The organism is Haoranjiania flava (genome assembly GCF_025631005.1).
Taxonomy (GTDB): Bacteria; Bacteroidota; Bacteroidia; order Chitinophagales; family Chitinophagaceae; genus Haoranjiania; species Haoranjiania flava.
Window position 1 is genome coordinate 288,358 of the sequence record NZ_JAOTPL010000002.1, and the last position, 54,624, is coordinate 342,981.

42 protein-coding genes, 2 tRNA genes and 3 rRNA genes (1 of these 47 only partly in view) are annotated in these 54,624 nt (G+C 42.5%); 32 read left to right on the forward strand and 15 right to left on the reverse strand.

Annotation, left to right across the window (positions count from 1 at the left end):
• Positions 1 to 1,791 carry the final stretch of a translocation/assembly module TamB gene (locus tag OD355_RS02690; RefSeq protein ID WP_263036907.1) on the forward strand. The gene continues 2,928 nt to the left of window position 1, outside the view, so only the last 1,791 of its 4,719 coding nucleotides appear in the window; its start codon lies beyond the left edge, outside the window; it ends in the stop codon at positions 1,789 to 1,791.
• A gap of 312 nt (positions 1,792 to 2,103) precedes the next feature.
• Here the strand turns inward: OD355_RS02690 and tpiA are convergent, their stop codons facing one another.
• Positions 2,104 to 2,865, reverse strand: a complete 762-nt coding sequence (tpiA, locus tag OD355_RS02695) for a triose-phosphate isomerase (protein ID WP_263036908.1) — start codon at positions 2,863 to 2,865, stop codon at positions 2,104 to 2,106.
• A 171-nt stretch (positions 2,866 to 3,036) separates the two neighbouring features.
• Positions 3,037 to 4,230 carry a putative sugar nucleotidyl transferase gene (locus tag OD355_RS02700; protein ID WP_263036909.1) on the reverse strand — a complete coding sequence of 398 codons (1,194 nt, stop codon included), beginning with the start codon at positions 4,228 to 4,230 and terminating at the stop codon, positions 3,037 to 3,039.
• Between the two features lie 106 nt (positions 4,231 to 4,336).
• On the opposite strand from OD355_RS02700, the gene OD355_RS02705 reads away from it, so the two are divergent.
• Positions 4,337 to 5,512: a serine hydrolase domain-containing protein gene (locus tag OD355_RS02705; RefSeq protein ID WP_263036910.1), complete on the forward strand. Its 1,176-nt coding sequence runs from the start codon at positions 4,337 to 4,339 to the stop codon at positions 5,510 to 5,512.
• 197 nt (positions 5,513 to 5,709) lie between these two features.
• On the opposite strand, the gene OD355_RS02710 is transcribed toward OD355_RS02705, so the two are convergent.
• On the reverse strand, positions 5,710 to 6,804 hold the full coding sequence (locus OD355_RS02710; RefSeq protein WP_263036911.1) for an anhydro-N-acetylmuramic acid kinase: 1,095 nt from the start codon (positions 6,802 to 6,804) through the stop codon (positions 5,710 to 5,712).
• Between the two features lie 129 nt (positions 6,805 to 6,933).
• On the opposite strand from OD355_RS02710, the gene upp reads away from it, so the two are divergent.
• The 9 genes from upp to OD355_RS02755 all read left to right on the forward strand — a co-directional run bounded on the left by upp (position 6,934) and on the right by OD355_RS02755 (position 16,697).
• The gene (gene upp, locus OD355_RS02715) at positions 6,934 to 7,587 is read left to right on the forward strand and encodes a uracil phosphoribosyltransferase (RefSeq protein WP_263036912.1); all 654 of its coding nucleotides are present in this window, start codon (positions 6,934 to 6,936) and stop codon (positions 7,585 to 7,587) included.
• 62 nt (positions 7,588 to 7,649) lie between these two features.
• Positions 7,650 to 9,137, forward strand: coding sequence for a DUF4476 domain-containing protein (locus tag OD355_RS02720; RefSeq protein WP_263036913.1), 1,488 nt, complete (start codon positions 7,650 to 7,652; stop codon positions 9,135 to 9,137).
• 7 nt (positions 9,138 to 9,144) lie between these two features.
• The gene (truA, locus tag OD355_RS02725; RefSeq protein WP_263036914.1) at positions 9,145 to 9,915 is read left to right on the forward strand and encodes a tRNA pseudouridine(38-40) synthase TruA; all 771 of its coding nucleotides are present in this window, start codon (positions 9,145 to 9,147) and stop codon (positions 9,913 to 9,915) included.
• 869 nt (positions 9,916 to 10,784) lie between these two features.
• Positions 10,785 to 12,312: ribosomal RNA gene (locus OD355_RS02730) — 16S ribosomal RNA — on the forward strand.
• A 152-nt stretch (positions 12,313 to 12,464) separates the two neighbouring features.
• Positions 12,465 to 12,538 (forward strand) — tRNA-Ile (locus tag OD355_RS02735).
• A gap of 80 nt (positions 12,539 to 12,618) precedes the next feature.
• Positions 12,619 to 12,692: transfer RNA gene (locus OD355_RS02740), tRNA-Ala, on the forward strand.
• A 247-nt stretch (positions 12,693 to 12,939) separates the two neighbouring features.
• Positions 12,940 to 15,746 (forward strand): 23S ribosomal RNA (locus tag OD355_RS02745).
• A 91-nt stretch (positions 15,747 to 15,837) separates the two neighbouring features.
• Positions 15,838 to 15,951, forward strand: a 5S ribosomal RNA gene (rrf, locus tag OD355_RS02750).
• The 16S, 23S and 5S rRNA genes sit together here with 2 tRNA genes alongside, the layout of an rRNA operon.
• A gap of 593 nt (positions 15,952 to 16,544) precedes the next feature.
• Positions 16,545 to 16,697, forward strand: coding sequence for a hypothetical protein (locus OD355_RS02755; RefSeq protein WP_263036915.1), 153 nt, complete (start codon positions 16,545 to 16,547; stop codon positions 16,695 to 16,697).
• Positions 16,698 to 16,884: 187 nt separating this feature from the next.
• Here the strand turns inward: OD355_RS02755 and OD355_RS02760 are convergent, their stop codons facing one another.
• Both OD355_RS02760 and folP read right to left on the reverse strand, forming a co-directional pair.
• Positions 16,885 to 18,453: a SulP family inorganic anion transporter gene (locus OD355_RS02760; RefSeq protein ID WP_263036916.1), complete on the reverse strand. Its 1,569-nt coding sequence runs from the start codon at positions 18,451 to 18,453 to the stop codon at positions 16,885 to 16,887.
• Positions 18,454 to 18,507: 54 nt separating this feature from the next.
• Positions 18,508 to 19,341, reverse strand: a complete 834-nt coding sequence (gene folP, locus OD355_RS02765) for a dihydropteroate synthase (protein ID WP_263036917.1) — start codon at positions 19,339 to 19,341, stop codon at positions 18,508 to 18,510.
• Between the two features lie 38 nt (positions 19,342 to 19,379).
• On the opposite strand from folP, the gene OD355_RS02770 reads away from it, so the two are divergent.
• From OD355_RS02770 to OD355_RS02780, 3 genes are read left to right on the forward strand one after another with little or no spacing between them, the layout of a single operon-like run.
• Positions 19,380 to 19,925: a DUF1599 domain-containing protein gene (locus tag OD355_RS02770; RefSeq protein WP_263036918.1), complete on the forward strand. Its 546-nt coding sequence runs from the start codon at positions 19,380 to 19,382 to the stop codon at positions 19,923 to 19,925.
• Between the two features lie 26 nt (positions 19,926 to 19,951).
• Positions 19,952 to 21,058, forward strand: coding sequence for a BT_3928 family protein (locus tag OD355_RS02775; RefSeq protein ID WP_263036919.1), 1,107 nt, complete (start codon positions 19,952 to 19,954; stop codon positions 21,056 to 21,058).
• Positions 21,045 to 21,452: a thiol-disulfide oxidoreductase DCC family protein gene (locus tag OD355_RS02780; protein ID WP_263036920.1), complete on the forward strand. Its 408-nt coding sequence runs from the start codon at positions 21,045 to 21,047 to the stop codon at positions 21,450 to 21,452. Before OD355_RS02775 ends, OD355_RS02780 begins: the two co-directional genes overlap by 14 nt.
• Here OD355_RS02780 and OD355_RS02785 read toward each other — a convergent pair whose 3' ends face one another.
• The 4 genes from OD355_RS02785 to OD355_RS02800 form a co-directional block, all read right to left on the reverse strand.
• Complete coding sequence (locus OD355_RS02785; RefSeq protein WP_263036921.1) at positions 21,453 to 21,899, reverse strand: GNAT family N-acetyltransferase; 447 nt, start codon at positions 21,897 to 21,899, stop codon at positions 21,453 to 21,455.
• Positions 21,900 to 21,979: 80 nt separating this feature from the next.
• Complete coding sequence (gene ade / locus OD355_RS02790; RefSeq protein WP_263036922.1) at positions 21,980 to 23,617, reverse strand: adenine deaminase; 1,638 nt, start codon at positions 23,615 to 23,617, stop codon at positions 21,980 to 21,982.
• An 83-nt stretch (positions 23,618 to 23,700) separates the two neighbouring features.
• The gene (locus OD355_RS02795) at positions 23,701 to 23,910 is read right to left on the reverse strand and encodes a hypothetical protein (protein WP_263036923.1); all 210 of its coding nucleotides are present in this window, start codon (positions 23,908 to 23,910) and stop codon (positions 23,701 to 23,703) included.
• Entirely contained in the window at positions 23,903 to 25,417 is a 1,515-nt protein-coding gene (locus tag OD355_RS02800; RefSeq protein WP_263036924.1) for a GH3 auxin-responsive promoter family protein, read from the reverse strand. Before OD355_RS02800 ends, OD355_RS02795 begins: the two co-directional genes overlap by 8 nt.
• Before the next feature lie 257 nt (positions 25,418 to 25,674).
• Here OD355_RS02800 and OD355_RS02805 point away from each other — a divergent pair, with 257 nt between their 5' ends.
• The 5 genes from OD355_RS02805 to OD355_RS02825 all read left to right on the forward strand — a co-directional run bounded on the left by OD355_RS02805 (position 25,675) and on the right by OD355_RS02825 (position 30,890).
• Positions 25,675 to 26,058, forward strand: a complete 384-nt coding sequence (locus tag OD355_RS02805) for an START-like domain-containing protein (RefSeq protein WP_263036925.1) — start codon at positions 25,675 to 25,677, stop codon at positions 26,056 to 26,058.
• A gap of 126 nt (positions 26,059 to 26,184) precedes the next feature.
• The gene (locus OD355_RS02810) at positions 26,185 to 27,636 is read left to right on the forward strand and encodes an LptF/LptG family permease (RefSeq protein ID WP_263036926.1); all 1,452 of its coding nucleotides are present in this window, start codon (positions 26,185 to 26,187) and stop codon (positions 27,634 to 27,636) included.
• Between the two features lie 10 nt (positions 27,637 to 27,646).
• On the forward strand, positions 27,647 to 28,642 hold the full coding sequence (locus tag OD355_RS02815) for a cation diffusion facilitator family transporter (RefSeq protein WP_263036927.1): 996 nt from the start codon (positions 27,647 to 27,649) through the stop codon (positions 28,640 to 28,642).
• Positions 28,643 to 28,665: 23 nt separating this feature from the next.
• On the forward strand, positions 28,666 to 29,676 hold the full coding sequence (gene tsaD, locus OD355_RS02820) for a tRNA (adenosine(37)-N6)-threonylcarbamoyltransferase complex transferase subunit TsaD (RefSeq protein ID WP_263036928.1): 1,011 nt from the start codon (positions 28,666 to 28,668) through the stop codon (positions 29,674 to 29,676).
• A gap of 728 nt (positions 29,677 to 30,404) precedes the next feature.
• Positions 30,405 to 30,890, forward strand: coding sequence for a lipocalin family protein (locus tag OD355_RS02825; RefSeq protein WP_263036929.1), 486 nt, complete (start codon positions 30,405 to 30,407; stop codon positions 30,888 to 30,890).
• A gap of 68 nt (positions 30,891 to 30,958) precedes the next feature.
• On the opposite strand, the gene OD355_RS02830 is transcribed toward OD355_RS02825, so the two are convergent.
• From OD355_RS02830 to OD355_RS02840, 3 genes are all read right to left on the reverse strand, one after another.
• Positions 30,959 to 31,510, reverse strand: coding sequence for an OmpH family outer membrane protein (locus OD355_RS02830; RefSeq protein ID WP_263036930.1), 552 nt, complete (start codon positions 31,508 to 31,510; stop codon positions 30,959 to 30,961).
• Positions 31,511 to 31,827: 317 nt separating this feature from the next.
• Positions 31,828 to 34,638 carry a BamA/OMP85 family outer membrane protein gene (locus tag OD355_RS02835; protein ID WP_263036931.1) on the reverse strand — a complete coding sequence of 937 codons (2,811 nt, stop codon included), beginning with the start codon at positions 34,636 to 34,638 and terminating at the stop codon, positions 31,828 to 31,830.
• Positions 34,639 to 34,737: 99 nt separating this feature from the next.
• Positions 34,738 to 35,490, reverse strand: coding sequence for an isoprenyl transferase (locus OD355_RS02840; RefSeq protein WP_263036932.1), 753 nt, complete (start codon positions 35,488 to 35,490; stop codon positions 34,738 to 34,740).
• A gap of 480 nt (positions 35,491 to 35,970) precedes the next feature.
• Here OD355_RS02840 and OD355_RS02845 point away from each other — a divergent pair, with 480 nt between their 5' ends.
• Both OD355_RS02845 and OD355_RS02850 read left to right on the forward strand, forming a co-directional pair.
• Positions 35,971 to 36,981 (forward strand): hypothetical protein, encoded by a 1,011-nt coding sequence (locus tag OD355_RS02845; RefSeq protein ID WP_263036933.1) that lies wholly within the window; start codon positions 35,971 to 35,973, stop codon positions 36,979 to 36,981.
• Positions 36,959 to 39,682: an outer membrane beta-barrel family protein gene (locus tag OD355_RS02850; protein WP_263036934.1), complete on the forward strand. Its 2,724-nt coding sequence runs from the start codon at positions 36,959 to 36,961 to the stop codon at positions 39,680 to 39,682. Before OD355_RS02845 ends, OD355_RS02850 begins: the two co-directional genes overlap by 23 nt.
• A 5-nt stretch (positions 39,683 to 39,687) precedes the next feature.
• Here the strand turns inward: OD355_RS02850 and OD355_RS02855 are convergent, their stop codons facing one another.
• Positions 39,688 to 40,569 (reverse strand): NAD kinase, encoded by an 882-nt coding sequence (locus OD355_RS02855; RefSeq protein ID WP_263036935.1) that lies wholly within the window; start codon positions 40,567 to 40,569, stop codon positions 39,688 to 39,690.
• A 36-nt stretch (positions 40,570 to 40,605) separates the two neighbouring features.
• Positions 40,606 to 41,586, reverse strand: a complete 981-nt coding sequence (locus OD355_RS02860; protein ID WP_263036936.1) for a DUF3078 domain-containing protein — start codon at positions 41,584 to 41,586, stop codon at positions 40,606 to 40,608.
• Between the two features lie 134 nt (positions 41,587 to 41,720).
• On the opposite strand from OD355_RS02860, the gene miaB reads away from it, so the two are divergent.
• The 7 genes from miaB to mltG all read left to right on the forward strand — a co-directional run bounded on the left by miaB (position 41,721) and on the right by mltG (position 50,024).
• A complete protein-coding gene (gene miaB, locus OD355_RS02865) occupies positions 41,721 to 43,160 on the forward strand; it encodes a tRNA (N6-isopentenyl adenosine(37)-C2)-methylthiotransferase MiaB (RefSeq protein ID WP_263036937.1) in 1,440 nt (479 codons plus the stop codon).
• Positions 43,161 to 43,204: 44 nt separating this feature from the next.
• The gene (locus tag OD355_RS02870; RefSeq protein WP_263036938.1) at positions 43,205 to 44,458 is read left to right on the forward strand and encodes a sigma-54 interaction domain-containing protein; all 1,254 of its coding nucleotides are present in this window, start codon (positions 43,205 to 43,207) and stop codon (positions 44,456 to 44,458) included.
• Between the two features lie 14 nt (positions 44,459 to 44,472).
• Positions 44,473 to 44,982, forward strand: coding sequence for an LPS assembly lipoprotein LptE (lptE, locus tag OD355_RS02875; protein ID WP_263036939.1), 510 nt, complete (start codon positions 44,473 to 44,475; stop codon positions 44,980 to 44,982).
• 9 nt (positions 44,983 to 44,991) lie between these two features.
• The gene (locus tag OD355_RS02880) at positions 44,992 to 45,696 is read left to right on the forward strand and encodes a hypothetical protein (protein WP_263036940.1); all 705 of its coding nucleotides are present in this window, start codon (positions 44,992 to 44,994) and stop codon (positions 45,694 to 45,696) included.
• A 1-nt stretch (position 45,697) separates the two neighbouring features.
• The gene (secG, locus tag OD355_RS02885) at positions 45,698 to 46,087 is read left to right on the forward strand and encodes a preprotein translocase subunit SecG (RefSeq protein WP_263036941.1); all 390 of its coding nucleotides are present in this window, start codon (positions 45,698 to 45,700) and stop codon (positions 46,085 to 46,087) included.
• Between the two features lie 99 nt (positions 46,088 to 46,186).
• Positions 46,187 to 48,895 (forward strand): hypothetical protein, encoded by a 2,709-nt coding sequence (locus tag OD355_RS02890; protein WP_263036942.1) that lies wholly within the window; start codon positions 46,187 to 46,189, stop codon positions 48,893 to 48,895.
• 94 nt (positions 48,896 to 48,989) lie between these two features.
• Complete coding sequence (gene mltG, locus OD355_RS02895) at positions 48,990 to 50,024, forward strand: endolytic transglycosylase MltG (RefSeq protein WP_263036943.1); 1,035 nt, start codon at positions 48,990 to 48,992, stop codon at positions 50,022 to 50,024.
• Positions 50,025 to 50,062: 38 nt separating this feature from the next.
• On the opposite strand, the gene OD355_RS02900 is transcribed toward mltG, so the two are convergent.
• Positions 50,063 to 51,145 (reverse strand): mannose-1-phosphate guanylyltransferase, encoded by a 1,083-nt coding sequence (locus OD355_RS02900; protein ID WP_263036944.1) that lies wholly within the window; start codon positions 51,143 to 51,145, stop codon positions 50,063 to 50,065.
• A gap of 221 nt (positions 51,146 to 51,366) precedes the next feature.
• Between OD355_RS02900 and efp the strand changes: the two genes are divergently transcribed.
• From efp to OD355_RS02920, 4 genes are all read left to right on the forward strand, one after another.
• Complete coding sequence (gene efp / locus OD355_RS02905; RefSeq protein WP_263036945.1) at positions 51,367 to 51,936, forward strand: elongation factor P; 570 nt, start codon at positions 51,367 to 51,369, stop codon at positions 51,934 to 51,936.
• 105 nt (positions 51,937 to 52,041) lie between these two features.
• A complete protein-coding gene (gene accB, locus OD355_RS02910) occupies positions 52,042 to 52,533 on the forward strand; it encodes an acetyl-CoA carboxylase biotin carboxyl carrier protein (protein WP_263036946.1) in 492 nt (163 codons plus the stop codon).
• A 36-nt stretch (positions 52,534 to 52,569) separates the two neighbouring features.
• Positions 52,570 to 53,913: an acetyl-CoA carboxylase biotin carboxylase subunit gene (gene accC, locus OD355_RS02915; RefSeq protein ID WP_263036947.1), complete on the forward strand. Its 1,344-nt coding sequence runs from the start codon at positions 52,570 to 52,572 to the stop codon at positions 53,911 to 53,913.
• Positions 53,914 to 54,273: 360 nt separating this feature from the next.
• Complete coding sequence (locus OD355_RS02920; RefSeq protein WP_263036948.1) at positions 54,274 to 54,621, forward strand: GIY-YIG nuclease family protein; 348 nt, start codon at positions 54,274 to 54,276, stop codon at positions 54,619 to 54,621.
• Positions 54,622 to 54,624: the final 3 nt, after the last annotated feature.

A 54,624-nucleotide genomic window follows, 5' to 3' on the forward strand; every position in this document is an offset into this window, starting at 1 on the left:
TCCGATAATGAAACCTACGATGTAGACATACAGGGCAGGTACAGGCTCATGGATACAACCGGTATGCCATTGCTGGCCAATTTTATTTTTGACGGCACAAAAGCCACCATACTCAACAAATTTCTCGGTACCGTATTGTCAGATATTGAAGGCAATGCTTATGGCAATCTATCGGTGAATGGCACTTTCCAACGCCCTTACCTGATTGGTGATGTGTTGCTGAAGGATGCTGCTATGACGGTTAATTTTACAAAAGTCCGGTACCGTTCAGATTCTATAAATGTACGCATGACCGGTGAATACATCGACCTGGGTAATCTTCTCCTGAAAGATGAAAAAAACAATACCGGTATTTTCAGCGGCAGGATCTATCACAACCGGCTGCGCGATATGGATTTTGACCTGCATGCTGCTTCAGACAAAATGCTTGTGCTGAACACAAAGCCTGAAGACAACAGTTCTTTTTACGGGAGAGCAATAGGTAAGGTAAACTTTGATCTCACAGGCCCGCAGACCAATATGCGCATGAACATTACAGGCGAAGTGGCCGATTCTTCGCAGCTGTTTATCCCTACTGGCGACCGCAAAGAGGCAGCAAGCGCAGATTTCATGGCATTTAAGAAATATGGAAAAGAAGTAGAAACAAAAACTGCCGCCACTTCCAACTTATCTGTAAACATGGACCTTACGGTCAATAAGATGGCAGACATGCAGTTGATACTTGATCCTTTAACGGGCGATATAATCAAGGCGAAAGGAAACGGCAGGCTGCGCATTTCTATACCGGCAGAAGGTGACATTACCATGCGTGGCAGGTACAATATTGAATCTGGGAGGTATGATTTTAATTTCCAGTCGTTTGTGCCTAAACCATTTGAGTTTAAGGAAGGCACCAACAATTATATAGAATGGAACGGCGACATTACCAAAGCCAACCTGCATATAGATGCACAGTATACTGCACAAAACATTACCGTGCGCGACCTGCTGAGCAACAACGCCTCTGCTCAATTATTTTCCAACAGCAATGTGGGTTCTTACCGTGGTGATGTGTACGTGATAGTACAGTTGCGCGGCGACCTGGTGAAACCCGACATCAGCTTCCGCCTGGATTTCCCTACGGGGAGCGTTATCAAATCCGATCCTGATTTTGGCGCATTCCTCAACCGTTTGGCTACCGACGATAACGAAATGCTTAAGCAGGTAACTTATCTGATCGTGTTCAATACATTCGCGCCTTACGGCCAGGGGTCTAATGTAAATTTTGCATCTGCCGGTGTAAATACGATTTCGCAACTGATCACCTCCGAGCTTAATAAATCCTTATCAGATGCACTGTTCCGCATCACGGGCGACAGGAGCCTGCGGGTAGATATCAGTGGCTCTACCTATAGCAGCGCCAGTTTATTCGGCGACGTAAATGCCGGGAGGCTCGACAGGCAGATTATCAATGCAAGAGTGAGCAAGAGCATCCTCGACGGCCGTGTGATCGTAACTTTCGGTAACAATTTTGATTTTAATATTAACGCGGCATCAGCATTAGCCAACAACAATTTTCAATGGTTGCCCGATATCTCTGTACAGATTATCTTAAGTAAAGACGGCAGGCTGCGCATGCTGATCTTTAACAGAACAAGCCTCGGCCTTGCTGGTACGGCCGGAAATATAGGACGGCAAAACAGGCAGGGCATAAGCGTAAGCTATTCCAAAGATTTTGATAAATTGCTCTACCGCAGAAGGGCTAAAGACTCACTTAAGGCTGAAGACAGTTTAATGAGATTTAAACCGTAGGTCATATCGAATGACGTCCCCACCCGGAAATGCTGCAAGCTGAATTTAACTAAATATAAAAAAGCTGTTCCCCAATTTGGAAACAGCCTTTGTTGATGTGGGTACGCGCCTCGAGGCGCGTACCTTTCCATATTTTCTATAACATAAATTAACAAAACCTGGATTAGAATGTTGTGGTATTTAATAGTGAACGCGCCTCGAGGCGCGTTCCTACAATAACCTATTCCTACAATAACCTATTCCTACAATAACCTATTCCTACAATAACCTATTCCTACAATAACTTATTCCTGCAATAACTTATTCCTGCAACTATGCTAAAGCATTGATGATAGCTGCAAATTCTTCAGCATTTAAAGATGCTCCCCCAACCAGGCCACCGTCGATATCGGGCTGGGAGAATAATTCTTTGGCATTGTTTGCCTTTACACTGCCACCATATAAAATAGATACTGCATCTGCAGTAGCAGCATCGTATTTGTTAGCAATCAATTGGCGTATAAACTGCTGTATCTCTTGTGCCTGCTCACTTGTAGCTGTTTTGCCCGTGCCGATAGCCCAGATGGGTTCATAAGCTATCACAACTTTTTGAATGTCTGTAGAAGAAAGGTGAAAGAGGCTTTCTTCAATTTGTTTGGCCACGAATTGATTTTGCTTGTTCTGCTCTCTCACTTCCAGCGCTTCGCCGCAACAGAAGATAGGGGTGATATGGTTTTCAAGGCATATGTCAACTTTCTCTTTCAGGAATTCGTTGCTTTCATTAAAATAATCCCTTCTCTCGGAGTGTCCGATAATAGTATGTTCTATGCCCATTGATTGCAGCATTTCCACTGATATTTCGCCTGTGTAAGCTCCTGATTTTTTGGTATATATATTTTGAGCAGAAATAAAAACCTGGTTTTTGCCTTGTGTTTTTTCTTTGGCAAGATGCAGGTATGGTGCAGGCACGGCAATTACCACCTGCTGGTTTTCAGACAAACTATATTTTTTAGAAAAAAGATTATCCAAAAGCTCATTTGCCTGGGCATAAGTAAGATTCATTTTCCAGTTGGCTGCTGCAATTTTTTTACGCATAATTTCAATATTTTGATTTGATTAATAGGTTGCAAAGATAGTACGTAGTTGTGATCTTATGAAGTTGTGTAAACATGTTATTGCATAACTTCTAAATTATTATCACTTAAAGCTGCCCTAATCGGTAAGCGCTTGCGCTAATTTTGGGCAAAAATAATACTGCTAATATTGTTAATATTTTGGAATACTTTGTTTTTTAATAGATACCTCATTTTCCTTATACAGCCATTCCAGGATCTTGCGGTCTTTTTCCGAAAGTGCTTCATCCTTAAACTGCATCCAGTTGTAGATATGTTTTATAGCTTCTTCCACACGATAGCTGTTTGGTTCTGTACTGCCCCAGGAAAAATTTGGTACAATACCGGAAAAAGTTTTATGACTGTGCAGGCTGCAACACATGCCTATACTACTTCCTGAATTTATGGATGTGTTGATCGCGGTGCGCACATAATCTCCTGTGATGACACCGAACTTTAATCCGGCATTTATTGTAGAAGAATTTTTGTGATGCATAATTTTTACATCGCCCCCGGTGTTCTTAACATTGCTGCAGGACGTGCCGGCCCCAAAATTGCACCAGCTGCCGATCACAGCATCTCCCAGGTAGCCGTCATGCGCTTTATTGCTATAGTCATGCAAGATGATGTTTTTTATCTCACCGCCCACCGTACACTTTTTACCGATAGTAGTGGCGCCATAAATCTTAGTACCCATCTTTACCACTGAGCCTTCGCCCAGGAAGAGCGGGCCGCGGATAAGGCTTCCTTCCATGATAGTACAATCTTTTGAAATGTACACCGGCCCATCATTTGCGTTAATGATGCAGCCTTCCATAGTGCAGCCGTCTCCCATGTATATATTTTCCTGCTTGATTAACAGGTTGGTTGATGAAATGCCAGCACGGCTTTGGCTGTTTGCCAAAAGGCCTGTTTGCAATTCAAAAAATTTTTTATTCCATTGCACAAGTTCGAAGGGGTACTGCATAAGCTGCACATCAATCTTGGCCACGGTTTCGAACTTCTGCGGCAGTTGCGTTGCATTGGCGTAAAGTTCCCTGCTTTTAAATGCCACGGGTATATCGTTTACCACTAATGCTTCGTTGTAATCCAGTGCCAGTGCAGCTTTCAGAATATTTGTATCAGGGATAGCAGTTGCATTGATGTACATAAATTCATTATCATTTGCACATGCCTCATACTTTTCCTGCAGATAAGCTTGTGTAAGTATATAGATTTTCTCTTCGGCAAGGCGTTGCCACCATTGTTTCAGGGTAAACGAGCCGACGTATAGATCTGCAATTGCACGTGTATAAGTAAGCGGTAAAAAAAAATCTCTTTCCCTGGGATCAAATAACAGGATGCGCATAGATAGTAGCTTTGAGACAAAATTAACGAAATACTTACAAATGAAATTTATGCATCAATTTTTTAATAGGCCAATTCAAGTACATTTGTCCTTTTAATTGTTAAGCGTGAAGTATAAATTTTTAGTAGCAGGCGTTCTGTTTTTTGCTGTAGCTTTTGCCTGTAAAGATGGGAATCAAAGTAAACAAACAAAGCACAAAAAAAAATGGAGCATTGCCCAGCAGAATGATTCATTCCGGTTTGCACCGCTATCTGAATCTCAAAAAAATAGTTATACAAATGCCATACAATCCAAGTTTGATTCTCTTTTCCCGGGAGAAAGATTTAACGGGCAGATACTCATAGCCAAAAACGGGGTTATTCTTTTTGAAAAATACCAGGGTTACCACGACTTTAGAAGTAAAACACCTATAACACCGCACACACCTTTACACCTGGCTTCTATTTCCAAAACGTTTACCGGCGTGGCATTGCTGCGTTTGTTTGAGCAGGGGCGGGTATCACTGGATGATACTATCCAGAAGTTTTTTCCCATGTTGCCCTATCATGGCGTTACAGTGCGGGATCTGCTGTCGCACCGCAGTGGTATACCCAATTATTTGTATGTGATGGATAAGGGTTGGGATAAGAAAAAGCTGGCATCAAACATGGATATTATTAATTTCATGGTAGATAATAAAGTTCCCAAAGCGGCTAATCCAAACAGGGTATTTCAATACTGCAACACCAATTATATTATCCTGGCCAGCATTATTGAGCAAATAACCAAACAGAATTTTCCTGATTATATGCGCGACAGTATTTTTCTGCCGCTGGGTATGAAAGATACGTATGTGTTCTCTAAGAAAGACTCGGCAAATTATGTTGAAACTTATTCTACAACGCGCGGCTTCCCTATGGATCCGTATGATGCCAGCTATGGCGATAAAAATGTGTATTCTACCGTGCAGGATCTGTTGAAGTGGGATAAGAGTTTTTATTCAGCTGTTTTGCTGCGCCCGGAAACCATCAGGATGTCTTACATGCCTTTAAGTAATGAAAGGCCATCTGTGCATAATTACGGCCTCGGCTGGCGTATGCTCAACAATCCTACAGGCGATACTGTCATCTATCACAATGGCATGTGGCACGGCACCAACAGCGTGTTTACAAGGCTGGTGCAGGATAGCGCTGTTATTATTATCATTGGCAACAAGACCAATAAGAATATTTACAAAGGAAAAGAGTTTGCCAGGATATTTTCCAAAAGCCACAACTATGATATCTTAAATCCTTTGGAATAATTTTCAAAGTCCTATGCTCTTCGGGATTTGCAATTCCGAAGTATTATCGGCCGATTTGTAATCGGCATACCAAAGCATTAAAAGAAATAATACAATTCTACGCTGAAAATTGGTAGTCATTAATCACTCTTCGGAATTTGCAATTCCGCAGCACTATCGGCCGATTTGTAATCGGCATACCAATCAGGCAAAATGCCTTAATATTCCTGTCCGATCCACACTGCGCCGCCAATGCTGGACCTCGAAGCGCCGGTGATTTCGTGCATCACCGTATTTTCCTCGCGCCAGCGCAGCGTAGCCAGCAAAGCCATCACGATCGCTTCTTTATACGCAATAGTTTCATTATCTGGTATAAAAGTGTCTATTCCGTAGGGTTTTAATGTTTCGCTAATGCGTTTTACAAGAAATGAATTCATAGCGCCCCCGCCGGTAATCATCATAGTATCATTGGCGCCGGCGTGTTTCCGCAGGCTGCTTAAGGCATATCCCGTTTGCAGGGCTATATGCTCTACATATGTACGCATCTTGTCTTCAAGGCTTACCGGGGCTGCATCTACCATAGGGTAAACTGTTTCTATGCCAAAATCATTGGCAAGAGATTTCGGGTAAGGCTGTGTGTAATATTCCAGTTTGTTCAGTGCGGATAGCAGTTCTGTATCAATGTTTCCGGCTGCTGCAAGCCGGCCGTCCATATCATAGTCCAGGCTTTTTTGTGCTGCAAGCATATTCAGCACTTTATTGGCAGGGCATACATCAAAAGCAGCATAAGCATCATTTGTAAGCGCAGAGATGTTAGCAATGCCGCCGATGTTCATAAAATATTTGTAGCCCGGGAATAATAGTTTCTCTCCCATCGGTACAATTGGTGCACCCTGCCCGCCCAATGCCACGTCCATCGCGCGCAGATCGCTTACTACATTTATTTTGGTTGCCGCAGCTACCTGTGCAGCGTTTCCCAGCCATGCTGTAAAGCCGTTTTGCGGCTGGTGAAAGGTTGTGTGCCCGTGCAGTGCAATAAGTTGCACGCGGTGTTCCAGCTTGTTGGTTTGTATAAAATCATTTACCATGCTGCCGATCAGTCTGCCGAGGTCTGCATCAAGCTGCAGGTAATCAGCCGCAGAAAGGGCAGTTGATGCTGCAAGTCTTGCTTTCATCTCGTGAGGGTAAGCTGTACAGCCGCTTGCCAGCACTTTGTAGTTCCATTTTCTGCCGGCTTCTTCAAACTCTACCAAAGCCATATCCAGGCCGTCCAGGGATGAGCCGCTCATTAAACCGAGTGCGCGATAAATCATGATTAAATTTTTATTTTTGAAAGTTGGGCAAATATACTAAACGCACTGCGATGATAAAATTTATATAAATGTCTGAAAAAATCTTTATCTGTAAATTTTACCATTATAATTAATTAGTACCTTAGCCGTATGGTAATAAATTTAAGTGATAAACACAGTCTTGTCTCAAACTGGGTAAGTGAGTTAAGGTCAATAAATGTACAGTCAGACAGGCTGCGTTTCCGGAAAAACCTGGAAAGGGTAGCAGAGGTAATTGCTTATGAAATAAGTAAAACACTTCCGTACGTGGAGGAAGAAATTGAAACACCATTGGGTACACACAACAGTAAAGTGCTGAAAGAACAGCCCGTGATAGCCACCATTCTCCGGGCCGGTCTGGCCATGCACCAGGGACTGTTGAACTTTTTTGATAAGGCAGACAATTCTTTTATATCGGCATACAGGAAACACCATAAAGACGGCACTTTTGAGATAGCGCTGGAATATGTGACTTCGCCGGATATTAACGGCCGGATACTGATAGTTTCAGACCCCATGCTGGCAACCGGCGCGTCGCTGGCTAAGACATTGAATGTACTGGAAACAATCGGCAAACCTGCTGAGATACACGTGGTTTGCGCCATCGCGGCCACCGAAGGAATTGAATACCTGCTCAGGGAGACCAACAACAAAGTACATGTGTGGTGTGGCGATATTGACGATGAACTTACTGCAAAAGGCTATATTGTGCCGGGACTCGGCGACGCAGGCGACCTTGCTTATGGAGAAAAGAAACAATCCTGATCAATTAAACTATTACAGCGTTTTATAGTTATATACCTAATTCTACTAAAAATATTCTTTGAATGAACATTCAAATCAAAAAAATAATACTGCTTTTGCTTTCCGTTGTGTTTGTTGCCGGTATCCATAAGGTAAAGGCACAGGTAGACGACAGCCATTTCATTTATATTCAATCAGAAAACCGTAAGCCATTTTATGTGGTGCTGAATGAGAAACTTTACAGCTCTTCTTCCATAGGCTATCTCATTATACCCAAATTAAAAAGCGGGACTTACAATTTCAGGTTGGGATTTCCGCAAAATGCAGCGCCTGAACAAAAATTTGTTACTGTTGTAAAAAACAACGACATCGGTTATTCACTGAAAGAAGTAGACAAAAGCACCTATTCGCTTACAGACCTGCAGACACAGGAAGTCATTGTTGCCAATGGTAAACAGCCGTCCGGCAATGTAGTTGCTGCAACGCCACCTAAGAAAACGCGGGAAGAGCAGCCGGAAGTAAAGCAGCCGGACCCAGAGCCGGTAGTGGTAGCCACCGTAGAAGAAAAGCCGGTTGCCGCAGAAGAGCCACCAGTGGTAGCGGCAAACACTACTCCGGTGAAAGAAGAACCTAAATCCAGGACTTTCGGCGATCTCATGTCTACCGTAGTGAATGACCCAAACCTTGCAAAACCGGTACAAAAGGAGGCGCCTAAGCCAAAGCGCGATCCTTTTGAAGAGACAAAAATTGTTCGCGCAGGAGATGAGAAAAAACCTGTAGAAACCCCTGTTGCACAAACAACCGCGCAGCCAGTAGTTGCATCACCAGAGCTGGCAGCGCCTTCAGATACTTATGGCGTTATCAGAACAGAAGATAAAAATGTAAACAACGGCAGGGAAATGAGTTTTGTATTATTAAGTAATACGTCTACGGATTCTGTAAAAATATTCATTCCTTCAGATGAGCCGCAGCCGGCAGAAGCTGCTGTAAGTACAAATGCTCCAGTTGCTGTGCAGGCGCCGCCTGCTGAAGAAAAAAAGAAATCCATAGCGTATTTTGATTATGAGGACCTGGCACAGCAGGCGCCGCCTGCCATTGAAAAAAAGACCAGGCGCAACAGGAATGAACGCTTTATCAAAAAAGAGGAGAAGCAGGCGCCCCCGGCTAACCAGGTAGAAAATCCTTTCTATACCAATGAGCCAAAAGTTGTTCCCGCAGAAGAAACTGTTGTGCAATCCGCTAAAGTAGTACCAGATGTTGCATCAGCTAATTACAGCAATTGCTCCGGCGGTGAAATTGCAGACAGGGACTTCAATAAGATTCGCAATAAAATGATCGGCAGGGATAATGATGACGATATGGTGACCACAGCTATGGATATGCTGGGCAAAAAATGTATTACCACAGCCAAAGTAAAAACACTGGCAGGGCTCTTCATTACAGACAACGGGCGTTTAAGGTTTTTTAAGGCCGTGTATGGCCATGTATCAGACAAGCAAAATTTTGCCGGGCTTGAGTCTCTCATTTACGACAAAGCTAAAAAAGCAGAATTCAGAAATTCTGTTAAATAATCTTGGTTTGAGTCAGCGGTATTTTATAGAAGTATCTTATTTAGGAACGCATTACAACGGCTTCCAGGTGCAACCCAATGCACCTACCATACAAGGATCACTACAGCAGGTACTGAAAATTCTATTCAGAAAAGAAATACAGCTTACCGGTTCTTCACGCACCGATGCCGGCGTACACGCATTGCAGAATTATTTTCATTTTGATACCGACCTGGAATTTGATACCGATAAATATGGTTACAGTATCAATGCTTTACTGCCCTATGATATTGCAGTAAAGCGTATTTTTAAAGTAGCAGGCTCTGCGCACGCCAGATTTGATGCTGTTTACAGGGAATACAAATACTATATAAGCCGCCATAAAGATCCTTTTCATTTTGATACGGCTTATAAATACGGGCACGACCTGGATATAAGCGCCTTGAACAAGGCGGCCGCTTTGTTGTTGCAGTACACAGATTTTACTACATTCAGCAAGCTCAATACACAGGTATATACCAATAACTGTACTATTACTTTATCGGAGTGGAGCGAGGAAGATGGCATATTGGTATACCATGTACGTTCCAACAGGTTTCTGCGCGGCATGGTCAGGGCGCTGGTAGGTACCATGCTCAGGGTAGGCAGGGGCATTATCACGGTAGAAGATTTTAAACATATTATTGAATCTAAAGACTGCGCACAGGCAGACTTCTCTACGCCCGCTAAAGGATTGTTCCTGGTAAAGGTGGTATATCCTCAGGATTACAATATTGTTGTACCTGCCACAATATCATAGTATTGCATACGGGCACATTAAACCTTTTAGACCTGTCTCCATCCAATCATCTCCGCGTTTAAAAATTTAAAAGATTTCTTTGGCGGCAATAAAAAAACAAGTATCTTTGTCGGCCGCACAGGCGGGTAAGTTCTCTGAAAAATTTGCTTGGAAATTATGCTGAATAAATAAAAAATTATTCTGAATAAAAATTAGGAAATACAAAAAAAGAGATTATCTTTGCACTCCCAAAACAAAGGGTACAGTTCTTGACAAAGCATCGCTAAATAAAATCTGAATAAATTAAAACAAATATTTTGCCAGGATTTAAAAAGTGATTATCTTTGCACTCCCAAACGAAAAAGGGGTATAGTTCTTAAAAACAAGGTCATTTAAACGGATAAAAAATCTAAATAAAAATTTGTTTAGAAACATTAAATTGACTATCTTTGCACTCCGAAAAAACGGTGCAGTTCTAAAGAAATTATGATTGAAAATTTTTGAAAAAATAAATCAAAAAATTTGTCAGAATCAAAAAAGTGATTATCTTTGCACTCCCAAATTAGAAACGGATACAGTTCTTAAAAAATACGGTCACAAAAAAATACAAAAAATTTAAAAATAAATTTTGTCAGAATTAAAAAAGTGACTATCTTTGCAACCCCAATTGAAGCAGCGGGTTATAAGATTCTTAAATGTTTAATAGTTCAGCTATTGATCGCCGCTCGAAACGGCAGCATTTACAAGTTTCAATACACATTGAAATAAGCTCTTTGAAAGATTAGGAAATAACAGTAAGGAAACAACTTGAGTATGTTATAAAAATAATACACAATTTGACACCTAAAATACTTTGAAGTAATTTTAGTCACGGTCAAAACAATTCATTTACAATGGAGAGTTTGATCCTGGCTCAGGATGAACGCTAGCGGCAGGCTTAATACATGCAAGTCGAGGGATACAGAGAGTTAGCAATAATTATCTGGAAACCGGCAAACGGGTGAGGAACACGTACGAAACTTCCCTTTATCTGGGGCATAGCCCGAAGAAATTCGGATTAATACCCCATAACATAGAGATGTGGCATCACAATTCTATTAAAGCTCAGGCGGATAAAGATGGTCGTGCGTCCCATTAGATAGTTGGCGGGGTAACGGCCCACCAAGTCTACGATGGGTAGCTGATGTGAGAGCATGATCAGCCACATGGGCACTGAGACACGGGCCCAACTCCTACGGGAGGCAGCAGTAAGGAATATTGGTCAATGGACGCAAGTCTGAACCAGCCATGCCGCGTGGAGGATGAAGGTCCTCTGGATTGTAAACTTCTTTTATAGGGGGAGAAACATCCCGATTATTCGGGACTTGACGGTACCCTATGAATAAGCACCGGCTAACTCCGTGCCAGCAGCCGCGGTAATACGGAGGGTGCAAGCGTTATCCGGATTTACTGGGTTTAAAGGGTGCGTAGGCGGATTGGTAAGTCTGTGGTGAAATCTCTGAGCTTAACTCAGAAACTGCCGTGGATACTATCAATCTTGAATATCGTTGAGGTTAGCGGAATATGTCATGTAGCGGTGAAATGCTTAGATATGACATAGAACACCTATTGCGAAGGCAGCTGACTAAGCGATTATTGACGCTGAGGCACGAAAGCGTGGGGATCAAACAGGATTAGATACCCTGGTAGTCCACGCCCTAAACGATGATTACTCGACGTGCGCGATACACTGTGCGCGTCTGAGCGAAAGCATTAAGTAATCCACCTGGGAAGTACGTTCGCAAGAATGAAACTCAAAGGAATTGGCGGGGGTCCGCACAAGCGGTGGAGTATGTGGTTTAATTCGATGATACGCGAGGAACCTTACCTGGGCTAGAATGCAAATGACCGGCTCTGAAAGGAGCTTTTCTAGCAATAGACATGAAGCAAGGTGCTGCATGGCTGTCGTCAGCTCGTGCCGTGAGGTGTTGGGTTAAGTCCCGCAACGAGCGCAACCCCTATCATTAGTTGCCAACAGGTTAAGCTGGGAACTCTAATGAAACTGCCGTCGTAAGACGCGAGGAAGGAGGGGATGATGTCAAGTCATCATGGCCTTTATGCCCAGGGCTACACACGTACTACAATGGTTGGGACAAAGAGCAGCCACTTGGCGACAAGGAGCGAATCTCAAAAACCCAATCTCAGTTCGGATTGCAGGCTGCAACTCGCCTGCATGAAGCTGGAATCGCTAGTAATCGTATATCAGCAATGATACGGTGAATACGTTCCCGGACCTTGCACACACCGCCCGTCAAGCCATGAAAGCCGGGTGTACCTAAAGTCGGTAACCGAAAGGAGCTGCCTAGGGTAAAACTGGTAATTGGGGCTAAGTCGTAACAAGGTAGCCGTACCGGAAGGTGCGGCTGGAATACCTCCTTTTTAGAGTAACTTAATCAAGTTATTACTGTTGTTTTCTTTTCTTTTAAAATTATTAAAGTTCTTTGTTTGTATGGCTCTAAAATGCCAAAGTTGGCTACGGCATTCGTTTGTCATCAGAATTGTCGAATTTACAAATTGGCAAATTAGTTGACAGTCTCGTAGCTCAGTTGGTTAGAGCGCTACACTGATAATGTAGAGGTCCCCAGTTCAAATCTGGGCGGGACTACTCAATAATTGACAATTGAAAGTTGATGATTGACAATTCAAATATTGTTCATTGTCAATTATCCGTTATCAATTAAATTTGGGGGGTTAGCTCAGTTGGCTAGAGCATCTGCCTTGCACGCAGAGGGTCATCGGTTCGACTCCGATATCCTCCACATAAATCAAAAAAAAATATAATCAACAGCAGTGGCCGTTGATTATACATCAGTTCTTAAAATATAATGTTCGCATCATGGCGTAAAGGATCATAACCTTAAACATTACAGTTTCAATCTTTAAGTGATTGCCGGTATAAATTGGCTTTCATTGATTGAAAAAAGTTCTTTGACATATTGGGAAAGCGAAATCAAAAAGAGTAACAATAACAATAGTGGTGGTAACATCACTACAATTTCTAAATTTTTTAAAGCGAATAAGGGCGTATGGCGGATGCCTAGGGTCTGAGAGGCGATGAAGGACGTGGTAAGCTGCGATAAGCTACGGGAAGCTGCACACAAGCATTAATCCGTAGATTTCCGAATGGGACAACCTGCTATATTGAAGGTATAGCACTCGAAAGAGAGCCAACCCGGGGAACTGAAACATCTAAGTACCCGGAGGAAAAGAAAATAATAATGATTCCCAAAGTAGTGGCGAGCGAACTGGGAAGAGCCCAAACTTGTCCGACGTGTCGGACGAGGGTTGTAGGACTGCATTTAGAAGTTATTATCAAGCTGAATTTTCTGGAAAGTTAAATCATAGAGGGTGATAATCCCGTAAGCATAAATTAATAACAACGAGCAGTATCCTGAGTAGCGCGGGACCGGAGGAATCCTGCGTGAATCTGCCGGCACCATCCGGTAAGGCTAAATACTCCTCAGACACCGATAGTGAACCAGTACCGTAAGGGAAAGGTGAAAAGTACCCTGAATAAGGGAGTGAAATAGTACCTGAAACCGTACGCCTACAAGCGGTCGGAGCTCAGCAATGAGTGACGGCGTGCCTTTTGCATAATGAGCCTACGAGTTACTCCTCACTGGCAAGGTTAAGTTCTTAAATAACGTAGCCGTAGCGAAAGCGAGTCCGAATAGGGCGTTCAGTCAGTGGGGGTAGACGCGAAACTTTGTGATCTATCCATGGGCAGGTTGAAGTTTTGGTAACACAAAATGGAGGACCGAACCCGTTGACGTTGAAAAGTCTTGGGATGACCTGTGGATAGGGGTGAAAGGCCAATCAAACTGAGAGATAGCTCGTTCTCCCCGAAATGTTTTTAGGAACAGCCTCGGATATAAAGAAGTGTGTTAGAGGTAGAGCTACTGATTGGGCTAGGGGGCTTCACCGCCTACCAAACCCTGACAAACTCCGAATGCTAACACATATCTCCGGGAGTGAGGCTGCGGGCGCTAAGGTCCGTGGCCGAGAGGGAAATAACCCAGATTAGCAACTAAGGTCCCTAATACGTAGTTAAGTTGATCAAACGCGGTGGGATTTCTATAACAGCCAGGATGTTTGCTTGGAAGCAGCAATTCATTTAAAGAGTGCGTAACAGCTCACTGGTCGAGAGATCCTGCACGGAAAATAATCGGGCATCAAACTACGAACCGAAGTTCTAAACTCATATTTATATGAGTGGTAGGGGAGCATTGAAATCTGCATCGAAGGCGATGGGCGACCATTGTTGGAGCGATTTCAAAAGAAAATGTAGGCATAAGTAACGATAAAATAGGTGAAAAACCTATTCGCCGAAAGTCTAAGGGTTCCTGATCAACGTTAATCGGATCAGGGTTAGTCCAGTCCTTAGGAGAACCCGAAAGGGGCATCTGATGGAAAACAGGTTAATATTCCTGTACCTGCTATACAATAAAAGTGACGGATCGACGTGGTTCTTACGTACTGACGGAAATGTACGTTGAGCTGAACCTTCGGGGGAGGCGAAAGAATAAAATCGGTCCCAAGAAAAGCGAGTATAGCAGCTGGTACCGCAAACCGACACAGGTAGACGGGATGAGTATTCTAAGGCGCTCGGGTGAGCCGTGGAGAAGGAACTAGGCAAATTAACGCTGTAACTTCGGGATAAAGCGTACCCCGATCATATCGGGGTCTCAGTAAAATGGTTCAACCAACTGTTTAGCAAAAACATAGGGCCCTGCAAAATCGAAAGATGACGTATAGAGCCTGATACCTGCCCGGTGCCGGAAGGTTAAGGAAGGATGTTAGCAGCAATGCGAAGCTTCTGACTGAAGCCCCGGTAAACGGCGGCCGTAACTATAACGGTCCTAAGGTAGCGAAATTCCTTGTCGGGTAAGTTCCGACCTGCACGAATGGTCTAATGAGTTGAACACTGTCTCCTCCACGAGCCCGGTGAAATTGTAGTATCGGTGAAGATGCCGGTTACCCGCCACGGGACGAAAAGACCCCGTGAACCTTCACTACAACTTTGCATTGATTTTGAGCAACCGATGTGTAGGATAGTTGGGAGACTTTGAAGCGGGCACGCCAGTGTTCGTGGAGTCAACGTTGAAATACCAACCTTCTGTTGCTTAGAACCTAATCCCGTTTAAAACGGGAGACATTGCATGGTGGGTAGTTTGACTGGGGTGGTCGCCTCCTAAAAAGTAACGGAGGCTTGCAAAGGTACCCTCAGTACGGTTGGTAATCGTACATAGAGCGTATTAGTATAAGGGTGCTTGACTGTGAGGCAGACGCGCCGAGCAGGGACGAAAGTCGGCTAAAGTGATCCGGTGGTTCTGCATGGAAGGGCCATCGCTCAAAGGATAAAAGGTACTCCGGGGATAACAGGCTGATCTTACCCAAGAGCTCATATCGACGGTAAGGTTTGGCACCTCGATGTCGGTTCGTCACATCCTGGGGCTGGAGAAGGTCCCAAGGGTTGGGCTGTTCGCCCATTAAAGTGGCACGTGAACTGGGTTCAGAACGTCGCAAGACAGTTCGGTCTCTATCTGTGGTGGGCGCTAGTAAATTGAGAGGACATGACCTTAGTACGAGAGGACCGGGTCGTATGTACCGCTGGTGTATCTGTTGTGCCGCCAGGTGCAGTGCAGAGTAGCTACGTACAGCAAGGATAAACGCTGAAAGCATCTAAGCGTGAAACCTTCCTCAAGATGAGTTTACTTTTAAGGGTCGTCAAAGACTATGACGTTGATAGGCTATAGGTGTAAAGGTGGTAACATCAAAGCCAAGTAGTACTAATTGCCCGTAAGCTTTATTTTTTTATTTTTCAATCGAAAAATATACAACTCCTATGTGAGCTTTTCCAATATGACCTTATTTTTTAAAACGTAACCGTTTTAATTACCTTTTTATGGTGATTATTCCGAGGGTGTTCACCTCTTCCCATTCCGAACAGAGAAGTTAAGCCCCTTATGGCCGATGGTACTTGGGTTTTGTCCCTGGGAGAGTAGGTAATTGCCATATTCATTTTAAAAGCCTTGTAGATTTTTTTTCTGCAAGGCTTTTTTTTTGCTATTACATTTCTGCTGAAATCCAGTCTTTGCCGTGACCTTTTAAAGATATTACATATATTTTTGAAACAATAACCTTCTTAGCCTTACTGCTGGTAACAATTATAAAAAGGTGCGCAGATTTCGACCTATAAATCACTTTTATTTCTACTGGTGCTACGGCATGTTGCTGATTTCTCCACAAAAACCCCGAACAGCTTATTTCACCTGTGAATGCATTAAGCATTGTACAGATACCCGCCGGCAACATAATGAACATGATGTTGGAATCAATAATAAAATCCTATAAAATGTAGCGGTACTGTTTACACACTTTAGTGCCGATGTATTATGTTGTAGTTTATTTTTTTAAAATATCAATGCAATTACCTTACGCCACCGTTGCACGGAAGGTTATAATGCTTTACTAAGTATATATTTCTATTAGGCACGACAGGGGGAAAGTCACTTTCTTTGCTGCACATTGTATATCTAAGAATATTAGCAGGTAAACGGCTGTCCGTATTGTGTAGAATTGCATTGGGAAAGGTGCCATAAAAGAAGGCGTTGATTCAAGAATTAAATGCTGTTGAGGTTTGGCGACATATGCCTTTTTTAGATGATAAAGAAAAAGCAGCGTTAGCGCTTGCAGCAGCCGTTGCGCTTTTAAAAGATCAGCAGATATCCGGAGATGTATATGATTGGGCAACAGTTTTTTAGCGAAAAAGAAATGGTTGATCTCACTTTTTGCTATAGCGCATATCAATATGCTAAAGCGCGCGGCTATTACGTTTCATAAGCTACATGGGAAAATAAATTTCTTTAATAAAACCGCTGTATATCTGTTTACAGGCCAATAAAAAAGCAGTGAATAATTTAGGGTATTTTGCCGCAGGCACAGAAAAGATCAATGCAATTTATCGGGGACAATGGTATCAACATACGGCACATTGATCAATTTCAGTTCTATGTGTTTATTGTATGCTTTTAAACGGTAATCATGAATAATCTCCAATATATCATGATCTATATACACTACACCTGTGCCTATGATTTCTACAACTGAATATGCAGGAATATTGTCTAATTCATCCATTAATTTTTTCTTGTTTAAGAAACTGACATTCATGGCAAGGTCTATCCGGTAAGTGGTAATGCCGAGTTTCACAAAGCTTTCTGTGGTGTAGCCCGCACGGTAAGTATGTTTCACAATAAAATATACAGAGTAAGCTATACCTATAAGCACACCTATCAAAATGTCGGAAAACAAAATGGCGCCCACGGTAATCAGGAAGGGATAAAACTGTTCGCGTCCGCTGCGGAAAGTATGGATAAATAATTTTGGTTTGGCCAGGTTGTAACCCGTCCTGATCAGGATCACAGCCAGTACACAATAAGGAATACGGTTTATAAGCGGCACTGCAAACAATATGGCCAGCACCAGCCAAACGCCGTGCGCTATGGTAGAAAATTTTGTTTTGCCGCCGGCTTCCACGTTGGCAGAACTCCTGACGATAACGGCTGTGATGGGTATGCCACCCAAAAGCCCGCTGATAAAGTTTCCTGTGCCCTGCGCTACCAGTTCCCTGTTTTGCGGAGAAATGCGGTTGTACGGGTCTAATTTATCTATAGCTTCAATGCTGAGCAAGGTTTCAAGTGTAGCTACAAAGCAAATCACCACTGCATTTTTCCAGATAGCTGTGTCGGTAAACAATGCGCTGAACTGCGGAAACCTGATCTCTGAAAAAATATTACCGGGTATATTTACAAATTGTGACGGTTTAAGCTGGAATTGCGGCAGGAACATTTCCAACAGGTAAGCCAGGCATACGCCGAAAACTACGGTAATAAATGAAGTAGGGATGAAAGATATTTTTCTGGAAAAGAATTTTCTCCATAAAATAAGCAATACAAGCGAGCTGGCTGCAATCAGTAGTGCACCGACAGATACGCTGTTGGCAAAATCCACTATGCCGCTGAAGCCTGATTTAAAAGTAAAGATATTGAAAAGCTGTTTTGTCCAGAAGTCAGGCCTGTCATAGCCCAGCAGTAAAGGGATCTGTTTAGAGATAAGAATAATGCCTATCGCTGCCAGCATGCCTTTGATCACTGCCGAAGGAATAAAATGTGTAAAGCCCCCCAATTTGAATATTCCCAGCATGATTTGTAACATGCCCGCGATGGATACGCTCAGGAAGAAAATTTCTAAAGCGCCCAGCTCTGTAATGGCTGCAGCGCAGATGGCCGTTAAGCCCGCCGCAGGGCCGCTCACGCTCAGTTGCGAACCGCTGATGAAACCAATTAAAATGCCGCCTATAATGCCTGCTATGAGTCCTGAGTAAACAGGCGTATTCGATGCTAATGATACGCCCAGGCAGAGTGGAAGTGCTACAAAAAAAACGCTTATGCTGGCTCTGAAATCGTGTTTGACAAAAGTATTTAAATAGAATTGTGTTCTCCGGTTAAATATTTCCATGGCAGGGCAAAGGTCCTGAAAAATTAAGAATTAATAGTATGTTTTTGCTCATATTCACACACTGCCATTGAATTTGCTTACAAGCCGCACTGCCTGCACAGCTTCTTTTACATCGTGCACGCGCAGGATATTTGTTCCTTTCTGTAGGGCAATGGTGTTTAAAACAGTGGTTCCGTTCAGGGCTTCTTCTACGGGAATGCCGAGAGTTTTATAGATCATGGATTTTCTTGAAATACCCGTAAGTATTGGTTTTCCCAGGATGCTGAATACGCCGGAATTGTTGAGCAGCTCAAAATTATGTTCCCTGGTTTTTGCAAAGCCGTAGCCCGGGTCCAGTACAATGTCGTTGATGCCTGCCTGCAGGCACTTATCTATTCTTTCAATAAAATAATCCATTACTTCGCGGGTGATGTTTTCATAAGCGGCAAGGCTTTGCATGGTTTGCGGTGTGCCGCGCATGTGCATGGCAATGTAGGGGGCGCCGAGCCTGCCGGCTGTTGAGAGCATTAGTTTATCAAAGTGTCCTGCTGAAATATCATTTACAATGGCTGCGCCCGCTTGCAGGGCGGATTCAGCTACGCCTGCATAAAATGTATCTATTGAAAGAATGGCGTCAGGAAAGGCTGTGAGAATGGCTTCAATGGCAGGCATCACGCGCTTCAGCTCTTCTTCTGCAGACAATAATTTACTCTTTGGTGAAGTGCTTTGGCCGCCGACATCCAGTATGGAAGCGCCTTCAGCCAGCATCTTTCCGGCAAGCTCTACCGCATCGTCTACGCCTGACTTGCGGCTGCCTGCGTAAAAAGACTCATTGGTAATGTTGATGATGCCCATCACCACCGGCTTCTCCAGCGATAGTAATCTTCCCCTGCAATTGATACTGCGCATTTTTTGTTATTTTTGCAAAAATAAATGTATTTTAATTTATGTCCGATACATCGCAGCAGTACGATAAAGCCGTAGATGCTTGTAAAGATATTTTTCTGAAAAAAACCAAAGATTACGGCACATCGTGGCGTGTATTGAGAACCATCTCTGTTGTTGACCAGATATTCATCAAAGCTTTGCGCATCCGGAATATCCAGGAACTGAAAACACAGAAAGTAGGCGATGATATCATCAGCGAATTTAAGGGCATCATCAACTATGGCGTTATCGGCCTGATACAGTTAAAGCTTGATAATCCCACGGTGGAAGAATTATCATTGCAGCAGGCTGAGGAAATGTACAATGAACAGGTAGCCTTTGCCAAAGATGTGATGATGTCTAAAAACCACGATTACGGCGAGGCATGGCGCGATATGCAGCAGGAAAGTTTTACAGACCTGATCATTGTAAAGCTCTTGCGCATTAAACAGATACGGAACAACGACGGTAAAACCCTCATCAGCGAAGGCATTGACGCAAACTACGTAGACATTATCAATTATGCGTTGTTTGCGCTGATCATGGATGCAGAAAGCAAGGGATAATTTTCATTTCTAAAACGGCTTTGATTATGCAAAAAAACAGTACAACAATTACTACACTCCGGTGGATAGTTGGCCTTCTTTTCATTATTTCCGGGCTGTTGAAAGCGAATGACCCCCACGGACTGAGCTACAAAATGCAGGAGTATTTTGATCTTTGGGGAATGAGCGGGCTGAACCACCTCTCTCTTCCACTGGCCGTAACCATGAACATTTTTGAGGTACTGGCAGGGGTGGCCATCATTCTTGGCTTTGCCATGAACCTGTTTAGCTGGCTATTGCTCTTGCTGATCATTGCTTTTACTTTTCTTACAGGATATGCTGCGTTGAGCGGGAAGTTCAAAACATGTGGCTGCATGGGAGATTGCATGCCTATTCCGCCACTGGCTTCTTTCCTGAAAGATGTAGTATTGCTTGTGCTGATACTGATTATTTTTAAATACCGGAAGAAAGTGCGGCCTGTTGTTGACAGCGCTGTTTTAAACCTGGTACTGCTGGTGTCAACCGCCGTGTTTGTAATGGTGACACAAGTGTATGTGCTCAAAAATCTTCCTTTCGTTGATTGCCTTCCTTACCGCGAAGGAAATAAGCTGCTGCAGGAGATGCAGGCGCCCCCCGGCTCTGTGCCTGATAGCGTGGCTATTGTTTTTAAATACAAAAAAGACGGCAGGATCGTGGAGTTCGGCGCTGAGGAATTTCCTGGTGATTTTGATGATTCTTATGAATATATTGATCGTGTAGATAAAGTAGTACGTAAAGGAAATGCTACCCCAAAGATTGAGGATTTTGCTTTGTTGAATATGCAGGGAGAGGATGTGACACAGCAACTGCTTTCTACGCCTGGCCGCCATGTGCTGGTGTTTGCACAGGATTTCTCAGGATTACAGCAGTCGGTAGCCGGTTTTAAAAACCTGTTGAATGCTGCAGCCCGTAAAAATATCCCGGTGAGGATCGTTTCGCCGCTGGCAGATCAAAGGCCTGATTTTGTGCCACAACAGGTAGCGCTTCTAAGGCTTGACCCGGTGGTAAATAAAACGGTTGCCCGCGCAAACCCAACATTCATGCTGCTCGAGGGCGATAGGATTTTGGCTAAGAAAAGTTATAACCAGCTCAACGATTTTATTGAAAAACTATAAAGCTCAGGCTGATAAAGACAGGCACGGCATCATCATCTTTGACGATGCATGTGTGCTGTGCAACCGTTTTGCACAATGGATCATAAAGGGCGATACCAGGAGATATTTTAAGTTTATTTCCCTGAAAGCCGCATCATGCAATGGCTTGCTCCCGGAAAATTATCACGGCAATAATACGGTAATATTGTTTGAAGATGATAAAATTTACACCGAAAGCAATGCAGCATTGCGCATTGTAAAGCAACTGGAAGGCTGGAAAAAATGGTTGTATATCTTTATAGTTTTTCCCAAACCTTTGCGCGATGCGCTGTACAGGTTTACTGCACGTAACCGCTACCGTTGGTTTGGAACCACTACTACCTGCAGTGTGGACAGCAGCAGGCTGGTAGAATAATTACAATTCATAAAACATTTTATACATATCGTATCCTTTTGCCCAGTAATCTTTTATTATTTCATGAAGCACAAATCCGTTCTTCTCATAGAATTGATAAGAGAACTGCGATGTACGCACGGTGACCGCTTCAATGTTTTTGAGCTGTTTTAAAAGATTTATACGGTATTGCAAAAGTTGGGTTCCTGCGCCTTTGCCATGAAAGGCAGGGTGTATAAAATCCCAGCTGATGATCCCGGTTCGATGATTAAAATTGATTCCACCGGAGCCAATGATCTTGTTATTGTATTCAATGATAAAATATTTTTCAACGCCGTTGTCTGCATATTGCTCAAAGTCTGAAATTTCGCTTTCAGCAAAATATGCAGGCACATTCAACTGCAGGATTTCCAGCAGAGCAGGTTTGTCCTCAGGCGTATAATCTCTGATGATGAAATTTTCTTGCATGTGTATCTTTGATGATTTTACTGCTGCCCCGGATAGTTTACGGGGTACCGGTTTGTATGCAACATTCTGCCTATTCATTTCTATAGCAGGCTGAATGTATCTCCGTCAAACAAGCCTTTATCGCTGAGTTTTAGGTGTGGTATTACCAATAATGCCATAAAGCTGAGTGTCATAAAAGGGGCTTCCAGGCTGCTTCCCAGCGATTTGGCCAGGCGGTCAATAGTTTCGTATTGTTCTGCTATCTCGTAGCCGTCTTGATTGCTCATCAGGCCTGCCACAGGGAGCGGCAGCACATCTGTTTTTCCATGGTTGCTTACGCTTACGCCGCCCTGGGTGTCCATAACCGCATTAATAGCCGCTGCAAGGCTTTCGTCGTCAGCGCCCACAGCTATTACGTTGTGGCTGTCGTGTGCCACGGTTGATGCAATAGCTCCCTGTTTAAAACCAAAGTTGGTGATAAATGCTTTTGCAACTCCGGCTTTATTGTAGCGGTTAATGACCACTATTTTCAGCACGTCATTTTTTATATCGCATACAATATGGCCGTTTTCTATTTTTGCCGGGAAATATTTTTTTGGTGTAATAAGCTGGCCGTCTATCGCTTCAATCACAGGAATCTCGTTATTGTCATTAAGCGGATACTTGTCTATTGCTACAAGCAATTCTTCTTTCGTGATCTTTGCAGCAACGAAATTATTGATGGTTTGCTCTTGCACCGGTGCCAATAAAGTTTTACTGTTTTCAGCTACCAATTGGCCGTTGATATAGGTTTTCAATACTTCAAAGCTTTCCAGGTTTTTTACCAGTATAAAATCTGCCGGGTCTCCTGCTTTCAATAATCCCACATTAAGATTGTAATGTTCTACCGGGTTGATGCAGGCTGCCTTTAAAACCTTAAATACATCCACACCTTTTTCCACCGCGCGTTTACAAAGTTGATTGATATGTCCCAATACCAGGCTGTCGGGGTGTTTGTCGTCGCTGCAAAACATCATCTCGTCTTCATAGTGGTGCAGCAGGCCTATCAAGGCATCAAAGTTTTTGGCGGCGCTGCCTTCACGGATCAGTATCTTCATGCCGCAGGCAAGTTTTTCTTCCGCTTCTTCTTTGGTAAAGCATTCGTGATCTGTAGAAATGCCTGCAGCTGCATATTTGCGCGCATCTTCTCCGCGCAGGCCCGGAGCGTGCCCGTCAACAGGTTTACCCAATCTGTGTGCTGCTTCTATTTTCCTGCGTACTTCTTCATCGCCGTGCAAAACGCCCGGGAAATTCATCATTTCAGAGAGGTATTTTATTTCCTCCATTTCCAGCAGCTTGATTACGTCATCACTGTTAAGCTCAGCGCCCGCGGTTTCAAAAGTTGTTGCCGGCACACAACTCGGCGCACCAAAATAAAATTTAAAGGGACAACGTCTGCCGTTTTCAATCATGTAATGTACACCCTGCATGCCGCATACATTTGCTATTTCATGCGGGTCTGAAATGGTTGCCACCGTGCCGTGTGTTACTGCTATGCGTGCAAACTCCGTGGGAATAAGCATGCTGCTTTCTATATGCACATGGCTGTCAATAAAACCGGGCATTGCATAAGGCAATGTCTCATCCGGCATATCATTTATTTTCCTGATGGAAATGATTCTTTCATTAAATAAGATTTCCGCTGTATAAATTTTCTTTGCGGTTATATCTACCAGGTTTACCTGCATTTGTATATTCATTTAGTGCATTAAACTGTGAAATATTAAATTAGCTAAGCCGCATTGCCTGCAAGCACTGAAGCATAAAGGTTTTGTAAAGTAAGCTATACTTCGTCTTCTACGTTTTGCGCTTTTTTATACCAGTAAAAGGCCAGCAACAGCCAGCATATGGCAATGATGCTGTACAATATGGTTTTAGACCTGTTGCCAAGGGTGTATGCATTATAAAGTGTGTAACCGTACACAATGGCAAGTGCGCCGCATAGTACGGTAAATATCTGGAAACGGTTTCTTTTCGGGTTCTTCTTATTCATGGTTGATGGTTGCTAAAACTTCTTCGAGGTATTGCCTGTCGTTGGAAAGCCTGGGCACTTTATGCTGGCCTCCCAACTTTCCTTTTTCTTTCAGCCATCGCTGGAAGCTTCCTCTTGGAAGCGCGTGTATCACGGGTAGGCGCAAAGCAATGTCCCTGTGTCTCTTGGCTTCATAGTCACTGTTTGTTTTCTTCAGTTCCCTGTCGAGCGTTTCGGCAAAGAGCTGCATATCTTCAGGTTCTTTTTCAAATTCAAACAGCCATTCATGCGCGCCATTTTCATTTTCACTGAAGTATACGGGCGCGGCAGTGTATTCTGTCACAGATATATCCAGTTCCTTACTGGTATTGAAAATAGCAGTGTCTGCATTTTCTACGATCAGTTCTTCGCCGAATGCATTAATGAAATGTTTCAGCCTGCCCACAACTTTGATGCGGAACGGGTAAAGCGTAGTGAACTCAACGGTATCACCCGGGATGTATCTCCACAGGCCTCCATTGGTAGATATCACGATCGCGTACTTTTTATTGAGTTCCACCTCTGCAAGTGATAAGGTTGCTGGCTGATCTTTGCCGTATTCTTCAACAGGCATAAACTCGTAATAGATGCCGTGGTCCAGCATCAGCAACATGCCTTCCGCATCTGCCTGGTCCTGTGCTGCAAAAAAGCCTTCGCTGGCGTTGTACATATCTCGGTAGCAAACATTTTCACCCAGTATTTTTTTAAACTGCTCGCGGTAGGGTGTAAATGAAACGCCGCCGTGCATGTACAATTCAAAGTTTGGCCATACCTCTTTGATATTTTTTTTGCCTGTGATTTCCAGTATCCTTTTCAGCAGTACCAGTGTCCAGGTGGGCACGCCGGAGATAGAAGTAACTTCTTCATTGATGGTGGTTTGTGCAATGGCTTCTATTTTAGACTCCCACTCGTCCATAAGCGCTATGGACAATTGCGGCGTTTTCATCCATTGTGCATAGAAAGGAGAGTTTTGGAGAAGAACTGCGCTGAGGTCGCCATAAAAAATTTCTTCATTAAGCTGGCTGATCTGGTGACTGCCGCCGATCACAAGCCCTTTACCGCTTAGTAATTGCGAATTTGGATTTTCATACAGAAATAAGGTGATCACGTCCTTGGCAGCCTTGTAGTGGCAGTCTGCCAGGCTTTCTTCGGTGATGGGTATAAATTTGCTTTTATCGCTGGTGGTGCCGCTGCTTTTGGCAAACCAGGTCACCGGTGTATTCCACAACACATTGTTCTCCCCGTTCATCAGCCGGTCAACATAAGGTTTTAATTCCGTGTATTCCTGCACGGGTACATGTTTCCTGAAATCAGCTAAATTAAAGATGTTGTTGAAATCGTACTGCATGCCAAAAGAAGTGTACTGGCCGTGAGCGATAAGCTCCTGCATGACGTTTCTCTGGGTTTCGAGCGGGTGGTCCATCCACTCTTTTATATTTTTATATCTTAACCTCGCAAGTTTTGAGACTGTAGGACTAATAAACTTCATGTGTTTATTTGATGGTTATTAATGACCGCAACTTGTGCCGCGGCGGATGTATGTATATGCTGTTCAGCGTTGCTGCCGGCAACTTTCCACGCCATTTTCTCCGCGGAGGAAGAAAATATTTTCACGGCAAGTTATAAAAATAATGATAAATTGCGAACGTTGATAATGCATTATATTTGAGTTTTTTGAAAATATATTTTTATCTTTTAATAATTTCACTATTATTGCAACCTGTTTAACGTATTAACTAAATCAGAATGGCTAAAAGGCAAATTTACACTTTAGAGTTCCCGGTGCGTTGTTCGCCCAATATTTTATATAACTTTCTTTCTACGGCGTCCGGCTTACAGGAATGGTTTGCCGATAATGTGGATGAACGCGATGGTATCATGAGTTTTTCCTGGAGTGGCGGCGCGCCTGATAAAGCAAAGATCATTGCCCGCGAAGAAAACCTATGCGCACGATATAGCTGGCTGCATGAAGACCCGAAAGAATACTTTGAATTTAAATTGACCGTGGCTGAAATTTCCAACCAGACCATCCTCGTGGTAACTGCCTTTGCAGACAAAGACGATGTAAAAGATGAAGCCATGGTATGGGAGCACCAGGTTAAAGAACTATTCCACAGGATAGGCAGTTAAGCGCTGGTAAATATTCTACTTTTAAATAGTAAAATCCTGCAGCTACGCAGGATTTTTATGTTATTGCTAATATGTTTATTCATTTTAAAAGAATAATTTTGCTCTCTTAAAACGATGGAAAATTAAGTGATAAAAAAAATAGATACACTTATCCTGAAGGCATTCATAGGGCCGTTCATTGCTACGCTGCTGATATCGGTATTTGTATTGGTGATGCAGTTCTTCTGGCTTTACATTGATGACCTGGTGGGTAAAGGCATAGATCTGATAACGATACTTCAATTGATTGGCTATGTATCCGTATCTATTATTCCGCTTGCTTTACCGCTGTCTTTGCTGCTGTCTTCCATCATGACCTTTGGTAACCTGGGAGAGACCTTTGAGCTGGTAGCCCTGAAATCTTCCGGCATATCGCTGGTAAGGTTTATGCGGCCCTTGCTGTTCGTGGCATTTATACTGGCCATTATAGCTTTTTTCCTGTCTAATAATTTTATACCGGTAGTTAACCTGAAGCTTGACAGGCTTAAGTACGACATCATTACTTCAAAGCCGGCGTTCGATATTAAAGAAGGTACATTTTACGATAAAATTGAGGGCTTCGTGATCAAGGTGGGCAAAAAAGAAGAAGACAACAAGACCATCCGCGACATTGTCATTTTTGAAAAGAATTATGGACTGCAGGATAATTTGCTGATAGCCAAATCAGGCAAAATGGAAATAACGCCTGACAATAATTACCTGGAGTTTAGCCTCAAAGACGGGTGGAGATATGAAGAAACAGGCAATGCAACAGAAAATGATCAAACGCAGTTTGTAAGAATGGGCTTCTCTTCTTACAAAAAAGTGTTCGACATGTCGAGTTTTAAAATGAACCAGACAGACGAAGAAGGATTTAAATATTCTCCTAAAATGCTTACTGTGCGCCAGCTTGCGCCGGCCATAGATTCCCTGGAAAGAAGTGACAGCTTATTTGCTGCTATGTCTGGCAATGAGTTAAGCGCCTCGTTTAATTTTTTGAAATTCAAAGACAGTACCTGGCAACCCTACAAAGGAAAAGTAAAAGGAGATTACCTGAGCCGGTTTACAGATTCTGTAAAAGGTATACATTTCAATTCAATCATTTCGCAGTTAAACTCTGTTAAAAACAGCAATCAATTTCTGATGCAGGAGTTTACAGATAAACAGGATTCTCTTCGTTTACATAAAATTGAATGGCATAAAAAGTTTACACTATCTGTAGCCTGTATTATTTTGTTCCTCATCGGAGCGCCGCTGGGTTCTATCATTCGTAAAGGCGGGCTGGGCCTGCCGTTGGTATTTGCTATTATTTTCTTTGTACTGTTTTTCCTCCTCAACAATTTAGGTGAAAAGTTTTCCAAGCAGGGCGTTGTAGCCGTATATGAAGGCATGTGGCTTTCTTCGATAGTGCTATTGCCTGTAGGCATATTTCTTGTGTACAAAGCCATGCACGATTCGCAATTATTCAACAAAGAAGCCTATTACAGGTTGTTCAGAGCCATAAGCAGGTTTTTAAACAAAGCAGGCCTGCTCAGGAAGAAAAAAACACCTGCTGCATAAACACCGCACTATGCCAACAGCAAAAGCAAAAGAAAACCTGAAGGTGCAGAAATGGATATTCGCACTTTCTGTTTGCCTGTTTATCATAAAACTGGTGGCCTTTAAAATCACGGGATCTATGGCTATACTTTCTGATGCGCTGGAAAGCATTGTCAATATGCTTGCAGGTTTCATCGGGTTGGTAAGCCTGTTTGTGTCGGCGATGCCTAAAGACAAGAACCATCCCTACGGCCATGGTAAAGTTGAGTTTTTATCTGCAGCAGCCGAAGGTACCATGATCATTGGCGCCGGTATTTTTATATTTTATGAAACTATACAGACCTTCTTTAAAGAGACCACGGTGGATAAGCTGGACTCAGGACTGATGCTGGTGCTGGCAACTGCTATTATCAACTATGCAGCCGGCTATTTTTGTATAAAGGTGGGTAAAAGAAATAACTCTGTAGCTTTGCAGGCGAGCGGTAAGCATTTGCAGATAGATACCTACTCTACGCTGGGTATTGTCGCGGGTTTAGTGATCATTCTATTGACCAAAAGCTACGTGCTTGATAAGATCATAGCTTTTGCAATGGGTGCGCTTATCATCTACAATGGTGTGAAAATATTGCGCAACGCGTTCTCCGGCATTATGGATGAGGCTGATGTGCAGGTGCTGGAAAGGGTAGCCAATGTACTGAATATACACCGCAAAGAGAACTGGGTAGACGTGCACAACCTGCGGGTAGTAAAGTATGGCGGCCTCATGCATATTGACTGCCATTTTACGCTGCCCTGGTATATGAACCTGGTAGAGGCACATAAAGAGATCAACGCAATGCAGCGCCTGGTGGAAACCGAGTTCGGCGACAGCATAGAATTCTTTATTCACACAGATGATTGCAGGCAAAAGAACTGCGCCATCTGCATCAAGAGCGATTGCCATGTACGGCTGCATGCATTCGAGAAGAAAATTGAATGGACGCTGGAAAACATTGCCAATAATGAAAGACATTCCGTTAACTTATAAAAAAACTTATTTTTGCCGCTGCAATGGATAAAAAAATCACCATACTGGCAATAGAATCCTCCTGTGATGAAACAAGCGCATCTGTGTGTGTGGACGGAAAAATATTGTCTAATAAAATAGCTACCCAAAAAATACATGAACAATACGGCGGGGTAGTGCCGGAGCTGGCAAGCCGCGTGCACATACAAAATATAGTGCCGGTGGTAGATGCAGCGCTGAAAGAAGCGCATACTGCCATGAATGATATAGATGCCATAGCATTTACACAGGCTCCCGGCCTGATAGGAAGCCTGTTGGTGGGCACACAGTTTGCAAAATCCCTGGCGCTGGCACTGAACAAGCCGCTGATAAGCGTACACCACATGCAGGCACATGTATTGGCAAACCTCATCACCGAACAAAAGCCTGAGTTTCCGTTCCTATGCCTTACCGTAAGTGGCGGCCATACCCAGATTGTAGTGGCGCGCTCACCATTGGAGCTGGAAGTGATCGGCGAAACGATTGATGATGCTGCAGGCGAGGCTTTTGATAAGACTGCCAAATTGCTGGGACTGCCCTATCCCGGCGGACCGCTGATAGATAAGCACGCGCGCGCCGGAAACCCGCATGCTTTTACTTTTGCCGAACCGCAAATACCCGGCCTGAATTTTAGTTTTAGCGGTGTGAAAACTTCAGTGCTTTATTTCCTGCAAAAGCAAACCAAAGAAAACCCTTCCTTTATTGACCAGAACCTGGACGACCTCTGTGCATCTATTCAATACACTATTGTAAATATACTGCTAAAGAAAGTTAGGAAAGCTGTAGAAAAAACAAAGATCACTTCCGTGTGCATAGCAGGCGGTGTGAGCGCTAATTCAGGCCTGCGCAATGCTTTAACTGAGATGGGGCAAAAATATGGCTGGAAAACCTATGTTCCTGAATTTCAATACTGCCTTGACAATGCCGGCATGATCGCTATTACAGCCTACCATAAATTCTTAGCAAAAGAATTTGCAACCCTCGACATCAGCCCCAGCGCCCGCGCAGAATGGTAGCGCTCCTTCATCATCAGTCATGTGTATAATTTTTAGTGCGCCGCTCTTTGCGGCTGTTTTTAATGGTCACATGGAATAGCCTTTGTTCATTCTCGGTTATGCAACTTTGCTTATGGCTATTTCATGTGTCTTGTTTTTTCGGCAACATTTTTGATTTGTATAAACCAACGGCAAAATATTTCTTCTAAAAAATATATTGTTGTTGTGCACATAGCAGATAATTACACTCATTGTACTAATTGTGTAACCTTTGTGCACTTTATGTTTAAAAATATTAAAAACAAAAATAAATTAAACATGAAATAACCATAAGATTTAGGAATCTGTACCAACCGGGAATGAGTATTGAATCTAAAAAAATGGTTATTCCATGTGGCAACTGAAAAACAAATAAATTATACAAACATGAAATAAACATAAAGATTAGGAACCTATACCAACCGGGAATGAGTATTGAATCTAAAAAAATGGTTATTCCATGTGACAACTGAAAAACAAATAAAATATACACACATGAAATAACCATAAAGATTAAGAATCTATACCAACCGGGAATGAATATTGAATCTAAAAAAAATGGTTATTCCATGTGGCAAACAGAAAAAATTAAATATACACACATGAAATAACCATAAAGATTAGGAACCTATACCAACCGGGAATGAATATTGAATCTAAAAAAAATGGTTATTCCATGTGACAACTGAAAAACAAATAAATATATACACATGAAAAAAAATCTTCTATTTGCTCTTGCAGCAGTTGCGGTTTCAGTATTGCTGTATTCCTGTAAAACATCAAGTTCTCATTATGTGAACAGGGTAAATCTTGACGGTAATTACATCCTTGAAAGTGTACAGCTTCACGGTGTACCCAATGATGTAAAATACAAAGTGACTTTGCTGAATGACGTAAGCGCTGATTGCTTCACCGGTTCTGACTGGGTATTGCCGCACAACGGTTACGGATCTTATACTATTGGCAATAAAAACAATTGCTATGCTGGAAAAAGAAACATCAATTGGTCTGTAAGAAAAAATGGCGCGCAAAGCGTATTACAGCTCAAAGTTTTAGACGGCAGGAAAGCTAAAGAAGTTTCCGAAGGCTATATTATGAAAATTGTGAATGCTACGCCACAAGGATTTGTTGTAGAATCTCCTGTTATGGTGGAGGGCAACACAGGCACTATTGTCTACAACTTTCTAAAGAGATAATCGGCAAATATCTTATAAAAAAAGACCACCTTTTGAGGATGGTCTTTTTTTTATGTAAAGTATATTCTTTATTTAGGCGCTGCACCAGATGCAGGCTCTTCTACTTTAATTCCTAATTCTTTAGCAACAGGAATGATCAGGTTTATGACACCGCTCTGGTCGCCCAGCATATCCAAAGCAGCAGGTTGCAATACAATTGTTACACCTTGTGCCTTCTGCACTTTATGCAAAGCTTTCTGTACTTTCTCAGCCAGGGGGCTGCTCAATTCAATGTATTTGTTTTGTGAACTTTGCTGTGCTATCTGGTTCCAGTAGATAAGCTGTGTTGCCAGCTCCCTGCGGTTCTTGTCGTCAAGGTCAAGGATAGCTTTTGGTTTTTTAGCAATAGAATCTTTTTTGAAAGTTTCATCTGCCTGTTTGTATTTTACCTGCAATTCGTCGTAAGCTTTGCCCAAAGAATCTCTCTGGTAAGATTCCAGTTTCTTCTGTACCTGCTCGTGTTCAGGCAATGCCTGTATAACATCTTCAGAATTAAAAATACCGATTTTTTGAGCCTGTACCTGGGTGGTAGCAGCCATAATGCCAAACGCGGCTGCCAGAGTAAACACTAATTTTTTCATTCTTTATTTTGTTTTTTAATTATGCGGAAAATTGCCTTTTAAGCAAATTTTGACCCGGTTGTAAAATGGTTCTATTTTAGAACGTTTTGCAAATATGCTTGTATTTTGACGTATAAAAAAATTTTATTTTACGGCTGGAACCCTGTGGTTTTTGATATTTTTGCTAAAAAGATTGAGCTGTTTCCGGCTGCTGTGATGCAGTCAGCCATATCCTCGTGGCTTAGACCTGCCTGTCTGGATAATTGTTTAAAGTAATTGCTTAAAATAAAAAATTTTCATCAATATTCACTTGTACATTGCAAAGTTTGCAGGTGTCATTAATCCGGCTGCATACCCATCATGAAGGTAAATTTGCCTGCGCCTTTCAGGCCGCCGCCCGGTGTGATCCTGTCAAGGCCAATACCATAGTCAAAGCCTAACAGGCCAAACATGGGCAGATAGAACCTCATGCCCAAGCCAACAGATCTGCGCAGTTTAAAAGGATTGTACTCTTTAAAATCGTACCAACCGTTGGCTGCTTCAAAAAATGCCAGCCCGTAAATGGTGCTGCTTTGCGCCAGGGTGAGCGGGTATCGAAGCTCTGCGGTATATTTATTGAAAATGGTGAAGTACTGCTGTGCCATACCATTGTCGGGGTTGTATCTCGGGTTTGAGCTTTCGTAAATCGGGTAGCCCCTGTGAGAGATAATGTCGTAGCCGAAGAATTGGTAAGTGTTACTCATACCAGCATCACCCAACTGAAAACGTTCAAAGGGAGAAACCGGCATCTTTGAATTATAATTGCCTATATAGCCCAGCTTTACTGAAGCCCTGAACACCAGTTGCTTGTTGTCTTCACCCACGGGCCTTGTCAGCGGCACGTACCAGTCGCCGCCAAAACGGTATTTCTGGTATTCTATCCACTTAAATCTTTTCGGATCATTCAACGGCAGTTCGGTAAGGCTGGGGTTGAATAAAGAATAGGGTGGTGTAAGCTGTGCGCTGAAATATATATCAGAGCCTGAGCGCGTATAGAGGGGGTAATCTGTAGAATTCCTGTTTATGGTAAACTTGATATTGAAGTTGTTGGAAAAACCTGAAGTAAAGAAAGGCAGGTTTACCCTGTCAATCTGGTAATTATCCAGCTTATACCTGGTAAGGTTAGCCTGAACGCCAAAGCGGAAATAATCATCCGGCCATCTCAATTGCTTTGAATAGCCGATGCCCAGGCTGGTTGTATTAAAATGCATGGTATCTGCCTTAGGATCGTATTTGATTTTCTCTCCCCCATACCTGTAATTGCCGCTGTAGATCGGGTTGGCGAGTGGCGAATACTTGGTGTGCTGGAAGCTTACGCTTAATGCGTTGGGGTTTTTGCCGCCCAGCCACGGCTCTACAAAGTTTACACTGTAGGAGCTGTACATACGTCCATTACTCTGAAAGCGAATGGCAAGCTGCTGCCCGTCTCCGGTAGGCAGCGGATCCCAGCCTTTTTTATTGAAAATATTGTTGATAGAGAAGTTGCTGAAAGAAACACCCAGCGTACCGGTAAAGCCAATGCCGCCGCCGAAGCCAGCGCTCAGTTCTATCTGGTCTGCAGATTTTTCTTCTACCTGGTAGTTGATGTCTACCGTGCCGTTTTCATTATCAGGGACAGGCACAGGGTTTATCTTTTCAGCATTGATGTAAGACAAAGATGCCAGCTGCCTGTAAGAGCGCATCAGCGCTTCCCGGTTCCATTTATCGCCGGGCAGTGTCCTTATCTCGCGGCGCAATACATGCTCGTTGGTTTTTTCGTTCCCGGATATGGTTATGTTCTTCACGTTGAATACCGGCCCTTCCATAATGGTGATCTCAAAATCAATGGTATCGTTGTAGATACTTTTCTCTACGGGGGTAGCACGGAACATCAGGTGCCCGAAGTTCTGGTAGAGCTGGCTTACGCTGTATTCCTCCATACTGTTGAGCTTTTTATCCAGCAACTCGGCATTGTAGGTATCGCCTTTATAAATGTTCAGGATGTTGTTGAGCACGCTGTCTGAATATTTTGTATTGCCTCTCCAGGTAACATCACCGAAATAGTATTTCTTTCCTTCATTTACCTGCAGGTCAATATTCAGATGGCCTTTATTGTTGTAATAAACAGTGTCTCTCAATATTTGTGCATCGCGGTAGCCCAAAGAGTTGTAATAGTCTAATATTTTTTGTTTGTCTTCTACGTATTTTTTTTCGTTAAATTTAGATGCCGACAGAGAGAATTTGGCGTATTTTTCAAGAAGCTTCCTGGTCCTGGTGTAGGTAAGGAAACCATATTCATCCATATATTCTTTAAAAGTATACTCATTCACTCTTCCCCAGGGGCTGTAGGTAGCAGAAGGAAATAAAGTAAGGCGGTTCATTTCCTTGGTTTCTTTCATTTTCCTTTTCAGCGTACTGCCGTCGACATCGTCGTTATCAAAAAAACCGATCCTGTCTATCTTTACTTTGCTGCCTTTATCTATATTAAAAACAAGCTGCACAGAGTTTGAGTAGGCTGTGTCGGGCGTTTCAACAATGTCAATGTTCAGGTCGCGGAATCCTTTTTCGAAATAGTAATTTTTAATGGCTTCTACAGCGGTGAGTTTCATGTTTTGGTTGATGGCGCGCCCAGGTACCAGCCCTGTTTTGCTTTTAAGCTCATCTGCCTGTGTTTTGGAAATGCCTTTAAACACAAACCTGGATAAGCGCGGGCGTTCCGTCACCTGGATCTCAATAAACAGGTTGTCGTTCACTCTTCTTACCAAAAACACTTTAATATCGCTGAAGTAATTCTGTGCCCACAGTTTTTTTATGCCGCGGGAAATTTCATCGCCGCCGGGCACGGTTACTTTAGATCCTACAACCAGTCCTGAGATCTGAGAAAGTACGTTCCTGTCGAAAGTATTGTTGCCGGAAATGAGCACTCCTGCAAGCGTGTATTTTTTGCTGTTCGGCTGTTTGAGTACATTCAGCAGGCTGGTATCTATGGTTATAGATTCAGGAAGTGTATCAACAGCAGTAGTGGTAGTCCTGGGAACTGCAGTAGCAGCAGGATTTATAATTTGCGAGAAAGAAATTACAGAAACCAGGGAGGCTATTATAACCAATAAGGATCGAAAATATCTATGCATTTAAATTGATTATTATCTTTTTATTTATCACCATTGATTCAGATTATTTTGACGCGATAAAAGTGTCGCAAATTAACCTGTATTTTTTAAAAGTGTTTGTTAATTATTTTTCACCTGTTCGCTGGTTTTGCCAAACCTGCGCTCTCTGTTCTGAAAGTCAGCAATGGCTTCGTACAAATGTTTTTTCTGGAAATCCGGCCATAGAGTTTCGGTAAAATACAATTCGGCATAGGCAAGCTGGTAAAGCAGAAAATTGCTGATCCTGCGCTCCCCACCTGTCCGGATCATCAGCTCGGGGTCGGGTATATCTTTGGTGGTAAGGTATTTTCCTAAAGTGTCTTCTGAAATATCTTCTACCTCCAGCGCATTGTTTTTTACCTGCCTGGCAATGGCCTGTATTGCGGCCTGTATTTCCCAGCGGCTGCTGTAGTTAAGCGCCAGGATCAGGTTCATACCGGTGTTTGATGATAAAGATTCAATTGCCTCGATCAGCTCTGTGCGTGCATTGTCCGGCAAAGTATCCATATCGCCGATAACACTGAAGCGGATGTTGTTTTTATTGAGGTCTTCTACCTGCCGTTTGATGGTATCTACCAGCAGGCCCATGAGGCCGGCAACTTCTTCCTGTGGCCTGTTCCAGTTTTCTTTGCTAAAAGTGTAGAGTGTAAGGTACTTTACGCCTGCTTCTGCGGCGGCCTCGGTGATCAGGCGCACAGCTTCCACACCATTGAAATGGCCGAAGAGCCTGTCTTCACCTTTTTCCTTTGCCCAGCGGCCGTTGCCGTCCATAATGATGGCAATGTGGCTGGGAACCCGGTTCCTATCAATATTGTTTAGTAACTCTTCAGGCATTGAGTGTAAAGATTGCAAAAATAATGAAATATTATTATGGTGCGTACCAAATATACACTAAGATTCTTAGGAAATATACGTACATGCTCTTATTGCAAATAATTTAAAATTTTGTTAAAAATAATTGTGTCATTTTTTATGTATCTTATATATGATAAATTGTATTAACAAAACTTATGCTTTATGAGAAATTTCTAAGTTCCCGTAATAACGGGAATATGTTTAGCCGTTTGTATTGCTGTATTTGCTGGTGAGGCAGAAAAGATTGTGTTCATCCCTGCGCGGAGCAAGCCAGGAATATTTGTTGTTCCGGCGGGTATATGGATGCGAATGGCGACTATATATCGGTCGCTAACAGGTGTACACCAGTAAATGATTAGGTTGAGTGTTTATTCTGAAACTGATGATCTTAGGATGAGGCAAATTTTAGGGTGTGGTATACTGCGCCCTGAAATTATTTACATCTAATTTAAAAAAAATATGTGGAAAAAATATATATTTTACGCCATTCTTATAGCCATTGCCTTGTTTTTTGCAGGTAGACTTTTTTTGGTAAATCATAAAATTGGTAAAGAGGAGTTTAATTTTGAACGCTATGTGAAAGATACAATAAATACCAAGTATCAATGGCATGTAATACCACAACGCGGTTCAGCTCATGTTGTAAACGGCATAATATCTTTCTACATTGCGGGAGCAAGGCTGCAAAATAGAAATGGTACCCAAAATGTAGCATTCTATTATTACCCTGTTGAAAATGCCTTAGACGTTCTGGCAACATCTAAAATACAAAAGAAAGTACATATTGTGTATTTAACTTCCCAGGAGTGGGTGTGTGCCGATAACGAAAATTCGAAAATACATAAAAGCAAATTGCCTGTGCAAACACAAAGCGCTGCAATAATCAATGATAGTGTGCTGTTAATAAGGCTCTTTGACTTTAAAGATAAGAAAAACTATATAAAAATAATTGATACATTCGGGAATGTGCTGTATAGCTTTAAAGAGGTATATCCGGTAAATGATGATGGAGGTTTATCCGTAGCTGCTACACTGCTTGCAGACTCCAATTATATTTATTCAATTTCCCAATACACAAACAATGTGTACAGGATTAGTAAAAAAGACGGCAGGGTTAAGCATTTTACTACTATAGAGAAAATTGCGCAATACCCTAAAACTATAAAGCACCGCAATTCATACTCGTTTAAAGAGAATCCTTACATGGTGCACCCTAATGCTAAGTTAGTAGATGGAAAATTTTATATTTTAAGCGCCATAAGAGACAATGCTTATCTCAAAAACAATACAAAACTGGTTTATATAGATGTATATGACACAGAGTTCAGGTATCTGCATAGTTTGGTTGTAAAGGATGTTTCTTATAATGACCTTACGGATTACCTGATTTTTGGTAATGATATAAGCCTGGTGCGCGGCTATGAATACATGACCACTATAATATATAATGAAGACGAAGAATTACTTTAAAAGTGTAGTGTTGTTTACGATATCGCTATTGTTTGTTTATACCGGTATAAGTAAACTGGCAGACATCCCTGCTTTTTCAGCCAGCCTGCAAAAGTCAATCTTAATTCCTGCAGGGATGGTTGGTTTTATTTCTATTGCACTGCCACTATTGGAGATTGCACTGCCATTATTGTTTCTTTTTAAAAAGACGGGAAAAGCCAGTATTTATATAGCATTATTATCTATGTGTGTATTTACTTTATATACTATTCTTTTGTATTATTTTTCACCTGATATTCCTTGTTCCTGTGGCGGTATTGTAGATAGCCTTTCCTGGCCTGCGCATATTTTTATAAACGTTTTCCTTACAGCTATGCTTTTAATACTTTCCAGAAAAATTAAACTATTTGCTTTGTCAGTTGTTTTATTTTTTTCTATTTCCTTACAGGCACAAACAAATATTCAAAAAAGCATTTTCATTAAAGAGAAATCAAACAACAATGCTGTGGGTTACGCTGTATTTTCTTATACGCTTAAAAAAGATACTACAAAAAAGAAAAGGGAAATGAGAGCTAATGAGAAAGGTATTATAGACTTTTCAGGCCTCTCCGCAATAGAAAACGATACAATTTTTTTTGAATTGATCTCTCCGGGATACCAAATTTATCGCGATACGGCTAACTTGAAAAGCATATACCTGCGTACATTTTATGTAGAACCTTCAGAAGAGCATTTAAAAGACGTAACAGTTTCTGCTAATGTGCACAATAATATTGTGAAACCTAATGAAATTCAAATAGCCTGGAACCGTTATAAAAATAATGATGCTGATCCACTCTTAAGAACCATTGCAAAAATACCGTTTGTAATAAACAAATCTATAAACCCCAATGAGGTAGATTTATCTGCCATAGGCGGCAAAAAACTAATAATCTACCTTGATGGAAGGCGGCTGAGCGAGGCAGAAATAAAAGCTATACCCTCTACTATGGTATCTAAGGCTTCACTGGTCACTTTTCCTTCTGCAGTGGATGCAGCAAGGGATGAAGCTGTGCTGTATCTTACGTCAAAAAACTACGCATACACTTTTTCTTACCAGGAAATAGACGGTAATTATGCAATGGGCAGTATGAACGGGCCCTCTCTTACTTTTCGTCATACCCAAAAGAAAGGCCTGTGGAGTAACAATGTATTGCTTTCGGGCTATGTATATGAATTTGCTCCCCATTACGGAGAAAGATACTGGCAGGAAAATATTTTTCAAAAAGATTCCGGCAGAGATAGCAGAAGCAGGTCGTTAATTTTCAATACGTATGTAACCCGTGAGGGGTTGAAAAAAAGTTTACTTACTTTCGGGCTGGTAGGGAATTTTGTAGGTAGTAAACAAAAAACTGGCACCTGGAGCCTGAGTGATCATAATAACCTATACGCTGATGATAAAACTACCTATGATTATATCAACGCAACATTTATAGCCAACTGGCGCAAAGTGCTGCCTTCGGGCAGTGTGCTGCTGGTAAATGGTAATGCAGGCCTTACACCGCTGCGAAAGAATTTATTCGAGCAATATTCTGCAGGTAGCTATACCGTACCTGAAATATACTCTTTATCTAACCAAAGGAGCTGGACGGCAGGAGCATCCGCAAAATATGCAATACAGAAAAAGAAATTGCAAAAAGCTAATTGGGACAATAGTTTTACCATAGGGTATAGATACACATTACAGCGCAACGAGATAGAGAATAACTCAAAACAAACACAAACCTCAAATATTTTTACAAACAGCGAGCAAAGTGTTTATGCCGGGTATAGTACCAAAATTGTTTTAAATAAATTGAGTTTTGAAGCCAGTGCGGTTGGCAACTACGCCTTGCAATACGGCTTTGCACAAGTGAACTATAAATCAGCATATCTTTATCCGCGGATTGTAGCTTCCTATACTTTTAATGACGCGCAAAGTTTGTCTTTCTCTTTTTCAGCTCCTGTTTATCGGCCGTCACTTTACATGCTTTCTGATAGTAGTGTTAGTTCCAGCTGGCTCATTAATGAGGGCAATAGCCTGCTGAAAGCTGAAAAAAATCTTGATGCCGAACTGGTGTACACATCATCTATGGATAAGTTTACTCTGCAAGGCTCATTTCGGCAGGATTACAGCAAAGACGGTATTGTCACTGCGTTGCTTCCGGGCGATATTGCCAGGAACCATTTCATCAATACTTACCTTAACAGGGATTTTGTGAAAAGATCTTTTTCTATGCTGATGAATATAGCGTTTACTAAAAAATTTTCTGTAAAAGTAGAGGGAAGCGTAGTAAATGTTTTGTTCCATGATGACAAGCTGCCTGATATGTATAGAAAGCCTACTTACATTAAAGGCAGAATTAATGTGGATTATGTTTCCAAAATGGGCTATTTTAATTTAATGTTTAATTACGACCCCAGAAACATCGCATATATGCAAAGAACAGAGAAAGGTGGAGTTTTGGATATAAGCTATGAAAAAGAATTACGAAAAAATCTCACAGCTATACTTTACATCAATGACGTTCTCGGTGATTCGCGAAATAAGAAAGCTTACTATGCGAGCGGCCTGAACAGTTTCAACTATGCTAAAGGAAGAAATATAAACATTGGATTCCGTTGGCTCATAGGCGAACAATTTTTTGTAAAATCTGCGGGTACGGGCACCGGCGATGCTATTCCTGCCGATACAAAGAAATAAAACAACTAATTTCTCTTATCCATTCCCCAGCCAAGCTTGCTTTTCAGCGAGCTGAGGAAACTGTTTTCCTGTAAACGTACAATATTCACATAGAAGCTTTCTTTGCGTATGGCTATTTTTGTTTTCATGGGTGTTTCTACTCTGCGTGCATCAAGGGAGCAGATAAACTTATCTTCAATGCGGCTTTCAATTTCAAAAGATATAATGTGCGAATCAGGTACAACTATTGGCCGCGTGTTGAGGTGGTGAGGTGCAATGGGCGTGATTACGAAGCTTTCTGTAGATGGGAAAAGGATGGGGCCGCTGCAGCTCATATTGTAGGCCGTAGACCCTGTGGGTGTAGATACAATCAACCCGTCTGCCCAGTAAGTATTCAGGTATTCGCCATTGAGGAAAGTCTTTATCCTGATCATGGGCGAAGTGTCTTTTTTGGATATAGTAAAATCGTTGAGCCCGAAAGGTGCATGGTCAAACAACTGTGCATCTGCATCCACATGTATCAGCGACCGCTTGTCTATATCGAAATTGTTGTTTACCAGCGACTGGATGGTGCTTTTAATGTCATCTTTTCCTGAAGCAGCCAGGAAGCCCAGCCTGCCGAAGTTAATGCCAAGGATGGGAATGTTTTTGTTTTGCACATAAGTCACCGTATCCAGCAGTGTGCCGTCGCCGCCGAGGCTTATGAGGAAATCTATTTCTTTGTCCAGGTCCTGGGGCTGTCCAAAAACTTCTATGTTTGAGTGAAACTGCGTAATTTCCGGGAAGCTGTTCATCAGTGTTTCATGCACCAGCACGGTCTTGCAATAACGTTGCAACTCCATCAATATATTGTACAGATGCGTTTTATTATCCTCGGAAAAAATTCTTGTATATAAAGCTATGCGCATAATACAAAAGTAATATTAAAAAAATTACCTTAAGCATTATCCTTTCTTCTGCGCTACGTAGCCGTTTTTGTAAGGTAAGGAAAATCCGATGCCTATGAGGCTTTTTACCTGCAATGCCGGGCTTTTTTCTTCGGGGCCGAATACCCTTATATCATCATCATAAATAAGGTCAAGGCTGTAGGTGGCAGAAATAAATTTATTGATCCTGAAAGTAAGCAGGTTGTTCATCAGTATGTCTACGTTTTCGGGGTGATTGGTGTAATCAGAGAACATATCCAGCCTGCTGCGGTAATTCACGTTTTTAATGATGTTGTTTTTCGCATAGTTGATGGATGCAAAGGCGCCGGGTGATGCTTTGAAGCGCATGCCTTTCTCCAGGTACAATCCTTTAATGGCTATCTCCCGGTTGGGCACTGCCGTAAACCTGGAAGTGATCGGGGATACAAATACAGAAAGATGTTCATTGGGCTTGTAATCCATTCCCAAAGAAAATAACTGATAGGATGGCGAGAAAAAAGTGGAGGTCAGCTCGCTGCTGTCTTTCTTAAAATATTTACGGCCGTCAAAAAGCTGGGTTCGTAAATCGTAGAGTGCAGAGAAAAAAAGTTTTTTGCTGCTGTCTGCCTGCAGGCCATACTTGGAAGTGAAATTAAAGCGATCATCATTTTTCCTGGCGCCCTGGCTGGTGGTTTGTATGTAACCGAAATTCATATCTACATTATTGTCCCAGGTGTGCTTGTCTTTGCGGTAATAAATAAATGCGTTTTGAAAAGAGGAAATGGTCAGTGTAAATTTTTCCCCGCCACCTGCCCAGTTTCTCAGTGAAGTTTGCCCAAGGTTAATGTTGTTGTTGCCTCCGTATTTCCATTTCCAGTCCACGGTATCGCGGCTGTCTTTACGCACTTTTTTAAATATCTCGGAGGGCAGGGTTTTAATCTCGTCCCTTCTTTGAGCGTAAGTTGCAGGCAGAGAAGAAAACACCACCAGGATAAATATGAAATAACGAAGAAAATTCATTAGCGGCATTAGAAGTAACTAAATATCAATGAAAGACAAAGGTAGCTTATTGAGAAATAAAAAGATGTTAATCGTCTGTCAATATGTCATTTTACCTAAAAAGTATGTATTTTTGCAGTTTAATCCAGAACTACATGAGCGTTACAGAAATACCTTCTAAAGTGATTGTTGAGGAGAGACAGGGAGAGGCCTATGCACCTTTTAAAAACGACGCTAATCAATACAGAAAAAGTTTTTATATAGAAAGCTATGGCTGTGCCATGAACTTTAGCGACAGTGAAATAGTTGCTTCCATCCTAAACGGTGAGGGGTTCGGCGCCACCCGGAATACTGAAGATGCAGACCTGATCCTTATCAATACCTGTTCCATCCGCGAGAAAGCAGAGCAGACCGTACGAAAAAGGCTTACTGAATTCAGGAAGCTGAAACAGTCAAAGCCCGGTTTGCTTATTGGCGTGTTGGGCTGCATGGCAGAGCGGATGAAGGCAAAACTGCTGGAAGATGAAAAGCTGGTAGATATTGTTGTGGGCCCCGATGCTTACAGGACATTGCCGGTGCTGGTGGAAGAGGCAGGTGGCGGGCAAAAAGCTGTGAATGTATTGCTGAGCAGGGAAGAAACTTACGCTGATATTTCCCCGGTAAGGCTTGACAGCAATGGTATTTCCGCATTTGTTTCCATTATGCGCGGATGCAACAACATGTGTACTTTCTGCGTAGTGCCGTTTACCCGCGGACGCGAAAGAAGCCGCGATGCGCAATCCATCCTGAAAGAAGTGGAACAATTGCATGCACAGGGGTTTAAAGAAATAACACTGCTTGGGCAGAATGTAGACAGCTATTACTACACAGCACGAACCGGCGATGAGCCTGTAACCTTTGCCAGATTGCTGGAGATGGTGGCACAGGTAAGCCCGGAAATGCGCATACGCTTCAGTACGTCCCATCCTAAAGATATTACGGAAGATGTGCTGCTGACCATGGCTAAATACCACAACATCTGTAAATATATTCACCTGCCGGTACAAAGCGGCAATACCAGGATATTGCAACTGATGAACCGTACTTATACCCGCGAATGGTACCTGGGAAAAATAGACCAGATAAAACGCATCATGCCGGATTGCGCCATCAGCTCAGACATTATTACCGGGTTCTGCACTGAAACAGAAGAAGAACACCGGGATACCTTGTCGGTGATGGAGTATAGTAAATTTGATTACAGCTACATGTTTTTCTACAGCGAACGCCCGGGCACCCTGGCGCAGCGCCGCTATGCTGATGATGTGCCGGAAGAAGTGAAGAAGAGGCGTTTGCAGGAGATCATTGAAATGCAGAACAGGCTTTCCCTGGAAAGCAATCAAAAAGATATAGGCAGGACGTTTGAAATTCTGATAGAAGGCAACAGCAAGAAAAGCGATGCGCACTGGGCAGGCAGAAGTTCCCAGAACAAGATGGTTATTTTCCCTAAAACAAATGATGCCTGTAAAAAAGGAGATTATGTGCATGTGAAAATTGATGCCTGCAACCAGGCTACGCTCTTCGGGAAGCTTGTTGCTGACCAGATCCATGTTTAATAAAGACACTAATTAAACTCCGCAAGGAGAGAAGACAATTCGGAATGACTGATTTACAATCTATAAAAAACAGGTTTGACATAGTAGGCAATTCACCATTGCTCAACCATGCACTTGACGTGGCTGTACAGGTAGCGCCTACTGATCTGAGTGTGCTCATCATCGGGGAAAGCGGGGTGGGAAAAGAAGTATTCTCCAAGATCATTCACGAACTTTCGCCGCGCAAGCACAACCCGTTCCTGGCAGTTAACTGCGGGGCCATCCCCGAAGGCACTATCGACAGTGAACTTTTCGGCCATGAAAAGGGCGCTTTCACGGGCGCTGTAGACAGCCGCAAGGGATATTTTGAAACCGTCAACGGCGGCACCATTTTCTTAGACGAAATCGGTGAAATGCCATTAGGCACACAGGCAAGGCTGCTGCGTGTGTTAGAGTCAGGTGAATATATTCGCGTAGGCTCTACCAAAGTGCACAAAACAGATGTGCGTGTGGTAGCTGCTACCAATAAAGACCTGTACCAGGCTGCACAAAACGGCCGGTTCAGGGAAGATCTCTACTACCGTCTGAATACAGTGCCTATAAGGGTTTCGGCGTTAAGAGACAGGAAAGAAGATATCTTATTGCTCTTCAGGAAGTTTATGGTAGACTTTGCAGAGAAATACAATACTCCGCCTGTGCAACTGACTGATGCTGCCAAGGAAGCGCTGGTAAACTATGCCTGGCCGGGCAACGTACGCGAACTGAAAAATGTAGCAGAGCAGCTGTCTGTTTTAAGCAAATCAAACCTGGTTGATGCCGAAGAGCTGAAAAAATACCAGCCGCACAATACCAGCCGTTTGCCTGTGCTATCGCAGCAAAGCAACAGCGGTAGAGAGTTTGCCAACGAGCGTGAAATATTGTACAAGCTTTTTTTCGATATGAAAAAAGATGTAAACGAGTTGAAAAAAATGTTCCTTGATCTGGTACAAAACCCGGCCATCGCGGGCCAGGTAGCAGACTATGCGCATGAGAATATATTTCCGGAAGTGCCTATTTACAACGATCCTGCAGGAGCAAACCCTTACAGCCACGTGTCTGCCTTGCCTGTAGAAGTGAACAAGCCGGTCATACTTTCGCCCAATGGCATCAACGAGCATGAAGAAGTGGAAGAGACCCTCAACATTATGGAGAAAGAAAAAGAGCTCATTGTCAAAGCGCTGAAGAAACATAAAAATAAAAGAAAGGATGCTGCGGCAGACCTGGGCATCAGTGAGCGGACTTTATACCGCAAGTTAAAAGAATATGACATAAATTTATAGCCGAACTATTGTACATGAACACAAGAATTATTGCTTCGTTGTTGGTTGTTTCGCTGATTGCGCTTGGCACGGTGTCCTGCGGTATTTACTCCTTCCGTGATGTGAGCATCCCGCCGGAAGTAAAAACCATCAAGATCAATTATATCCAGAACCGCGCACAGTACATCAACCCGCAGCTAAGCCCCAAGCTTACAGATGCCTTTACCAAAAAAGTGATACAACAAACCAAACTTAGAAGGATTGAGGATGCCAACGCAGATTATGTAGTAGATTCGGAAATAACCAACTACATGATCACTACTTCGGGTGTGTCGCAAAATGAGGCTGCAACCAACCGCATCAGCGTTGGTGTGCATATAACTTTGTATGATAATTTTAAAAACGATGTAAAGGAGTACGATATTACGCGCGATTTTGATTTTCCTGCAAGCCAGTCTTTCACACAGGCAGAAGCACGCCTGATGGATGAAATGATAAAAACAATAAGCGACGAAATTTTCAATAAAATATTTTCAAACTGGTAATTTCCCATCATGCAGATCCTGGAAAAAGATATACATGTATTGAGACAGATCGTTACTAAATACCCGTATTTTTCTATGGCGCAGCTGGCGCTTGCCAGGAAGTGCAGGGAAGCAGATGAAATAGACCTGGAGGTAATGCTGCAAAGGGCAGGCGTGCATTTCAGCAACCATACCTGGCTGAATTATCTTTTAAATGCAGATGATTTATTGCTTTCTAAAGCTGAAGCAAAAGACACAGCCAGCCAGCCAACTGCCGAAGAGGCTTTTGTAGAAGCGAGGCTATCGCAGATGTTGTCTCAACAGGTGGCGGGTTTCAACAAACCTATGACAGGTGAGGAAAAATTATTTGCCGGCGCCGAACCCTTGTTTAAAACCGATTATTTCAAGCACCAGGGTATTGAAGCAGATGATAGCGAAACCAAGCTGGGCCGTAAAGTAAGAAAGTTTACCGACTGGCTCAAAGAAATGAAAAAGCTGGATGCTACCGTGCCGCAGTTCAATACTTCGGAATCTGAAGAGAAGGCCGCAGCACTGCAGGCCCTGCATTCACTTGACAACAGCGAAGTTTTTACGGAGCCCATGGCCGAAGTGTTGTTGCTGCAAGGCAAGAAACAGCAGGCCATAGATATATATAAAAAATTAAGTTTGTCAAATCCCGAAAAATCAATTTACTTTGCGTCCAAAATAGCGTTTTTAAAAGAAAATAAATCATAAAATGGCAGTATTAATATTTGTATTATTGTTTGTAGCCTCTGTAATCCTCGGCTTCATTATCCTGATCCAAAACCCTAAAGGCGGCGGCCTTACAGGCAATATAGGCGGCATGAGCAACCAGATCATGGGTGTAAAACAAACCAATGATATCATGGAAAAAGGCACATGGATATTTGCAGGACTCATAGGCCTTATCTGCATTGCCTCTACTTACCTGCTTACAGGCAGCGGCAACAGCAATAAAACCCTTATTGACAAAGTAAATACAAATGCGCCTGCACAGGCTCCTGCAACACCGGCTCCCGGCACAACGGCCCCGTTCAACGCGCCCGCACAACAGGCAGCGCCTGCACAGCAAGCGGCTCCCGCAGCGGCAGACACCGGCAATTAAATAGAGCTTAAAATATTTTGATAATCCTGTTCATTGCGGACAGGATTATTTTTTTATAATAATATGATATAAATTTGAGGAATAAGGAAATTTAATGAAATGAATAAACTATTCCTTTTCTGTTTTCTTGTTCTTCCTTTTTATTTCTCCTACGGCCAGTCAGATCTTTTTACAAAGAAAATTCAACTGACCGATAGCCTCAATACATATCACCCGCGTGAAAAATTATTTATCCATTACGATAAACCATTTTACACATTAAAAGATACCTTATGGTTAAAGGGATATATTTTTACCGCCGATCTCAACAAGCCCAATGACAGCAGCAGGATCGCGTATGTGGAGCTCATTAATGAAAACAGGGAAGTTGTGAAGCGTTTGAGCCTGCAATGTTTTTCAGGTACCTTCTTCGGAAATATTTTTCTCGACGATAAAAATTTTAAACAGGGAGCATATGTGCTGCGCGCATACACAAATTATTTGAGAAATTTCGGCGACTCGCTTTTCTTTGAAAGCCCTTTAAAAATTGTAGATCTTTTAGCAGAAGAATGGAAAGCCGTGGTAAAAGAAATTAACTTACAGAAAGACAGAATTTCTATCTTAACCATGCTGAAAAATGCAGATCAGCAGCCATTAGCAAATAAAAGAATAACGGTGAGGTTAAAATCAAAGAGCAGGAATCTGCTAAGATTAAGCACTGTTACAGACAATTCCGGCTATATAAAAATAGATACTGTTTTTAAAAACCCGGCGAATAACGATCTCAGCTTTGAAATTGAGGACAGGGATAATTTAAAACTTAAGCTCCCTTTAAAAATAAACGGCAAAGAGCAGGCTGATCTGCAATTTTTTCCCGAAGGCGGAAAGTTTATAGCCGGGAAGCTGCAAACAACAGGATTCAAGGCGGTGGATATTTATGGCAAAGGGATTAATAAGAATGGCGTGATAAAAGACAGCAAAGGCGCTGAAGTAGCCGTATTCAGCGCCATACATAAAGGCATGGGAATTACATCGTTCACACCCCGGCAAAACGAAGTTTATACAGCTTATACGGCAGATGGCATGAAGTTTTTACTGCCACCGGTTGAAAATTCCGGAACAGTACTACAGGTTGTTCATTCAAAAAATTCCGACAGCATAAAAATTGTTATTGATGCAAGTGAAGATTTAAAAGGAAGCATTTTTTACCTGTCTGCTACTGCGCGCGGCGTGAGTGCAGCACGTGCCAGGCTGCGTTTTGTGAATAAACCAATTGAAGTAAACATATCCAAGAATGTTTTTCCTTCCGGCGTAAACAGGATTACTTTATACGATGCGAAGCTTAATCCGTTGAACGAGCGCGTAGTTTTTATAAAGCACGACGATGATTTAAAAATTACGGTGCAACCGCACAAAGAAATATATAAAAAGAAAGACAGCGTACACCTCTTTTTGCACGTACAAAACAGCAGATCCGAAAATGTTGAGGGCAGCCTTTCAGTGGCAGTAATAGATACCGGCCAGGTGAAAATAAATAAGCACGCTGAAAATATAATCAGTTATATGTTGTTGAGCTCTGATCTGAAAGGGCATATTGAAGAACCATATTATTATTTCAACAATCCTGAGCCCGAAGCTTTAGAGGCATTGATGCTTACACAGGGTTGGGTTGATTATACCCGGAATGATTTTGTTCAGAAATTTAAATATGAAAATACATTTGCCATTTCGGGCAGTGTATCAGATATATTTAATAAACCTTCGCGCAATGTAAATGTTGCCCTCTTTGCAAAGGTTGGTTCAGACGGGTCAATTTTTATGGATACCACAACCAATGAGCGGGGCCGATTTGTTTTCAATCGTTTCCCGCTTTTTGAAAACGACACAGTAAGCGCGGTGATCCGTGCATTAAACAAACGCGGCAAAGCTTTTAATGTGGGCATTGAATTAGATAAAATTGATTACCCGCCATACAATGCTGATTTTTTACCAGTTTCTTCCCGGCCCATTGTTTTAGATACGCTGGTAAAAAAATATATAACGGACCAAAACCGCATTGAGGCGGAAAAGCGCAAGGACAAAGAGTACCTCGGTGAAGTGGTGGTGACCACAAAAGCAAGAATAGCGGGCTCTAAAAATCTGAATGAAGACGGAGGGTCAGACCAGGCTATAACAGAAAGCGCATTGAATAATTTGGCCAAAGAATCGTTGCTGGATGTGCTGTATAAAAAAGTGGATGGCTTTACCAAAGGAGTGCGGCCTAAGACTTTTATCAATGTTTATAAGATCCATGGGGATGAAGTGTATTTCGTGATCGATGGTATAGATGTTAAGTGGTTTTATGAAGGATCTTCAAACCACAATGATTATATACAGTTTCTTGATACTTACCTGAAATACTTTTCCGGCGAAGATATAAAAGGGATAGAGGTAATGCGCAGCGGCAGATACAAAAATCCTTATTCAAGCAGATTATTACATCCTTTACAAAGCGATTGGGATATCTGTTACATAGAGATTACTACCAAAACCGGTGAAGGCCCTTTTATGAAAAGAACTCCCGGTGTTTATTTATATAAACCATTGGTGCCGGTTGTAGGTAAACAATTTTACAATCCAAAATATACACCGGAAGAAGAAAGTACACTACCCGATTTCCGATCTACCATTTATTGGGCGCCACATGTGATCACAGATAAAAACGGCGTGGGGCACATCAGTTTTTATACCTCGCAAAGTAATAGTGGTTGCCTGATCATAATGCAGGGAACTGATTTTAATGGCGGCATGGGCGTGCATTATGAAACATTAAAAATCAAAGAGGATTGAAGTAGTTATTTTCATTAATCAAAAACTTTATTACTTTAGCGCAGGTTTTACCTGCCGGCGATACCGGCAGGTGTAAATCAGAAAATTATCACAGATGAAAAGGTCTACGCTGGTTTGGATTATTATTTCGGGTGTACTGTTGTTTACAGGCTACCGCTTAAACAATGCTTTAAACAAGAGCATAACTAAATTTGATGCAGAGGCCAGGTATGTATTTAACCGCGAAGAGGGCAATGCAAAAGAAGAGATCAAAAAGCAGATCAGGGAAGGCCAGCTGCTGCAGAATGAAGAGCGCTTTTTCCGCATCGCAGACCTGCTGAATGTGTGGGGCAACGTAACGCCGGGAAGATTTGAAATTAAAAAAGGCGCAACCGGCTGGGAGATCATGCAGACATTAAAAAACAACCAGCAATCCAACCAGGTAGATTTTACCATTAAGAAACTGCAAACCAAGGAGGGCCTTTCGTCCATCATCGGAAGAAGGTTTCTTACAGACTCAGCTACTGCCTATAAGTTCCTCACCAGCCTGGATTCGCTGGCGCCGTTAGGTGTGGATACGCATACGGTTTTTACACTCATCATCCCAGATAATTTTTCCATACACTATAAAAGTGATACCAGGAAAATACTGGAGCATTTTAAACAAAAATCCGATTCCTTCTGGGTTGCTGATAACAGGCTGGATAAAGTGGCACAGTCCGGCCTTACAAAGAAGCAATTTTATATACTGGCTTCTATCGTGGAAGAAGAATCCGCTAAGGACGATGAGAAAGGGAATATTGCCAGTGTGTACCTGAACAGGATGCGCCGCGGCATGAGGCTGGGAGCCGATCCTACCGTGAAGTTTGCTTTGCGCCGGTTTGACCTGAGGAGAATTTTGAATGAAGACCTGAAAGTGCAATCGCCGTACAACACGTATGTCAACAGCGGATTGCCGCCCGGCCCCATATGTACGCCATCTGCCGCTACCATTGATGCTATGCTGCCCGTACCGGCTACCAATTATCTGTTCTTTGTAGCTAAGGACGACTTCAGCGGCTACCATGTATTTACTACCAATTACAACGATCACCTGGCTTTCGCAGAAAAATACCGCAAAGCGCTGGACGAGCAGCATATTAAACGATAAAATTATATTAGCTATACCAGCACTTCTGAAAAGAGGGCCTACAGGAACTCATCATCATAGTTGCGCTTCACTTCGGCTACATAATCTTTCAGTTCGTTCTCTTTATTTTTCTTGCAGATCAGCAGCGAATCTTTGGTGTCGATAATGATGAGGTCATCCACACCCTGAAGCACTACCAGCTTGTTGTTGTCTGTGCTGATCATGCATTGTGTGGCATCAATGATGATGGTTTTATCGCCCACCACTGCATTGCCCAGGTAGTCTTTTTCAAGGGTTTCGTATACACTGCTCCAGGTGCCGATGTCTGTCCATCCGAATGTGGAAGGTATCACATACACATTCTGCAATTTTTCCAGGATAAAATTGTCGATAGACATCACTATGCAGAAAGGGTAAATGCGGTTGATGGCATTGCGTTCTTCCGGAGTATTCAGTTTGTCTTTTTCTGCATCAAAGACCTCGTAAACTTCCGGCAGGTGCTTTTCAAAATTGTCTAAAATATTTTTAGCTCTCCAGATAAAGATACCCGAGTTCCAGAGAAAGTCGCCGCTGTCGAGGAATGCCTGGGCAATCTCCAGGTTTGGTTTTTCGGTAAAGGTTTTTACTTTATAAATACCCGGCACAGCATCTACATGTGCATGCTGAATGTAGCCGTAATTTGTGTTGGGGTAGGTGGGCTTTACCCCTACGGTTACCAATGCTTTGATCTGGTCTGTAAAGTCGAGCCCGCGTGTTATCTCTTCTTCAAAAGTTTTTTGTTCCAGTATCAGTTGGTCTGCCGGGCTGATGATCAGGTTGGCGCTCGGGTTTCTGCCGTAGAGTTTCATGGCGCCATACAATACGGAGGAAGCCGTATTCTTGCCGCTGGGCTCAATCAGTATATTTTCTGGTGCGAGGCCGGGAACCTGCTCCTGTACGATCTGTTCAAAATCCTTGTGAGTGATTATATAAATATTCTCTTTGGGAATAAATGATATGTACCGTTCGTAAGTGATTTGTATCAACGTTTTGCCCACGTTTAAAATATCAAGAAATTGCTTGGGCAATCCGCATTTACTTTTAGGCCATAACCTGGTGCCCGCACCGCCAGCCAATATCAGGACATAGTGATTGCTGTTCATTATCTGTTAGGAGTATATTCGAAGAATTATTAAAGGCCAAAATTACATATTTTACCGTAATTCGGCATTTTATTCCTGAAATAACGGATGTAGCCAATATTAATGAACCTGAGACAAATCAGCAGCTAATTATAGCTTTACCTTCATAATTGAATGATTTCTGGATAAAAACGTTATTTTTTGGTTTGAAATAGTATTTTTGCCGAAATAAATATAACATTATGGCAACCACTTCCGACATCAGTCGTGGAATGATTCTTAAACTTGACAACAACTTATATTCTGTAGTAGAATTCGGAGAAAACAAAACAGCAAGAGCAGCCGCAAAAGTATGGGCAAAATTAAAAGGTGTGGACACCAACCGTTCCATTGAAAAAACCTGGAACAGTGGCGAAAATATCTATCCCGTGCGCGTTGAAAAACACACTTACCAGTATTTATACAAAGACGAGGCGGGCTACAACGTAATGAATAACGAAACATTTGAGCAGATCACCTTGTCTGAAGAAATGATAGACGCACCGCAATTCCTGAAAGACGGTTGTGAAGTTTTTGTTTTCATCAACACAGAAACAGAACAGGCCATTGGTGCAGAACTTCCCGAAAAAATTGTATTGCAGGTTACCTATTGCGAGCCCGGCCTCAGAGGCGATACCGCTACAAGAGCGCTTAAGCCGGCCACACTCGAAACCGGCGCTGCCGTTCAGGTTCCCTTATTTGTAAACGAAGGAGAACTTATCCGCGTAAACACCAAAACGGGGGAATACGTGGAAAGAGTAAAAGAAGGCTAAGGCTTGCTTCATCCGGCCTGGAAACTGCAGCCAAAACACATTTCAGGAAACGGGCAGGATGCTGTATAGGATCATTAAACATTATTCATAAAATAATTCACAACCATGGACTACAAACAAATCCAGGATCTTATTAAGTCGGTAAACAAAAGCAATATCGGTGAATTGTCAATCCAGCAGGGCGACTTTAAAATTACTATTAAACAAAAGAAAGAAAATATCCAGACGTTTGCCAACCCCGCATATTTTATGCCCCAGCAGCCGTCGTTGCCGCAAACTGCACAGCCGCAGCTCCCAGCCTCGGCCCAGCCGGAAGCCGCCAAGCCCGCAGCTCAGGAAGATAGCATGGCAAACGCTAACCACCTCATCATCAAAAGCCCGATGATCGGTACTTTTTACAGGAGAGCCTCTCCTGACAAACCAGCGCTCGTTGAAGTTGGCTCCGAAGTAGAGGTAGGCCAGCCGGTATGTGTGATAGAGGCAATGAAACTTTTCAATGAAATTGAAAGTGAGATCTCCGGCAAGATCGTGAAAGTGCTTGTAGATGATGCAAGCCCCGTAGAGTATGACCAGCCTTTATTCTTAGTAGAACCGTAATCGCTCATTTATTTGGTTACTTATTTCAATTAAATTATGTTCAATAAAATATTGATTGCCAATCGTGGCGAAATTGCGCTGCGCATTATCAGGACCTGTCGCGAGATGGGCATAAAAACGGTAGCCGTTTACTCTACGGCAGATAAAGACAGCCTGCATGTGCGTTTCGCAGATGAAGCCGTTTGTATCGGTAAGCCGCATAGCTCAGATTCTTACCTCAACATTCCCCACATTATTGCAGCAGCAGAAATTACCAATGCAGATGCAATTCACCCGGGGTATGGTTTCCTGGCAGAGAATGCACGTTTTGCACAGATCTGTCAGCACCACAATATAAAATTCATTGGCCCCACGCCGGAGATGATCTCCCAGATGGGTGATAAGAATACGGCAAAGGCAACCATGATCCGTGCGGGCGTGCCGGTGGTGCCGGGTGTGGAAGGATTGCTGGGCAGTGTAGATCACGCCATAGATTCTGCCAAAAAAATCGGTTACCCAGTAATACTTAAAGCTACTGCAGGCGGCGGCGGCAAAGGCATGCGCGTGGTTTGGAAAGAAGAGGAAATGGAACGAAACTATACCGCTGCCAAACAGGAAGCTGCCGCATCGTTTAAGAATGACGGCATTTACATGGAAAAATTTGTGCAGGAACCTCGCCACATAGAAATACAGGTTGCAGGCGACCAGCATGGTAATGTGTGCCACCTGAGCGAGAGAGACTGCTCCATTCAAAGGCGCCATCAGAAGCTGGTGGAAGAATCTCCATCACCATTCATGACGCCCGAGCTTCGGCAGAAAATGGGCGATGCTGCCGTGAAAGCCGCAGCAGCCATCAATTACGAAGGATTGGGCACCATAGAATTCCTGGTAGATAAAGACCGCAATTTCTACTTTATGGAAATGAACACCCGTGTACAGGTAGAGCATTGCGTAACCGAAGAAGTGATCAAGTTTGACCTGATCAAGGAACAGATACTCATCGCGATGGGTGAAAAAATTTCAGGCAATAACTATATTCCCGAACTGCATGCTATTGAAGTAAGGATCAATGCAGAAGATCCTTTCCACGATTTCCGTCCATCTCCGGGCAAGATAAAAGTATTTAACACGCCCGGCGGCCAGGGAGTGCGCGTAGACAGCCATGCTTATGCCGGCTATGTGATACCCCCTTATTACGACTCTATGATCGGTAAGCTGATTGTGGTGGCCCGCACAAGGGAAGACGCCATCAAAAAAATGCGCCGCGCTTTAAGAGAATTTGTGATAGAAGGCGTAAAGACCACCATACCTTTTGCACAACAGATCATGCGCAATGAAGACTTCCAGAAAGGTAACTTTACCACGAAATTTCTGGAGACTTTCGAAGCGAAGGAGCCTTAGATTTTAATGGACAATTGATAATTGACAATTGAAAGTGGAAAGTGGGAAAATGCAGAAAGAGAGTTAATTGTCAATCCGGAGAGGATAATTTGAAAACGGTAAATTTTATTTTCCGCGTTTGAGAGGTATGTGTAATCGCAAATAAACCTACTGCTTAATCGGATGTTACCCAATATTGTAAAGAAATAGTAAACCGCATCTATAATTCAATAAAGAATAGCTTGAATTCTTTCGATAAATTATTTTTAACCACATTGAATGGTATTAGGTTTATTGGAAATTATAATACCATCAGATTGATAAATTATAACACCAACAGGTTAATTTATTTCTTCAGTTCAACCAGCATTAGTAATAGATATGCATACAAAAAAAGACAGTAAGAATATCTACAAGCAAATGAAATTCAGGGCGGGTATTTTTCAGATAAAAAATTTGAAGAATGGTAAGCTATATTTAGAAACAAGTTGTGACTTGGAAAGAGCATATAACTCTGACAAGTTTCAGCTAAATTCCGGGCTACATAGCAACAAAGAATTACAAAGTGATTGGAATAACCTGGGAAGTGATCAGTTTGAATTTAGCGTGATTGATGAGCTGAAAATTGATGATGATGCAACAGAGATCAAGATAAAATCTGACTTAAAGGAATTTGCTGAAATGTATAGAACTGAATTACTCAAAAAAGGACAAAATCTATATAAATAAAAC

Excerpts from the sequence above, each read along its gene's own strand:
- OD355_RS02815 (WP_263036927.1), top strand. The coding sequence starts at position 27,647 with ATGCCAACAGCAAAAGCAAAAGAAAACCTGAAGGTGCAGAAATGGATA.
- efp (WP_263036945.1), top strand. The coding sequence starts at position 51,367 with ATGGCAACCACTTCCGACATCAGTCGTGGAATGATTCTTAAACTTGAC.
- OD355_RS02800 (WP_263036924.1), bottom strand. The coding sequence starts at position 25,417 with ATGAAGTTTATTAGTCCTACAGTCTCAAAACTTGCGAGGTTAAGATAT.
- OD355_RS02920 (WP_263036948.1), top strand. The coding sequence starts at position 54,274 with ATGCATACAAAAAAAGACAGTAAGAATATCTACAAGCAAATGAAATTC.
- tsaD (WP_263036928.1), top strand. The coding sequence starts at position 28,666 with ATGGATAAAAAAATCACCATACTGGCAATAGAATCCTCCTGTGATGAA.
- tpiA (WP_263036908.1), bottom strand. The coding sequence starts at position 2,865 with ATGCGTAAAAAAATTGCAGCAGCCAACTGGAAAATGAATCTTACTTAT.
- OD355_RS02825 (WP_263036929.1), top strand. The coding sequence starts at position 30,405 with ATGAAAAAAAATCTTCTATTTGCTCTTGCAGCAGTTGCGGTTTCAGTA.
- OD355_RS02845 (WP_263036933.1), top strand. The coding sequence starts at position 35,971 with ATGTGGAAAAAATATATATTTTACGCCATTCTTATAGCCATTGCCTTG.
- OD355_RS02770 (WP_263036918.1), top strand. The coding sequence starts at position 19,380 with ATGTCCGATACATCGCAGCAGTACGATAAAGCCGTAGATGCTTGTAAA.
- OD355_RS02805 (WP_263036925.1), top strand. The coding sequence starts at position 25,675 with ATGGCTAAAAGGCAAATTTACACTTTAGAGTTCCCGGTGCGTTGTTCG.
- OD355_RS02700 (WP_263036909.1), bottom strand. The coding sequence starts at position 4,230 with ATGCGCATCCTGTTATTTGATCCCAGGGAAAGAGATTTTTTTTTACCG.
- miaB (WP_263036937.1), top strand. The coding sequence starts at position 41,721 with ATGAGCGTTACAGAAATACCTTCTAAAGTGATTGTTGAGGAGAGACAG.
- ade (WP_263036922.1), bottom strand. The coding sequence starts at position 23,617 with ATGAATATACAAATGCAGGTAAACCTGGTAGATATAACCGCAAAGAAA.
- OD355_RS02900 (WP_263036944.1), bottom strand. The coding sequence starts at position 51,145 with ATGAACAGCAATCACTATGTCCTGATATTGGCTGGCGGTGCGGGCACC.
- OD355_RS02830 (WP_263036930.1), bottom strand. The coding sequence starts at position 31,510 with ATGAAAAAATTAGTGTTTACTCTGGCAGCCGCGTTTGGCATTATGGCT.
- OD355_RS02850 (WP_263036934.1), top strand. The coding sequence starts at position 36,959 with ATGAAGACGAAGAATTACTTTAAAAGTGTAGTGTTGTTTACGATATCG.
- OD355_RS02880 (WP_263036940.1), top strand. The coding sequence starts at position 44,992 with ATGCAGATCCTGGAAAAAGATATACATGTATTGAGACAGATCGTTACT.
- OD355_RS02890 (WP_263036942.1), top strand. The coding sequence starts at position 46,187 with ATGAATAAACTATTCCTTTTCTGTTTTCTTGTTCTTCCTTTTTATTTC.
- upp (WP_263036912.1), top strand. The coding sequence starts at position 6,934 with ATGGTAATAAATTTAAGTGATAAACACAGTCTTGTCTCAAACTGGGTA.
- OD355_RS02785 (WP_263036921.1), bottom strand. The coding sequence starts at position 21,899 with ATGCAAGAAAATTTCATCATCAGAGATTATACGCCTGAGGACAAACCT.
- OD355_RS02835 (WP_263036931.1), bottom strand. The coding sequence starts at position 34,638 with ATGCATAGATATTTTCGATCCTTATTGGTTATAATAGCCTCCCTGGTT.
- secG (WP_263036941.1), top strand. The coding sequence starts at position 45,698 with ATGGCAGTATTAATATTTGTATTATTGTTTGTAGCCTCTGTAATCCTC.
- OD355_RS02760 (WP_263036916.1), bottom strand. The coding sequence starts at position 18,453 with ATGGAAATATTTAACCGGAGAACACAATTCTATTTAAATACTTTTGTC.
- accB (WP_263036946.1), top strand. The coding sequence starts at position 52,042 with ATGGACTACAAACAAATCCAGGATCTTATTAAGTCGGTAAACAAAAGC.
- folP (WP_263036917.1), bottom strand. The coding sequence starts at position 19,341 with ATGCGCAGTATCAATTGCAGGGGAAGATTACTATCGCTGGAGAAGCCG.
- OD355_RS02840 (WP_263036932.1), bottom strand. The coding sequence starts at position 35,490 with ATGCCTGAAGAGTTACTAAACAATATTGATAGGAACCGGGTTCCCAGC.
- OD355_RS02855 (WP_263036935.1), bottom strand. The coding sequence starts at position 40,569 with ATGCGCATAGCTTTATATACAAGAATTTTTTCCGAGGATAATAAAACG.
- OD355_RS02870 (WP_263036938.1), top strand. The coding sequence starts at position 43,205 with ATGACTGATTTACAATCTATAAAAAACAGGTTTGACATAGTAGGCAAT.
- OD355_RS02775 (WP_263036919.1), top strand. The coding sequence starts at position 19,952 with ATGCAAAAAAACAGTACAACAATTACTACACTCCGGTGGATAGTTGGC.
- OD355_RS02710 (WP_263036911.1), bottom strand. The coding sequence starts at position 6,804 with ATGATTTATCGCGCACTCGGTTTAATGAGCGGCTCATCCCTGGACGGC.
- accC (WP_263036947.1), top strand. The coding sequence starts at position 52,570 with ATGTTCAATAAAATATTGATTGCCAATCGTGGCGAAATTGCGCTGCGC.
- OD355_RS02720 (WP_263036913.1), top strand. The coding sequence starts at position 7,650 with ATGAACATTCAAATCAAAAAAATAATACTGCTTTTGCTTTCCGTTGTG.
- OD355_RS02860 (WP_263036936.1), bottom strand. The coding sequence starts at position 41,586 with ATGAATTTTCTTCGTTATTTCATATTTATCCTGGTGGTGTTTTCTTCT.
- OD355_RS02795 (WP_263036923.1), bottom strand. The coding sequence starts at position 23,910 with ATGAATAAGAAGAACCCGAAAAGAAACCGTTTCCAGATATTTACCGTA.
- lptE (WP_263036939.1), top strand. The coding sequence starts at position 44,473 with ATGAACACAAGAATTATTGCTTCGTTGTTGGTTGTTTCGCTGATTGCG.
- mltG (WP_263036943.1), top strand. The coding sequence starts at position 48,990 with ATGAAAAGGTCTACGCTGGTTTGGATTATTATTTCGGGTGTACTGTTG.